Annotated in this window: 53 protein-coding genes (2 of these 53 running past the window's edge); 16 read left to right on the top strand and 37 right to left on the bottom strand. The window is 68.9% G+C overall.

The features are described 5' to 3' along the window. From AWC02_RS20750 to AWC02_RS20735, 4 genes are all read right to left on the bottom strand, one after another. Positions 1–321, bottom strand: the 5' end (the start) of a protein-coding gene (locus tag AWC02_RS20750) for a M16 family metallopeptidase (RefSeq protein ID WP_085130752.1). 1,002 nt of this gene lie to the left of the window's left edge; 321 of the gene's 1,323 nt are visible here — the first part of the coding sequence; the start codon lies at positions 319–321; its stop codon lies off the left edge, out of view. Further along, on the bottom strand, positions 299–2,566 hold the full coding sequence (locus AWC02_RS20745; protein ID WP_085130750.1) for a polyribonucleotide nucleotidyltransferase: 2,268 nt from the start codon (positions 2,564–2,566) through the stop codon (positions 299–301). Before AWC02_RS20745 ends, AWC02_RS20750 begins: the two co-directional genes overlap by 23 nt. A 303-nt stretch (positions 2,567–2,869) precedes the next feature. Beyond that, positions 2,870–3,139, bottom strand: coding sequence for a 30S ribosomal protein S15 (rpsO, locus tag AWC02_RS20740; protein ID WP_085130748.1), 270 nt, complete (start codon positions 3,137–3,139; stop codon positions 2,870–2,872). A 115-nt stretch (positions 3,140–3,254) separates the two neighbouring features. After that, entirely contained in the window at positions 3,255–4,232 is a 978-nt protein-coding gene (locus tag AWC02_RS20735; protein WP_085130746.1) for a bifunctional riboflavin kinase/FAD synthetase, read from the bottom strand. Between the two features lie 25 nt (positions 4,233–4,257). Here AWC02_RS20735 and mntR point away from each other — a divergent pair, with 25 nt between their 5' ends. Further along, complete coding sequence (mntR, locus tag AWC02_RS20730; RefSeq protein ID WP_085130744.1) at positions 4,258–4,956, top strand: manganese-binding transcriptional regulator MntR; 699 nt, start codon at positions 4,258–4,260, stop codon at positions 4,954–4,956. Between the two features lie 5 nt (positions 4,957–4,961). Here mntR and AWC02_RS20725 read toward each other — a convergent pair whose 3' ends face one another. The 4 genes from AWC02_RS20725 to AWC02_RS20710 are packed head-to-tail and all read right to left on the bottom strand — an operon-like array spanning position 4,962 to position 8,454. Then, positions 4,962–5,939: a DUF2804 domain-containing protein gene (locus AWC02_RS20725; RefSeq protein ID WP_085130742.1), complete on the bottom strand. Its 978-nt coding sequence runs from the start codon at positions 5,937–5,939 to the stop codon at positions 4,962–4,964. Positions 5,940–5,945: 6 nt separating this feature from the next. Beyond that, positions 5,946–6,836 carry a tRNA pseudouridine(55) synthase TruB gene (gene truB / locus AWC02_RS20720; protein ID WP_272818996.1) on the bottom strand — a complete coding sequence of 297 codons (891 nt, stop codon included), beginning with the start codon at positions 6,834–6,836 and terminating at the stop codon, positions 5,946–5,948. After that, positions 6,833–7,492: a 4'-phosphopantetheinyl transferase PptT gene (pptT, locus tag AWC02_RS20715; protein WP_085130739.1), complete on the bottom strand. Its 660-nt coding sequence runs from the start codon at positions 7,490–7,492 to the stop codon at positions 6,833–6,835. Before pptT ends, truB begins: the two co-directional genes overlap by 4 nt. Beyond that, a complete protein-coding gene (locus AWC02_RS20710; RefSeq protein WP_085130737.1) occupies positions 7,489–8,454 on the bottom strand; it encodes a metallophosphoesterase family protein in 966 nt (321 codons plus the stop codon). Before AWC02_RS20710 ends, pptT begins: the two co-directional genes overlap by 4 nt. A gap of 116 nt (positions 8,455–8,570) precedes the next feature. On the opposite strand from AWC02_RS20710, the gene AWC02_RS20705 reads away from it, so the two are divergent. Both AWC02_RS20705 and AWC02_RS20700 read left to right on the top strand, forming a co-directional pair. Beyond that, positions 8,571–9,152 (top strand): DUF3558 domain-containing protein, encoded by a 582-nt coding sequence (locus AWC02_RS20705; protein WP_085130735.1) that lies wholly within the window; start codon positions 8,571–8,573, stop codon positions 9,150–9,152. Positions 9,153–9,165: 13 nt separating this feature from the next. After that, positions 9,166–10,833, top strand: coding sequence for a CocE/NonD family hydrolase (locus tag AWC02_RS20700; protein WP_085130733.1), 1,668 nt, complete (start codon positions 9,166–9,168; stop codon positions 10,831–10,833). On the opposite strand, the gene AWC02_RS20695 is transcribed toward AWC02_RS20700, so the two are convergent. Beyond that, a complete protein-coding gene (locus AWC02_RS20695) occupies positions 10,780–11,538 on the bottom strand; it encodes a DUF5642 family protein (RefSeq protein WP_085130731.1) in 759 nt (252 codons plus the stop codon). The two genes, AWC02_RS20700 and AWC02_RS20695, sit on opposite strands and share 54 nt — an antisense overlap. Next, positions 11,514–11,846, bottom strand: a complete 333-nt coding sequence (locus tag AWC02_RS20690; protein ID WP_133055670.1) for a hypothetical protein — start codon at positions 11,844–11,846, stop codon at positions 11,514–11,516. The genes AWC02_RS20695 and AWC02_RS20690 overlap by 25 nt, the downstream gene beginning before the upstream one ends. Before the next feature lie 347 nt (positions 11,847–12,193). On the opposite strand from AWC02_RS20690, the gene AWC02_RS20685 reads away from it, so the two are divergent. Together AWC02_RS20685 and AWC02_RS20680 are read left to right on the top strand one after the other, a co-directional pair. After that, positions 12,194–12,682, top strand: coding sequence for a hypothetical protein (locus AWC02_RS20685; protein WP_085130726.1), 489 nt, complete (start codon positions 12,194–12,196; stop codon positions 12,680–12,682). 166 nt (positions 12,683–12,848) lie between these two features. Further along, positions 12,849–13,157: a hypothetical protein gene (locus AWC02_RS20680; RefSeq protein WP_085130724.1), complete on the top strand. Its 309-nt coding sequence runs from the start codon at positions 12,849–12,851 to the stop codon at positions 13,155–13,157. 47 nt (positions 13,158–13,204) lie between these two features. Here AWC02_RS20680 and AWC02_RS20675 read toward each other — a convergent pair whose 3' ends face one another. Further along, on the bottom strand, positions 13,205–14,476 hold the full coding sequence (locus AWC02_RS20675; protein ID WP_085130722.1) for a lipase family protein: 1,272 nt from the start codon (positions 14,474–14,476) through the stop codon (positions 13,205–13,207). A 616-nt stretch (positions 14,477–15,092) separates the two neighbouring features. Here AWC02_RS20675 and AWC02_RS20670 point away from each other — a divergent pair. From AWC02_RS20670 to AWC02_RS20655, 4 genes are read left to right on the top strand one after another with little or no spacing between them, the layout of a single operon-like run. Further along, on the top strand, positions 15,093–16,307 hold the full coding sequence (locus AWC02_RS20670; protein ID WP_085130720.1) for an acyl-CoA dehydrogenase family protein: 1,215 nt from the start codon (positions 15,093–15,095) through the stop codon (positions 16,305–16,307). After that, the gene (locus AWC02_RS20665) at positions 16,307–17,446 is read left to right on the top strand and encodes an LLM class flavin-dependent oxidoreductase (RefSeq protein WP_085130718.1); all 1,140 of its coding nucleotides are present in this window, start codon (positions 16,307–16,309) and stop codon (positions 17,444–17,446) included. Before AWC02_RS20670 ends, AWC02_RS20665 begins: the two co-directional genes overlap by 1 nt. A 15-nt stretch (positions 17,447–17,461) precedes the next feature. Further along, positions 17,462–18,592, top strand: coding sequence for a dimethylsulfone monooxygenase SfnG (gene sfnG, locus AWC02_RS20660; protein WP_085130716.1), 1,131 nt, complete (start codon positions 17,462–17,464; stop codon positions 18,590–18,592). Further along, positions 18,589–19,794 (top strand): acyl-CoA dehydrogenase family protein, encoded by a 1,206-nt coding sequence (locus AWC02_RS20655; protein ID WP_085130714.1) that lies wholly within the window; start codon positions 18,589–18,591, stop codon positions 19,792–19,794. Before sfnG ends, AWC02_RS20655 begins: the two co-directional genes overlap by 4 nt. 13 nt (positions 19,795–19,807) lie before the next feature. Here AWC02_RS20655 and AWC02_RS20650 read toward each other — a convergent pair whose 3' ends face one another. After that, positions 19,808–20,359 carry a DUF1802 family protein gene (locus tag AWC02_RS20650; RefSeq protein ID WP_085130712.1) on the bottom strand — a complete coding sequence of 184 codons (552 nt, stop codon included), beginning with the start codon at positions 20,357–20,359 and terminating at the stop codon, positions 19,808–19,810. A gap of 33 nt (positions 20,360–20,392) precedes the next feature. On the opposite strand from AWC02_RS20650, the gene AWC02_RS20645 reads away from it, so the two are divergent. Together AWC02_RS20645 and AWC02_RS20640 are read left to right on the top strand one after the other, a co-directional pair. Then, entirely contained in the window at positions 20,393–21,148 is a 756-nt protein-coding gene (locus AWC02_RS20645; protein ID WP_085130710.1) for an enoyl-CoA hydratase, read from the top strand. Positions 21,149–21,295: 147 nt separating this feature from the next. After that, on the top strand, positions 21,296–21,700 hold the full coding sequence (locus tag AWC02_RS20640) for a hypothetical protein (protein ID WP_133055669.1): 405 nt from the start codon (positions 21,296–21,298) through the stop codon (positions 21,698–21,700). Between the two features lies 1 nt (position 21,701). Here the strand turns inward: AWC02_RS20640 and AWC02_RS20635 are convergent, their stop codons facing one another. From AWC02_RS20635 to rimP, 7 genes are all read right to left on the bottom strand, one after another. After that, entirely contained in the window at positions 21,702–23,015 is a 1,314-nt protein-coding gene (locus tag AWC02_RS20635) for an MATE family efflux transporter (protein WP_085130706.1), read from the bottom strand. A gap of 44 nt (positions 23,016–23,059) precedes the next feature. Continuing rightward, the gene (locus tag AWC02_RS20630; protein WP_419179300.1) at positions 23,060–24,055 is read right to left on the bottom strand and encodes a DHH family phosphoesterase; all 996 of its coding nucleotides are present in this window, start codon (positions 24,053–24,055) and stop codon (positions 23,060–23,062) included. Next, entirely contained in the window at positions 24,036–24,515 is a 480-nt protein-coding gene (rbfA, locus tag AWC02_RS20625) for a 30S ribosome-binding factor RbfA (protein ID WP_085130702.1), read from the bottom strand. The genes AWC02_RS20630 and rbfA overlap by 20 nt, the downstream gene beginning before the upstream one ends. Positions 24,516–24,517: 2 nt before the next feature. Next, positions 24,518–27,271, bottom strand: a complete 2,754-nt coding sequence (gene infB / locus AWC02_RS20620; RefSeq protein ID WP_085130700.1) for a translation initiation factor IF-2 — start codon at positions 27,269–27,271, stop codon at positions 24,518–24,520. Positions 27,272–27,371: 100 nt separating this feature from the next. Continuing rightward, positions 27,372–27,608: a YlxR family protein gene (locus AWC02_RS20615; RefSeq protein WP_237160554.1), complete on the bottom strand. Its 237-nt coding sequence runs from the start codon at positions 27,606–27,608 to the stop codon at positions 27,372–27,374. Positions 27,609–27,789: 181 nt separating this feature from the next. Further along, complete coding sequence (gene nusA / locus AWC02_RS20610; protein WP_085130698.1) at positions 27,790–28,833, bottom strand: transcription termination factor NusA; 1,044 nt, start codon at positions 28,831–28,833, stop codon at positions 27,790–27,792. 31 nt (positions 28,834–28,864) lie between these two features. Further along, the gene (gene rimP, locus AWC02_RS20605) at positions 28,865–29,398 is read right to left on the bottom strand and encodes a ribosome maturation factor RimP (protein ID WP_085130696.1); all 534 of its coding nucleotides are present in this window, start codon (positions 29,396–29,398) and stop codon (positions 28,865–28,867) included. Positions 29,399–29,591: 193 nt separating this feature from the next. Between rimP and AWC02_RS20600 the strand changes: the two genes are divergently transcribed. Both AWC02_RS20600 and AWC02_RS20595 read left to right on the top strand, forming a co-directional pair. After that, positions 29,592–30,095, top strand: a complete 504-nt coding sequence (locus AWC02_RS20600; RefSeq protein WP_085130694.1) for a hypothetical protein — start codon at positions 29,592–29,594, stop codon at positions 30,093–30,095. Then, on the top strand, positions 30,092–30,550 hold the full coding sequence (locus AWC02_RS20595; RefSeq protein WP_085130692.1) for a ferritin-like domain-containing protein: 459 nt from the start codon (positions 30,092–30,094) through the stop codon (positions 30,548–30,550). The genes AWC02_RS20600 and AWC02_RS20595 overlap by 4 nt, the downstream gene beginning before the upstream one ends. 43 nt (positions 30,551–30,593) lie before the next feature. On the opposite strand, the gene AWC02_RS20590 is transcribed toward AWC02_RS20595, so the two are convergent. From AWC02_RS20590 to mqo, 5 genes are all read right to left on the bottom strand, one after another. After that, positions 30,594–32,339, bottom strand: coding sequence for a proline--tRNA ligase (locus AWC02_RS20590; protein WP_085130690.1), 1,746 nt, complete (start codon positions 32,337–32,339; stop codon positions 30,594–30,596). Between the two features lie 84 nt (positions 32,340–32,423). Further along, positions 32,424–33,917, bottom strand: a complete 1,494-nt coding sequence (locus tag AWC02_RS20585) for an MFS transporter (RefSeq protein WP_085130688.1) — start codon at positions 33,915–33,917, stop codon at positions 32,424–32,426. A 53-nt stretch (positions 33,918–33,970) separates the two neighbouring features. Then, a complete protein-coding gene (locus AWC02_RS20580; protein ID WP_419179303.1) occupies positions 33,971–35,380 on the bottom strand; it encodes an MFS transporter in 1,410 nt (469 codons plus the stop codon). 205 nt (positions 35,381–35,585) lie between these two features. Then, on the bottom strand, positions 35,586–36,800 hold the full coding sequence (gene cobA, locus AWC02_RS20575) for a uroporphyrinogen-III C-methyltransferase (RefSeq protein WP_085130684.1): 1,215 nt from the start codon (positions 36,798–36,800) through the stop codon (positions 35,586–35,588). 108 nt (positions 36,801–36,908) lie between these two features. Further along, on the bottom strand, positions 36,909–38,321 hold the full coding sequence (mqo, locus tag AWC02_RS20570; protein WP_109561106.1) for a malate dehydrogenase (quinone): 1,413 nt from the start codon (positions 38,319–38,321) through the stop codon (positions 36,909–36,911). A gap of 141 nt (positions 38,322–38,462) precedes the next feature. Between mqo and mtr the strand changes: the two genes are divergently transcribed. The 3 genes from mtr to AWC02_RS20555 all read left to right on the top strand — a co-directional run bounded on the left by mtr (position 38,463) and on the right by AWC02_RS20555 (position 43,059). Next, positions 38,463–39,842 carry a mycothione reductase gene (gene mtr, locus AWC02_RS20565; protein WP_085130680.1) on the top strand — a complete coding sequence of 460 codons (1,380 nt, stop codon included), beginning with the start codon at positions 38,463–38,465 and terminating at the stop codon, positions 39,840–39,842. An 11-nt stretch (positions 39,843–39,853) separates the two neighbouring features. Then, positions 39,854–41,650 carry an acyl-CoA dehydrogenase gene (locus tag AWC02_RS20560; protein ID WP_085130815.1) on the top strand — a complete coding sequence of 599 codons (1,797 nt, stop codon included), beginning with the start codon at positions 39,854–39,856 and terminating at the stop codon, positions 41,648–41,650. A 143-nt stretch (positions 41,651–41,793) separates the two neighbouring features. Next, on the top strand, positions 41,794–43,059 hold the full coding sequence (locus AWC02_RS20555; protein ID WP_085130678.1) for a cytochrome P450: 1,266 nt from the start codon (positions 41,794–41,796) through the stop codon (positions 43,057–43,059). 80 nt (positions 43,060–43,139) lie between these two features. Here the strand turns inward: AWC02_RS20555 and AWC02_RS20550 are convergent, their stop codons facing one another. From AWC02_RS20550 to dxr, 13 genes are all read right to left on the bottom strand, one after another. Then, complete coding sequence (locus AWC02_RS20550) at positions 43,140–43,916, bottom strand: 3-oxoacyl-ACP reductase (protein WP_085130676.1); 777 nt, start codon at positions 43,914–43,916, stop codon at positions 43,140–43,142. Continuing rightward, a complete protein-coding gene (locus tag AWC02_RS20545) occupies positions 43,913–45,277 on the bottom strand; it encodes an aldehyde dehydrogenase family protein (protein ID WP_085130674.1) in 1,365 nt (454 codons plus the stop codon). The genes AWC02_RS20550 and AWC02_RS20545 overlap by 4 nt, the downstream gene beginning before the upstream one ends. Continuing rightward, a complete protein-coding gene (locus AWC02_RS20540) occupies positions 45,274–46,044 on the bottom strand; it encodes a gamma-glutamyl-gamma-aminobutyrate hydrolase family protein (protein WP_085130813.1) in 771 nt (256 codons plus the stop codon). Before AWC02_RS20540 ends, AWC02_RS20545 begins: the two co-directional genes overlap by 4 nt. A 46-nt stretch (positions 46,045–46,090) precedes the next feature. Beyond that, positions 46,091–47,455 carry a glutamine synthetase family protein gene (locus AWC02_RS20535; RefSeq protein ID WP_085130672.1) on the bottom strand — a complete coding sequence of 455 codons (1,365 nt, stop codon included), beginning with the start codon at positions 47,453–47,455 and terminating at the stop codon, positions 46,091–46,093. A 64-nt stretch (positions 47,456–47,519) separates the two neighbouring features. Next, positions 47,520–49,253 carry an AMP-binding protein gene (locus AWC02_RS20530; RefSeq protein WP_085130670.1) on the bottom strand — a complete coding sequence of 578 codons (1,734 nt, stop codon included), beginning with the start codon at positions 49,251–49,253 and terminating at the stop codon, positions 47,520–47,522. Positions 49,254–49,341: 88 nt separating this feature from the next. Beyond that, complete coding sequence (locus AWC02_RS20525) at positions 49,342–49,905, bottom strand: alpha/beta fold hydrolase (protein WP_165757944.1); 564 nt, start codon at positions 49,903–49,905, stop codon at positions 49,342–49,344. 83 nt (positions 49,906–49,988) lie between these two features. Continuing rightward, on the bottom strand, positions 49,989–50,846 hold the full coding sequence (gene map, locus AWC02_RS20520; protein ID WP_085130668.1) for a type I methionyl aminopeptidase: 858 nt from the start codon (positions 50,844–50,846) through the stop codon (positions 49,989–49,991). Positions 50,847–50,868: 22 nt separating this feature from the next. Beyond that, positions 50,869–51,450, bottom strand: a complete 582-nt coding sequence (locus AWC02_RS20515; RefSeq protein WP_085130666.1) for a DUF1707 SHOCT-like domain-containing protein — start codon at positions 51,448–51,450, stop codon at positions 50,869–50,871. 60 nt (positions 51,451–51,510) lie between these two features. Then, positions 51,511–53,331, bottom strand: a complete 1,821-nt coding sequence (locus tag AWC02_RS20510; RefSeq protein WP_085130664.1) for a penicillin-binding transpeptidase domain-containing protein — start codon at positions 53,329–53,331, stop codon at positions 51,511–51,513. 192 nt (positions 53,332–53,523) lie between these two features. Next, entirely contained in the window at positions 53,524–54,375 is an 852-nt protein-coding gene (locus tag AWC02_RS20505; protein ID WP_085130662.1) for a GNAT family N-acetyltransferase, read from the bottom strand. A gap of 45 nt (positions 54,376–54,420) precedes the next feature. After that, entirely contained in the window at positions 54,421–55,572 is a 1,152-nt protein-coding gene (gene ispG, locus AWC02_RS20500; protein ID WP_046322058.1) for a flavodoxin-dependent (E)-4-hydroxy-3-methylbut-2-enyl-diphosphate synthase, read from the bottom strand. Positions 55,573–55,585: 13 nt separating this feature from the next. Then, positions 55,586–56,803, bottom strand: a complete 1,218-nt coding sequence (locus tag AWC02_RS20495) for a M50 family metallopeptidase (protein WP_085130660.1) — start codon at positions 56,801–56,803, stop codon at positions 55,586–55,588. Continuing rightward, positions 56,800–57,671: the 3' portion of a 1-deoxy-D-xylulose-5-phosphate reductoisomerase gene (gene dxr, locus AWC02_RS20490; protein WP_085130659.1), read on the bottom strand. 304 nt of this gene lie beyond the right edge of the window; the window shows 872 of its 1,176 coding nt (coding positions 305–1,176); its start codon lies beyond the right edge, outside the window; it ends in the stop codon at positions 56,800–56,802. The genes AWC02_RS20495 and dxr overlap by 4 nt, the downstream gene beginning before the upstream one ends.

The raw sequence follows: 57,671 nt of genomic DNA, 5'->3' as shown, positions 1-57,671 counted from the left end.
GTCGAGCACGTGGGCGTAGTAGCAGGTGTGCTCCTTGCCCGTGAAGGCGTTGAGCTCGCCGCCGACGGCGTCCATCGCCTGGGCGATACCGGCCGCCGTGCGGGTCGGGGTCGCCTTGAACAGCAAGTGCTCCAGGAAATGTGCCGCCCCGGCCACGGTCGAGCCCTCGTCGCGGGATCCGACGCCGACCCAGACACCCACCGATGCCGAACGAACCGCGGGGAGGTACTCGGTGACCACCCGCAGTCCGCCCGGCAGGGTGGTGCGTCGCAGTGTGGAGCGCGGTCGCGCCCCGGTGTCAGCTGTCGGCAGCCGCGGCATCGGCAGGCTCAGCGGACCCAGACTTTTGGGCCGAGTCCGCCGCGTCTGCCGCGTCCTCGACGGGCACCAGCGAGATCTTGCCGCGGTTGTCGATGTCGGCGATCTCCACGCGCAGCTTGTCGCCGACCTTCACCACATCTTCGACCTTGGCGACCCGCTTGCCCTTGCCCAGCTTGGAGATGTGCACCAGCCCATCGCGGCCCGGCAGCAGCGACACGAACGCGCCGAAGTCGGTGGTCTTGACCACGGTGCCCAGGAAGCGCTCGCCGATCTTCGGCAGCTGCGGGTTGGCGATGGCGTTGATCTTGTCGATCGCAGCCTGTGCCGACGGGCCGTCGGTGGCGCCCACGAACACGGTGCCGTCGTCCTCGATGGAGATCTGCGCACCGGTCTCCTCGGTGATCGCGTTGATCATCTTGCCCTTGGGCCCGATCACCTCGCCGATCTTGTCCACCGGCACCTTGATGGTGGTGACCCGCGGCGCGTAAGGGCTCATCTCGTCGGGTTCGTCGATGGCCTCGGCCATGACATCCAGAATGGTCAGCCGCGCGTCCCTGGCCTGGGCGAGCGCACCGGCGAGCACCTGCGACGGAATACCGTCGAGCTTGGTGTCGAGCTGCAGAGCGGTGACGAATTCCTTGGTGCCGGCCACCTTGAAGTCCATGTCGCCGAACGCGTCCTCGGCGCCCAGGATGTCGGTGAGCGCCACGAAGCGACGCTCGGTCTTGCCGTCCACCTCGACGTCGTCGGAGACCAGGCCCATGGCGATTCCGGCGACCGGAGCCTTCAGCGGCACACCGGCGTTGAGCAGAGCCAGCGTCGAGGCGCAGACCGAACCCATGGACGTGGAGCCGTTGGAACTCAGGGCTTCCGACACCTGCCGGATGGCGTAGGGGAACTCTTCGACGCTGGGCAGCACCGGGACCAGTGCGCGCTCGGCCAGCGCGCCGTGGCCGATCTCGCGGCGCTTGGGCGAACCGACCCGGCCGGTCTCACCGGTCGAGTAGGGCGGGAAGTTGTAGTGGTGCATGTAGCGCTTGGACTTCTCCGGTCCCAGCGAGTCGATCTGCTGCGCCATCTTCATCATGTCCAGCGTGGTGACGCCCAGGATCTGGGTCTCGCCACGTTCGAACAGCGCGCTGCCGTGTGCCCGCGGCACCACTGCGACCTCGGCGGACAGTGCCCGGATGTCGGTGATGCCACGTCCGTCGATGCGGAAGTGGTCGGTCAGGATGCGCTGCCGGACCAGCTTCTTGGTCAGACTCCGGTAGGCCGCACTGATCTCCTTCTCGCGACCCTCGTAGGTCTCGGCCAGGCGCTCGAGCACCTCGGCCTTGATCTCCTCGGTGCGGTCGTCGCGCTCGGCCTTGCCCGCGATGGTCAGCGCCTTGGCCAGCTCGTCGGTCGCGACGGAAGCCACCGCGTAGTAGACGTCGTCGCCGTAGGCGGGGAACAGCGGGTATTCGACGGCCGGGCGCGCAGCTGCATCGGAGAGCTCCTTCTGTGCCTTGCACAGCGCCGCGATGAACGGCTTGGCCGCTTCGAGCCCTTCGGCCACCACGGTCTCGGTCGGCGCCTGGGCTCCGGCCTGGACAAGTTCGATGACGTTCTCGGTGGCCTCGGCCTCGACCATCATGATCGCGACGTCACCGTCTTCGAGGCTACGGCCGGCCAGCACCATGTCGAAGGTGGCGCGCTCCAGCTGCTCCACCGTGGGGAAGGCCACCCAGGTGCCGTCGATGAGCGCCACCCGCGCCGCACCGACCGGGCCGGAGAACGGCAGGCCCGCGAGCTGGGTGGACGCCGATGCGGCGTTGATCGCCACCACGTCGTAGAGGTCGTTGGGGTTCAGGCTCAATACCGTGACGACGACCTGGATCTCGTTGCGCAGGCCGTCGACGAACGACGGGCGCAGCGGGCGGTCGGTGAGGCGACAGGTCAGGATCGCGTCGGTGGACGGCCTGCCCTCGCGCCGAAAGAACGAGCCGGGGATGCGGCCGGCCGCATACATCCGCTCCTCGACGTCGACGGTCAACGGGAAGAAGTCGAAGTGCTCCTTGGGCGCCTTACTGGCGGTGGTCGCCGAGAGCAACATGGTCTCGTCGTCGAGGTAGGCGACGACGCTGCCGGCGGCTTGCTGGGCCAGCCGGCCGGTCTCGAAGCGGATGGTGCGCTTGCCGAAGCTGCCGTTGTCGATGACAGCGGTGGACTCGAATACGCCTTCTTCAATTTCAATTGCAGACATGGAAGCCGTGCGGCCTTTCCTGGTTTATTCAACTGTTTCGCAACGTCAGACGTGCGTCAGCGAAGGACCTGGATGCGGCTACGGTCGTCGATCGAAGCGGCCGGATCAAGACGTACTGTCAGACCCGGCTGCCACTACCGAAGACCGCCCGACACAGGTCTGGCTGATCGCAGACGGACGTGTCCCGTCGTGACGTGCCGGAGTGGCGCACGCGGATGCGGGGGCCACACCGATGTCCGGGCCTAGTAGGCCCGGAACGGTCTCACTCTACACGGCAGCGGCTGGCGACTGCCCCGATCGTCGTCAGCGACGCAGGCCCAGGCGCTCGATGAGCGAGCGGTAACGCGCCACATCGGTCTGGGTCAGGTACTTGAGCAGACGGCGACGACGGCCGACCAGCAACAGCAGACCGCGCCGCGAGTGGTGGTCGTGCTTGTGCTTCTTGAGGTGCTCGGTCAGGTCGGCGATCCGCTTGGTGAGCAGGGCGATCTGGGCTTCAGGCGAGCCGGTGTCGGTCTCGTGCAGGCCGTAGCTGCCCAGGATTTCCTTCTTCTGCTCGGCGGTCAACGCCATGACAAATCTCCATCGATAGGTCCCGCGAATATCAAGTCGGCGGCCACCGCGGACTGCAGCACACCGAGGGGCGAGTCTAACAGCGCCAGGGCGCTCGTCCTAACCGCGCAACCGGTCAGTCACTGTGGAGCAGGTCGCGGGTCTTCTCGACGTCGGTGTTCATCATCGCCACCAGGTCCGCCACCGAGTCGAACTTCTTCTGCCCCCGGATCCGGCTGACGAAGTCCACGGCGACGCGCTGGCCGTACAGATCGGCGGTTTCATCGATCACGAACGCCTCCACGGTGCGGGCCCGTCCGGAGAACGTGGGGTTGGTGCCCACCGACACGGCGGCCCGGCAGCGCTGGCCGGCGACGACAGTGCCGGGAATCTGGCCGTGGCCCAAGACGGTGAACCATGCGGCGTACACCCCGTCGGCCGGGATCGCCGCGAACGCCGACGGAGCCACATTGGCCGTCGGGAAACCCAGACCGCGCCCGCGCCCGTCGCCGCGCACCACCAGACCCTCGACCCGGTGCGGCCGGCCCAGGGCCTCGGCCGCCGCCGCCACGTCGCCGGCGTCCACGCAGGACCGGATGTAGGTCGAGGAGAAGGTGACCGACTGGGTGGCGTCGGCGCGCTCGGCCACCAGCGAGACCGATTCGACGCCGAACCCGAACTGCTCACCGGCACGGCGCAGGGTCTCGACATTGCCGGCCGCCTTACGGCCGAAGGTGAAGTTCTCGCCGACCACCACCTCCACCACATGCAGGTCCTCGACCAGCAGCTGGTGGATGTAGCGGTCCGGGGTGAGCTTCATGAACTCGGGGGTGAACGGAATCACCAGGAACACGTCGATGCCGAGCTGCTCGACCAGCTCGGCGCGGCGCGCCAGTGTGGTGAGCTGCGCCGGATGGTTGCCGGGGTAGACCACCTCCATCGGATGCGGATCGAAGGTCATCAGCACCGTCGGTACGCCGCGCGCCTTGCCGGCCTTCACCGCGTGGGCGATCAGTTCCGCATGGCCGCGATGCACACCGTCGAACACGCCGATGGTGAGCACGCACCTGCCCCAGTCTGTGGGGATCTCATCCTGCCCCCGCCACCGCTGCACGGGGACAAGCCTAAACTGTCCGGTTGTGAGCCCTTGGGAGCAGTCGGATGGGCTGAGTAGCGTCGCTCAGGACTATCTGAAAGTCATCTGGACGGCCCAGGAGTGGTCACCCGACAAGGTCAGCACAAAAATGCTGGCGGAAAAGCTCGGGGTGTCCGCCAGCACGGCATCGGAGTCGATTCGCAAACTGGCCGACGCGGGCCTGGTGGACCACGAGAGATACGGTGCGGTGACGCTGACCGACCAGGGCCGTCAGGCGGCTCTTGCGATGGTCCGCCGCCACCGCCTGATCGAGACGTTTCTGGTCTGCGAACTCGGCTACGCCTGGGATGAGGTGCACGACGAGGCCGAAATCCTCGAGCATGCGGTGTCCGACCGACTGGTCGCCCGTATCGACGCCAAGCTGGGGTTTCCGCAGCGCGACCCGCACGGCGACCCCATCCCGGCGCCGGACGGGCAGGTACCCACTCCCCCCGCACGTCAGCTGTGGGTGTGCTCGGAGGGAGAGGCCGGGACCGTGGCCCGAATCTCCGATCACGATCCGGAGATGCTGCGCTACTTCGCCCAGGTGGGCATCAGCCTCGACGCCCGCATCCGGGTGCTGACCCGTCGCGATTTCGCCGGGATCATCTCGGTGGCCCTGGACCAGGCCGGGGACGCCGACGGCGAGTCGGCCACGGTGGACTTGGGCAGCCCTGCCGCCCAAGCGATCTGGGTGGTCTGACCCACTTACCAGAGCAGGTGTACCTGTTCGGCCCAGCCGAGGAGCTTGTCGACGGCAACGCTCGCACCGGCGTCGGTGCGGATCCGGCCGTCGTAGTGCCCGAAACACAGATGGGTTCCGGGCAGCGGTGACCGGTGATGAAACGGCGTGAAGGTCAGGTCCACCTGGTCGGAGTCCGGCGTGCGGATGGTCCACGGCCCGGTGTATTCGGGGTAGTGCCAATCCAACTCGGCGCCGATCTTGGTCAGACGACCGTCCACGCAGAGCGCGTTCTCGGTACTGCCCGTGCCCACGGTCCACTTCCCGCCCAGTTGCAGACCGACGACGTGGCCGTCGGTGTGCCCGGAGGCCGCGCCCCAGTTCCACAGGGTGTTCGCGGGCCAGCGACCACGTCCGTGGTCGAGGACACCCCAGCCGCCGTCGAAGTCATAGGTGGTGTCGCCGACCCGCACAACGCCCGACGCCGGGCGCGCGGTGTGCTTGGCGGTGTACTGGAACCGCTTCGAACTCCAGGGCACCACCACCGCCATCGTCTCGTGACCCGGCGGCAGCGCGACAAACAGGTCACCGGTCATGGGTCCGGCAGATGTTCTGCAGGAGAAGCGAATCCGGGTACCGTCGGCTTCGGTGGTGAGATCGATCGCCACCGTTCCGCGCGCCCGGGCCGGCCCGCCGCCGAGGTTGTCGGGCAGGGTTATCCCCCAGCCGCCCGGGTGCGCGCAGCTGCGGGACACCGCACGGCCGGAATAGTCGAGCAGGTACACGTTGCTGACCCCGAGATAATCCAGGTCGGCAACGGTGACCGCGACCAGGTGCGTGGGGGTGGTCAGACACCAGTACTCCCACCGCTTGGTACGCCCCCAGCCACGCAGTCCGGTGCGGTGCAACGGTGTTCGGGTCCAACCGACGGCCGCAGGGTTCAACGCCCCCGACGCATCGCACAGCTCGACCGCCTCGGTGATCTCACGTTCGTGGGTGACCACGGCGGCCTACAGCGTCGCCGGCCGGATGACGACCACCGACTTGGTGCGCCGGGGCGCATCCTCGAGCAGTGCGATCACCCGGCCGTCCGGTGCGGTCGCCGCGTACACGCCGTTGATGCCGGCGGGAGACAGCGGTCGGCCGTGGCCGGCATCGAGTGCCTCCTGCTCGGTCAGGTCCCGGCGGGCGAAGGCGCGCAGACAGGCCTCATCTATGGGGTAACTGAGCACTGGATGCTCCTGCAGCTCATCGAGGGTTCGGGCCTGGTCCAGCCCGAAGCTGCCGGCCCGGGTGCGCCGCAGCGCCGTCAGGTGCCCACCGACTCCCAGCGCGGCGCCCAGGTCGCGGGCCAAAGCCCGGATGTAGGTGCCCGCCGAACAGTCCACCTCGACGTCCAGGTCGACGAACGGATCATCGCGCCGTACCGCCAGCAACGCGAAGCGCTCGATGCGCACCGGGCGGGCGGGCAGCGCAACGGCCCGGCCCTCGCGCACCAACTGATAGGACCGCTTGCCGTCGACCTTGATGGCGCTGACCGCCGAGGGCACTTGCGCGATATCGCCGCGCAACCCGGCGATCGCCGTCTCGATCTGAGGCTCGGTGAGATGAGACGCCGACGTGGTCTGCAGCACCTCGCCTTCGGCGTCCTCTGTCGAGGTGGTCTGCCCCAACCGCACGGTGGCGGCATAGGACTTCTCCGACGCGGTCAGCAGCCCCAGAATCTTGGTGGCCCGTTCGATGCCGATCACCAGCACGCCGGTGGCCATCGGGTCCAACGTGCCCGCATGGCCGACCTTGCGGGTGCCGAACGCCCTGCGGCATCGCGACACCACATCGTGGCTGGTCATCCCGGCGGGCTTGTCGACGATCACCAGGCCGGCCGCCACGGATCCGCTCACAGGACGATCGCCGTCAGTACCAGGCCACCCGCCACCGACCACCGCCCGCGCAGTGTCGTCAGTGGCGGCCCGGACCGCGCCGCGGGATCGATCAGGATCCGCGAGGCGAAGCTGCCGTCGGTCTCGAAGGTGATGTGTGCGTCCTCGAAGCCCAGCCACCGCCCGGTCAGCGGGAACCACGCCTTGTAGGTGGCCTCTTTGGCGCAGAACAGGACTCGGTCCCAGTGCCGATCCTGGGGCAACGCCGCGAGCTCAAAGCGCTCGACGGGAAGGCTCACCGCGTCGAGCACGCCGTCGGGCAGCACGTCGTGCGGCTCGGCATCGATTCCCACCGACCGCACGTCGGTGCTGCGGCCCACCACCGCGCCGCGGAAACCCGCGCAGTGGGTCAGGCTGCCGACGATGCCGGCGGGCCACGACGGCTCGCCCTGCTCCCCCTTGAGAATCGGGACGGGCGGTTGCCCGAGTTCTTCCAGCGCCAGCCGGGCGCAGTAGCGGGCGGTGACGAATTCATTGCGGCGCTTGGCGACCGAACGGGCCACCAGTGGCTCTTCCTCGGGCAGCGGAGCCAGGCCGGGCGGGTCATCGTAGCGCTCGGCCCAGGCCAGCGAGCCCCTCGGCGCTCCACAGAGCACCGTGTCCAGCAGCCTGCTCATCGGGCCTGCCTCTGGCGTAGCCGCTCGGCGAACTTCGCACTGGCCTCGCGCATCTCGTCGGTGATCGCGAAGTGACCGCCGAACTCGTTGAGGTAGCCGGGCGGGTACTGCGGGTCGGGCAGTATCTGGCGCAGCCACCGGTGCGGGCGCCGTCGGCGCCATTCCCGCGGGTAGCCCACCGACACCTCTTCGAAGCGCACCCCGTCGTAGTAGGTGGTTCGCGGGATGTGCAGGTGGCCGTAGACCGAACAGGTGGCGTTGTAGCGGGTGTGCCAATCGGCGGTTTCGACGGTGCCGCACCACAACGAGAACTCCGGATAAAACAATGCGTCGCAGGGTTGGCGCACCATCGGAAAGTGGTTGACCAGCACGGTCGGCGTCATCCAGTCGAGTTCTTCGAGGCGCTTGCGAGTGGCGGCCACCCGGTCGCGGCACCAGGCGTCGCGGGTGCCGTAGGGCTCGGGCGACAGCAGGAACTCGTCGGTGGCCACCACGTTGTTCTCCCGCGCGATGGCCAGCCCTTCGGCCTTGCTGGTCGCTCCAGCGGGAAGGAAGGTGTAGTCGTAGAGCAGGAACATCGCCGCGATGGTGGCCGGGCCCCCCTGCTCGGTCCAGACCGGGAAGGGATGCTCGGGCGTGATGACGCCCATCTGGTCACACATGTCGACCAGGTAGTCGTAGCGCGAGCGGCCGAAGATCTGCATCGGATCCTTGTTGGTGGTCCACAACTCGTGGTTCCCGGGCACCCAGATCACTTTCGCGAACCGCTTGCGCAGCAGGTCCAGTGCCCAGCGGATCTCGTCGGTGCGCTCCGCGACGTCGCCGGCGACGATCAGCCAGTCGTCACCGGTAGCCGGGTACAGCGCCTCGGTGATGGGCTTGTTACCCGAGTGGCCGGTGTGCAGATCGGAGATCGCCCACAGGGTGGGGCCGTCGGCGGCCCTCGGCTCGTGGGTGGTCACGAGTTCCGAGCCTAATGGGTGACCGGAATTAGAACGTGTTCTCGCCTTCGAATCAGTGGCGGGCGCCACAACTTGTACACTGCCCGGCAGAGCATCGGGCGGAAGCAAGGAGTGTCATGCTCACCAAACTGCGTCTGATGACCGCGGTAGGGGCGCTGGTGATGGCCGTCGTGGTGGTCTGCCAACAAGCACCCGTCAACGGCGTCCCGGGAAGTGCGGGAGTCGACCTGCGTTCCACCGGCATACCGTTGGCGCCCCCGACCACGTCGAGCAAAGCGGTCAACCTCACCAACCCGCGCCCGTTCGACGCCTGCGAAGACATTCCCTTTGACGTCATCGCGCAACTGGGTCTGGCGTTCACTCCCCCCAAGCCGGTCGAGGGTGTGCGCTGCGAGTTCGACGCGGGCAATTACCAGATGGCCGTTGAGACTTTCGTGTGGCGCAGCTACGACGAATCCATCCCCGCCGACGCCATCGAGATGGACATCAACGGACGCCGGGTGGCGCAGTACTGGGTGATGAAGCCCACCGAGTGGAACAACCGCTGGTGGGTCTCCTGCATGGTGGCTTTCAAGACCAGCTACGGACTGATCCAGCAGTCGCTGTACTACTCACCGGTGTACTCCGAGCCGAAGGTGGACTGCCCCTCCGAGAACCTGATGCGGGCCCATCAGCTGGCACCGCACTACAAGTACTGAAGGTACTTCAGTCGTGACGTCCACCGCCTCGGCCCGGCCGGCCCGCCCGCGTCTTAGCGATGTCGTCCTGAACCGGGCGCTGCGGCAACTGCCACCGCCCACCACCGGCTACACGGTGCGCCGGGAACACGTCCCGATGCGCGACGGGGTGGAGCTGCGGGCCGACCATTACCAGCCGACCGGCGACGTGGCCGGCACCCTGCTGGTGCGCTGTCCCTACGGCCGGGGGTTCCCGTTCTCGCTGGTATTCGCCCGGATGTTCGCCGCCCGCGGGTATCGGGTGATCCTGCAGAGTGTGCGCGGCACCTTCGGCTCCGGCGGGGTGTTCGAGCCGATGGTCAACGAGGCCGCCGACGGTGCCGACACGGTGGAGTGGCTCCGCGCGCAGCCGTGGTTCACCGGATCCTTCGGCACCGTGGGGCTGTCGTATCTGGGCTTCACCCAGTGGGCGTTGCTGGCCGACCCGCCGCCGGAGCTGGCCGCCGCGGTCGTCACCGTCGGACCGCATGATCTCTACCAGTCCACCTGGGGTGTCGGGTCTTTCGCCCTCAACGACTTCCTGGGCTGGAGCCACATGATGGCCCACCAGGAGGTCCGCCCCCGGATCAGGGCCGGTCTGCAGCAGCTGACCGCCCAGCGCCGGGTCAGACGGGCCGCGGCGGCCCTGCCCCTGGGGACGGCGGGACGCGCACTTCTGGGCACCAGGTCGACCTGGTACGAGTCCTGGGTCGAGCACCCCGACCGTGACGACCCGTTCTGGGACAGGATGCGTTTCCCGGCTGCGCTTGAGGGAACTCGGGTGCCGGTGCTGCTGCTCAGCGGCTGGCAAGACCTGTTCTTAGATCAGACGCTGACACAGTTCCGGACGCTGCGCGACCGAGGGGCCGAGGTCGCGATGACCGTCGGCCCGTGGACCCACACCGAGATGCTGACCAGAGGCCTGCGCACCGTCACCGCCGAATCCCTCGATTGGCTCGACACTCACCTGGCCGGGGCCGACGGGCCGTCGCGAACCAGCCCGGTCCGGGTGTATGTCACCGGCGGCGGTGGGTGGCGTGAGTTTCCGGATTGGCCGCCGGCGACGACCGCGCGCACCTGGTGGCTGGCGCCGGGCGGGCGCCTGGCCGCCTCCCCCGTGGCCGACGACACCACGGACGCGGTCAGCTTCACCTACGACCCCGCCGACCCCACGCCGACGGTGGGCGGGCGGCTGCTGGCCCCGGGCGGCGGCTACCAGCGCGACGACGTTCTGGCGCGCCGCGCCGATGTGCTGACCTTCACCGGTGCAGCCCTGACCGAGGATGTCGACGTCTTCGGCAGCCCGGTGGTCGAGCTGGCACATTCCAGCGACAACCCGAACGTCGACCTGTTCGTCAGGGTCAGCGAGGTCGATGCTCGCGGGCGGTCCCGAAATGTCAGCGACGGCTACCGCCGGCTGACGCCGGCCGCCGGAACGGTCCGCATCGAGCTCGACCAGATCGCCCACCGGTTCGCGGCCGGCTCGCGCATCCGGGTGTTGATCGCCGGCGGCTGCCATCCGCGGTTCGCCCGCAATCTGGGCAACACCGAGCCCGCGATCAGCGGCGCCGCACTGCTGCGCGCGACGCACACGGTGCAGCTGGCCGGCTCACGGCTGCTGCTGCCCGCGCACGGCCGTGACAGCCTTGACCAACAGGTCTGACATCAGCCGCTGCGGATCCAGCTGCTCGTCGGCGCTGCCCATCACCACCACCGACGTGTGGTCGTCGAGCGCCGCTGTGTACAGATAGTCGGGATCGTCCTCCGGGTCTGCGACGGTCAACTTGACCCCGGTCGTGGTGACGCCGCCGATGTCCGGTGCCGGAATACGCTCCACCGTTCCGGTCGCCTGGGGCGAACCGGACAGCGCGATGCGGTCGCAGCCCGCCGGAGCGGCTTCCGGGGTCACGGAGTCAGGGGATCTCAGGGCGACGACATACATGTTTCCCTGGTCCCCCTGCCCGATCACCCCGGCGGCTTCGGTACCGGCCTTCGGGTCGACGTAGCGCGGGATGACCACCGACCGGCATTGCGGCGGGTCGACTTGGGCCTGGGTGAACGCGGCTACCGCGGACCCGTCGATGTCGGACTGCGCCAAGGTCTTTGCCGGGTGCGCCTGCGCGGTGAAGCCCTCCGGAAAATCATTGGCGACGGCATCGATGCGGGAGACGTCGTAACGCGGCGCGGCCGGCTGGGCAGCGGCCGGCTGGGGCGCCGCCGAGCCCGCCGGGGCCACCTCGGCGTTGGTGGCGCACCCGGCGAGGGTCAGCCCCACGCCGAGCGCGCCCCCCACCACGGGCCCGATGACGGCCCAGCTACGACAGGGCTTGACCGACATTGCGGTCACCACCACCACCAGTGGTGCCACAAGTGGTGATGGTGCCGCCACCAGTGATGGTGGTGGTGCGGTCCCCACTGCGGCACGGGTCCCGAACGCAGATCCGTGCCGAACACGTGGTCGGCCGGAGCGCGATCGAGGCCCGCGCGGTTGCCCAGCGCGGCTGGAAGAGCGGGTAGGTCGCCGTGGATCTCGACCACGGCGGGCGGTTGCGCAGCGGCCCCTCCCGGAACGGCCTGCGCCGGTCCGGCCGCGCCGATCACCAGCGCACCGCCTACCGTGCCGGCGCTGACCACCGCGGCGGCCACGCGTCGACTGGCATTCCGTGACATCACCATGGTTTCCTCCCTTGCCAAGAACCCTGAATTCTTTTGATATTCGCGAGATTAGCACCCCAAAGGCGGGCCGACAATGGCCGACGACTACATTTTTTGGATGCTCGAAACATTTCTTGTCTGCGCGTCGATCCCGACTATCATCGCAGGTCACAGGGCGTTTACTGAACTACTGAACCACTGATTCACGCGGATCCGTATTTCATGCGATAAGGACTTATGAGCGCACTTTCACAAAACAAATCAACCCTCTGAACAATGGCATGAAAACATCTGCCGCCTTTCGGTCTGCATAATGCGGCGCATCAGTGGCCGGGACATGCGAAGATGCGGTGACGGAGGCAACGAGCATGAAGCAGCTCTACGAGCGCCACAGCACGGCGAGTACCCCTGAGCGCCTTGATGCCGCGGTGCGCGCTGCGATCGGCGACCACGCAGCAGCGCACCAGCTCGGCGACGTGCTGGCGCAGGCGCAGGCGATCTGCGAAACCCACAGCGTGCGGCTGTACCGCGGTGGGCTGCTCGCCAGGATCACCGGCTCGGCAGACGCGGATCGCGAGCACCGGAGCGTGGCCGCGCTGACCCCGCGCTACCTGGTCATCGCCGTGTCCGGCGAAAAACGGGGAACCCACGTTCGCTCGGCGCGGCTTGAGGCGATCAGCACCCGTCCCGGCCTCGCCGGGGTGCCTGACTTCGGCGTCGACGTCGTCGGGCACTGGTCCGGCGCGACCGACGATCAGGCGGACGCCGGGTTCTACCTCGGTCTCGGCGCCGACCAGAGCGGGCAGGATTTCGCCGACCGGCTGCGCGCCGCGGTCTCTGCGGCCAAAGCTCGCTGACCTAGGCTTTCGGCGGTTCCGGGGGCGCCCCGACGAAGGACAACGCGGCGGCGGCGCCGGTTGTGCCCAGCAGGCCGGTGCCGCAGTGCGGTCCCGGATGCCCGGTGAGCGGCTACGCTGGCATGAGCACCAGGGTGAGGTGCCACCGCAACCGAAGGTCCACACGATGAGAGCTTCCAGCGATCCCCTCGACAACCGCGGTTTCGCCGTCCCGGCCACCGGCTGGGCACCGGCCCGCGAGCCGGGCATGAAGCCGACCGAACCGATCCCGCTGCGTCAGACCCGAACCCGCCGGACGGTCGACCTGTCGCCGGCCCAGCACCGCGGGCTCGACCTCTGGCAGCGGGAGGCCGCCGACCGCGTCGGCTGTGCGCGGATCACCGGCCAGGAAGTCATGACAGCGCTGATCGACCAACTGCTCACCGACCCGGAACTGTCCGCCCAGATCATTCGGACCCTGCGGTCGCGCCGGTAGTACCGACGCGCCCACAGGGTCCGACTTCGTCTAGCCCCGCTCGGAGCTCACTCGGCCAGGATCGCCGTGCAGTTCGAGCGGGTCGGAACACCGTTGAAGCGATCGCTGACCCAGGCCATGCTGCGCTCACCGTCGACGAACTGCGGCAGCAGGATATTGATGTCCATCTTGTTGAACAACGGCGGCTGCTCGTTGGTCCACAGTTCGACGTCGGCGCCTTGGGTGCACCAATCACGCGCGGTGTCATGAGCAGACGTGTACGGCGCCAACGGGTCCCACCGGTTGTGCGAGATATACACCGGGCCCTTGGGTTTGATGTTTCCGACCCGTTGCGAGGCGAAGATCGTCTTGAAGGGCTCGGAGGTGGCGATCGCATTCAAGTCGTCCTTGAACCAGAACTCCAGGTGGCGGAAGGCGTAGTCGACGCCACCCTGCACCAGGCAGGTGTGCCCGCTCCAGTCCAGCATTTGGACTCCGCGCGGGGTCAGCGAATCCCAAATGGGTTGCTCGGTCTCGGGATACGAAGCCTGGATACCGCGCAGCAGGTAGCCGGCGAGTACGGCCAGGAAGTTGCCGTCGACGGAGGGAATAGCCTCGACCACGTTGGTCAACGGTGCGTTGGCATAGGTACCCACGATGTTGAGTTCAGGCGCATAGGTTGACGCCAGCTCGGCCGCCGACAACGACGCCTGACCGCCGGACGCCCAACCCCAAAATGCCACCGGCCCATGCGGATCCAGAGAGGTACCGGGCAGCTTCTGAGCCGCGCGGGCCGCGTCGAGCAGCGCGGTTCCGGCAGCGACCCGGTTCAAGAACTGAGGCGACTGCGGGCCGTGCGTGCCCAGCCCGACTCCGTCGGTCACCACGATCGCGAAGCCGCGGGCCAGCAGCGTAGCGATGAAGCCCTCTTCGTAGTTGAACGTCAGGTCGAAGCCCTGCGAGAAGTGGATGCCCTGGTCTAACAGTCGCGACGGGGCGCACTGCTCACCGACTCCGTACGGACCGGTCGCATAAGCGATCAGGGGGCGCGGGCCGTTACCCGGCCAGGGCACGTCGGGTTCGATGTAAGCCCCGGTTACCGCAACCGGATGCGCCTGAGCATCAGTACTGCGGTACATGATCCGCGTTCCGGTTCCGACGAAGGCGCCCAGCTGACCAGAAGGTTCCAGCACCAGCCGCAGCGGTTCGGTCCGGATCAGATCACCCGGCTTCCCGGCCGGAAGCGGGGCCGGAGGCGTGTAGAAGGCCTCGTATTTGATGTCGTCGGCCTGCGCCACCGGGTCGGCCACCAGAGTGAGCGAACCGGCGGCCAGCGCCATCGCCGCTACGACCGCCACCGTCCGGCGGCCGGATCGCCGGCCGGCGGCCGGCGTGCCTGCTGAGCCGGCGGTGGTGCAGTCAGTACGCGCCCGCCATCGATGGATCACCTTGGACAAGTCACCACGACTAATCGAAACCCTCATTGACTCTTCCTCTTTGGACGCTTGGACTGGCGGCACACCAGGCGCGCTGTGATCACCGTGCGTCGGACGGCGATTCAGAACGGAATGAAATGTCACTCCATGACGATTGGCAACAGGCTGCCCACTAGTGAGCACAGGTCACAAAGCTGTGAACAGCGGCTTAGCGTTTGATAACAATTAGCGCCACGGCGAGCCGAAATTGGCGCCTCGGCAAGTTTCGCTGGCCCGCCACCGGCCGCCGCTTCCCCCCGCACACCGTCACACCGGCTGCGCGCGTCGCATCGGCGATCCTCCCCGGCACCTTTGAAATCACCTTGCGTTTTAGAGCCGGCCACCGCATCGACGCTGTTCAGCGCCGGTTAGCGGGGTTCGCTGGGTCGGCGCGCGTGTTGGCCCGCGCCGAGTCCCCCGCGTTGTATCTCGTGGCAGCGCCAGACATCCGGTGCGCCACTTCATTTCCCAAGGAGCCCCTATGACCGTCGTCACGGAGCGACCGGCCGCCAGCGGCCAGGTCCTCGCCCACGTGCTCGCCACCGCTGACCGAGTCGCCGAAGAGTTGCGCGAGACCGCCGCGGAGCGCGACCGGGCGAACGGCACGCCGCGCGCCGAGATCGAACTGTTGCGCAGCAACGACCTGCTCCAGATCCAGGAGCCGGTCGAATACGGTGGGTCCGGTCTGAACTATGCGCAGGCCTCGCTGGTCACCCGGCGGATCGCCCGCGGCGACACCTCCATCTCCCACCTGCTCGGTTACCACTACGCCCAGACCCGGGTCGCCAGACTGTTCGGCACGCCGGAGCAGGCCGACGCCCAGTCGCGTCGCAACGCCGCCGAGAAGCTCTTCTGGGGCGGCATCCAAAACCCGCGTGGCAGCACCGGATTGGTGCTGACCCGCGACGGCGACGGCTTCCGGCTCAACGGCAGCCGCACCTTCGCCAGCGGCGCCAGCACCGGTGACCAGCTCTCGGTCACCGCGCTGCTGGACGGCTCTCAGGTGTTTCTGTCCCTGGACGCCCGCGGCGGTCGGCAAGGTTTCACCTTCCTCGACGACTGGGACAACATCGGCCAGCGCCTCACCGACTCCGGCGGGGTCCGCGTCGTCGACGCCCGAATCGAACATCACGAGGTGCTCGGTGAGGAACCGTTCACCGGAGGCACCCTGAGCCCGTACCAGACCCTGATCACCCCGCACTGGCAGCTGGCGTTCGTGAACTTCTATGTCGGGACCGCCGAGGGCGCGCTCACCGAGGCGCTGGACTGGGCCAGGACCAAGGCCACCCCCTGGGAGTCCTCGGGTGTCGACCGGGCGACCGACGATCCCTACATTCTGCAGATCGTCGGCGAAGTGGTCAGCCAGGTGCGCGCCGCCGCCCTGCTGGCCGACCGGGCCGGCGAGGCGCTGCAGAACGCCATCGACATCGGCCCCGGACTGACCGAGGATCAGCGTGCCGAGGCCGCGATCGCGGTGTACGAAGCGAAGTACCTCACCACCGAGGTCGGCCTGCAGGCCGTCAGCCGGCTGTTCGAGATCCAGGGGGCCCGTGCCACCACCAGCGCGTACGGCTTCGACCGGCATTGGCGCAACCTGCGCACGCACACCCTGCACGACCCGGTCGCCTACAAGGCGCGCGAAGTCGGTGACTGGGTGCTCAACCACCGGCACCCCGAATTCTCGCTGTACCGCTGATGGCCATCACCCTGCATTGGTTCCTGCCCACCAACGGCGACTCCCGCAGCGACTTGAGCCTGGGCAACGCCGTTGGTGCGGCAGGCAGCCGCGTGAACAACCCCTACGGCGCCGACCGCGCACCAGACCTGGACTATCTGCGCATGGTCGCCGGAGCGGCGGAGAAGCTGGGGTTCGCCGGGGCGCTGACCCCGACCAGCAGCTGGTGTGAGGACGCGTGGGTGTTCACCGCGGCGCTGAGCCAACTCACCACCCGGTTCAAGTACCTGGTGGCTTTCCGCCCGGGACTTCAGGCACCGACGCTGGTCGCCCAGGCGGCGGCCACCTTCCAGCGGGTCTCCGGGGGCCGGCTGTTGCTCAACGTCGTCACCGGCGGTGACGACGTTGAGCAACGACGGTTCGGCGACGACCTGGACAAAGACGCGCGTTACCGGCGCGCCGGGGAGTTCCTGACCGTGTTCCGGCAGTTGTGGTCCGGCGAACCCGTGACGTTCCACGGCGATCACCTGTTCGTCGAGGACGCGACCATCGTGCCCGCAACGACCTGGCCCGAGATCTATCTCGGCGGGTCCTCGGCGGCCGCGGTCGACGTGGCGGCCGAGCACGCCGACGTCTACCTGACCTGGGGCGAGCCGCCCGCGCAGGTCGCCGACAAGCTCGACACGGTGCGCCGGCGGGTCAAGGACCTGGGCTCTGACCGCCGGGCCGCCGGCGACCTGCGGTTCGGAATCCGGCTGCACGTCATCAGCCGGCCCACCGCGGCCGAGGCCTGGGCCCAAGCCGACCGGCTGCTGGCCGGGCTGAGCCCCGAGCAGATTCAGCGGGCCCAGCAGATCCAGCGCAGCTCCGGATCCGAGGGCCAGCGGCGGATGACCGAACTGCACGGCGGCCGGACCGACAACCTCGAAGTGTCGCCGAACCTCTGGGCCGGCGTCGGCCTGGTCCGGGGTGGAGCCGGCACCGCCCTGGTGGGCAGCCACGAAGAGGTCGCCGATCGCATCGAGGAGTACTACCGCCTAGGGCTGGACGAGTTCGTGCTGTCCGGTTACCCCCACCTGGAGGAGGCGTTCTCGTTCGGGGAGGGTGTCCTGCCGATTCTGGCCGAACGGGGTCTGCTCGGCCCCACACCGACTACCTAAAAGGAAGACAAGGCAATGCCGACCTACCCCCTCACGCCGCTGAGCTTCGCCTACTGGGTCCCCAATGTCAGTGGCGGACTGGTCACCTCGACAATCGAGCAGCGCACCGACTGGAGCTACGACTACAACGTCGCCCTGGCCCGGATCGCCGAGGAAGCCGGATTCGAGTACGCGCTGACCCAGGTCCGCTACACGGCCAGCTACAGCGCCGAGTACCAGCACGAATCGACGAGTTTCAGTTTGGCGCTGCTGCTGGCCACCCAGCGGCTCAAGGTGATCGCCGCGGTGCACCCCGGGATGTGGCAGCCCGGCGTACTGGCCAAATGGCTGGCGACCGCCGACCACCTGTCGAACGGGCGCGTCGCGGTCAACATCGTCAGCGGCTGGCTCAAAGACGAGTTCACCAAGCTCGGCGAGCCCTGGCTCGAACACGACGAACGCTACCGGCGCAGCGCCGAGTTCATTCAGGCGCTCCGCGCGATCTGGACCGAGAGTCCGGCCAACCTGGCCGGCGACTTCTACCGGATCCGCGATTTCAACCTGGCACCCAAACCGCTGTCGTGGGAAGGCCGGCCCCACCCGGAGATCTTCCAGGGGGGCAACTCCACCGCGGCCCGCGCCAATGGCGGCCGTTACTCCGACTGGTACTTCTCCAACGGCAACGACTTCGACGGTGTCACAGCGCAACTGGCCGACCTTCGCCGGATCGCCGCCGATTCCGGCCGCGCCGAGGCGCCTCGCTTCGGCCTGAACGGTTTCGTCATCGTGCGCGACACCGAGACTGAGGCCAAAGAGGTGCTGCGGGAGATCATCGCCAAGGCCGATAAACCCGCGGTCGAGGGATTCGGCGCGGCGGTGCGGCAGGCCGGCGCCTCGACCGCGGACCAGCGGGGCATGTGGGCGGACTCCAGCTTCGAGGACTTGGTGCAGTACAACGACGGCTTCCGCACGCAGTTGATCGGTACCGCCGAACAGGTCGCCGAGCGCATCGTCGCCTACCGGAAACTGGGCGTGAACCTGATCCTCGCCGGATTCCTGCACTTCCAGGAGGAGGTCGAGGCCTTCGGCCGCAAGGTGCTGCCGTTGGTGCGCGAACTGGAGGCACAAGCCGGCCTGGCGCCCGCACCCGCGCCGGCACTGTCGTGACCGCCGGAACCGCGGTGCGCCTGGCGAACCACGCCGAGGCGGTCGCCGCGGCACAGGCATTCGCCGACGCCGTGCGCCCCGGCGCGGCCGACCGGGACCGGGCCGGGAGCGTTCCGCGTGCCGAACTGGCCGACTTCGACCGCTCCGGTCTGCCGGCGATCACCGTACCGGTGGCCGACGGCGGGTCCGGGCTGGGACCGGGAACCCTCGCCGAGGTGATCCGCACGATCGCCGCCGCCGACCCGGCGTTGGCGCAGATCCCGCAGGGCCATTTCCTGGCCGTCGACATCCTGCGCCTGCTGGGCACACCGGACCAGCGCAGCCGGCTCCTGCGCGCGGTGACCCAAGGCGGCCGTATCGCCCCGGTCCTGGCCGAACGCGGGGGCACGCACGCCCTCGACCTGAAAACCCGCCTCGTCGCCGACGGCCCGGGATGGCGCTTGGAGGGGGTCAAGTACTACAGCACGGGTGCCATCACCTCGCACTGGCTGGCCGTCAGCGCCCTTGACCCCGACGACCAGCTGGTCCTGGCGTTCGTCGAACGCGAGCGCGCCGGGGTGCGCATCGACGAGGACTGGTCGGCGATGGGCCAGCGTTCCACAGTCAGCGGCACAACGACTTTGGACGGCGTCCGCGTCGATGCCGGATTCGTCCTGCCGTACGGAACGGTGTTCGCCGCGCCCCAGTTGCTCGGGGCGCGGGCGCAGCTGGTGCACGCGGCAATCGAGGCCGGGATCGCCGAGGGAGCACTGGCCGACGCCGCGGAGTTCGTCCGCACGCGCAGCCGGCCGTTCTCCGAGGCCTACCGAACCGCCCAGGCGCCGACCGCCGCCGAGGATCCCAACATCCGGTTGCGGATCGGCCGGTTGGCCACCCGCACACGTGCCGCGGTGCAACTGCTGCGCTGGGCAGCCGCCGTCCTCGACGAGTCGGGTCTGATTCCGGCCGGCCCGGACACCGCGGCACAGGGGTCGATCGCGGTGGCGCAGGCCAAGGCGTTCGCCAGTGAGGTGGCGGTCGATGTGGCCAGCGAGCTGTTCGCGTTGACCGGTGCCAGCGGAACCGACCTCAAGCACGGACTGGATCGGCATTGGCGCAATGCCCGCACGCACAGCGTGCACGACCCCGTGGATTGGAAGTACCACCACATCGGCGCATGGGAGCTGACCGGGGTCCGGCCGCCCAATCACGCGCAGATCTGACCCGGCGAGCTCGTCAGCCGACGCTGTCGCGGACCCTCGCGGTCGTCGCGGCGAGCTCGTCGGCCGTGTACACCGGGTCGCCCAGCTCAGCGTCGGCGATCGGCAGCTGAACCCAGCTGGAGCACCCGGCATACTCAGGGCTGCGCTCCAGCCGCACCGGGACCGACAGCGGCAACACCTGGACCACCAGCACCGTCAGCCGGTGCTTCGGCCGGAAATCCAGCCGGTCGGCACGCACCGATTCCGCGGTCCAGATGTGCAGGTCAGCGATGTCCTCCAGCGCGCCAGGCCGGTCGACAGGCAGCGCCGCAACGACTTTCGCCGCCGCGCGCACCAGTATCTGCTCGGCGGTGGAGTCCGCGGCGGCCGGCGCGAGCAGGTCACGGTGTTCGGGACGAACGCGCTCAGCGTGGCTGTGCACCGAGGTAGGGAACAGCAGGAACTCGTCGGCGCTGACTTCGAATCGCTTCTCGTGAATGCCGCCTTTGCGCAGCAGAATTCGTTGCCGACCCGCCAGCAGCGCCGCTACGACAGCGCTCCACTCCTTCAAGGCCATACCGTGCATTCCCCTCAGCGTAGCCCCGGCTACGGTGAACTGGTGAGCGACGACATTCTGCTGGTCCACACGCAGGACCGCATCCGAACCCTGACCCTCAACCGTCCGCAGGCCCGCAATGCGCTGTCCGCGGCCTTGCGCGACGCCATCTTCAGCGCGCTGGCCGCCGCCGATGCCGACGCAGATGTCGACGTGGTGATCCTCACCGGAGCCGACCCGGTCTTCTGCGCGGGTCTGGACCTCAAGGAGTTCAGCGAATCCACGGCGCTGCCCGACATCTCCCCGCAGTGGCCGCCGATGACCAAACCGGTGATCGGCGCCATCAACGGCGCGGCGGTCACCGGCGGGCTGGAATTGGCCCTGTACTGCGATGTCCTGATCGCATCGGACCAGGCCCGGTTCGCCGACACGCACGCCCGCGTCGGCCTGTTGCCGTCCTGGGGCCTCAGTGTTCGCCTCCCCCAGAAGGTCGGGGTCGGTCTGGCCCGCCGGATGAGCCTGACCGGCGATTACCTGTCGGCGTCCGACGCACTGCGGGCCGGCCTGGTCACCGAAGTGGTGCCCCACGATGAACTGCTTGCGACCGCACGCGCCGTGGCCGGCTCGATCGTCGGCAACAATCAGGCCGCGGTGCGGGCGTTGCTGGCCTCCTACCACCGCATCGACGAGTCGCAGACGGCCACCGGACTGTGGATCGAGGCGATGGCGGCCAAGCAGTGGCTGCACACCGTGAGCGGCGCCGACGTCGCCGCCAACCGGGCAGCCGTGCTCGAGCGCGGGCGCTCCCAGGTGCAGTAGCGCCTCACCAGTTTGGAGTCCCGGGCGTGACTGCACCCCGACCGCGCCACCGGCTTGACGAAAAGCCCAGGTAGACAGTCATTTGCCGCCACGGCGGCGAGGCCGCGATTAAGGTGACCTGGTGATCTTCTGCTGGTCGGCGTAGCCATGGCCCCGCACTACCCGCCCCATTCCCCGTATCCGTACGGCCCGCCGCATCCCTATGGCAGCTTCCCGCCGCCGCGCCGCAGGCCTTGGGATGTGATCGCCGCGATCCTGCTCGCGGTGTTACTGATGTTGGCATGCGGATTCGGTGTGATCCTGTCGATGTACGCGGGGATGATCACCGACAAGTGCTCGGGGGCCCGCCACTGCAGCGACAGCCTGATCTACGCCGCCTACCTGGTGACCTGGGGCGGCATCGGGGCAGCCCTCCTCGTCACCCTGATCGGCATGGTCCGCAGTGGGCTCAGTCGGCGCACCATGATCGGCTGGCCGGCGCGGGGTTGGGCGATCTTCGTGCTGACCTTCGCTGCGGGTGGTCTGCTGTTGAACGCCGGCGTGGGCGGCTGACCTACGGCCGACCAGCCCGCACCCATCGCCCCGACAGGGCCCGCCAGCCGACGAACAGCAGCCGCAGCACGATGAACGTGGTCAATCCGGACCAGATCCCGGCCAGCCCCCAGTTGAGCACCAGGGCCAGCCAGGTCAGCGGCAGGAAGCCGACCAGGGCACTGACCACCGTGGCGGTCCGCATGAACGCTGCGTCCCCGGCACCCAGCAGCACGCCGTCGAGCGCGAAGACGATTCCGGCAAGGGGCAATTGGGCCACGAGAAACCACCACGGCACGCCGACGGCCGCCAGCACCGCGGCGTCGCCGGTGAACAACCCCGGCACCACAACCCGGCCCGCGGCGAGCACCGCGGCCAGCACCCCGGCCGCGACCGCCGAGAACACCGTGACGCGGACCGCCACCGACCTCGCCTGGCGCACCTGCCCGGCGCCGAGCGCCGCGCCCACCAGGGCCTGAGCCGCGATCGCCAGCGAATCGAGCACCAGCGCCAGAAACGTCCACAGCTGCAGCACGATCTGGTGGGCAGCCAGGGCCGCCGCCCCGAACCGGGCCGCCACCGCGGCTGCCGAGACGAAGCAGGCTTGAAAAGCCAGCGACCGCACCATCAGGTCCCGGCCCAGCACCAGTTGCCTGCGCAGCACCGCAGCGTCGAGCCGCAGCGAAACCTGCTCGGTTCCCAAGGCACGCAGAAACAGCAGCGCCGCAAGCCATTGGCCGGCACAGTTGGCCACCGCCGAACCGGCCAGCCCCCACCGCGGCAGGCCCAGTGCCCCGAACACCAGCAGCGGGCACAGCACGGCCGACAACGCAAAACCGGCCACCACGTAGCGCGGCGGACGCGAGGTGTCCTGCACGCCGCGCAGCCATCCGTTTCCGGCCAGCGACACCAGGATCGCGGGCACTCCCAGGATCGCGATCCGCAGCCAGGGCAACGCGGCCTGCGCAATGCTGTCACGCCCGGCCACCGCCGCGACCAACGGCACCGCGGCGGCCTGCACCACCACCACGACCAGCACCCCCAATCCCAGTGCCAGCCATGTCGCCTGAACCCCCTCGGCGACCGCGGCAGGTCGGTCGCCGGCACCGAAGTGGCGCGCCGCACGCGCGGTGGTGCCATAGGACAGAAACGTCGCCTGCGAACCCACCAGGCCCAGAATCAGCCCGCCGATCGCCAGTCCGGCCAGGCCGAGCGCCCCGAGCCGACCGACCACCGCGGTGTCGAACAACAGATAGAGCGGCTCGGCTGCCAGCACCACCAGCGCCGGCAGCGCCAGCGCCGCGATCTGGCGGCCGCCGGCAGTGCTGTCGTGCATAGCCACCATCTTGGGCTAGATCGGGACGGCTCCCGACCGCGGGACTAGCCCAGGGCGGCGACCAGGGACCCGACCACGTCGTCGATGTCCCCTGCCGCGGTGTAGCCGGCTGCCAGCCGGTGTCCGCCACCGCCGAACCCGCACGCCACCGCCGCGAGGTCCACCGTCGCCTTAGCGCGCAGGGACACCGCCCAGCGCCCCGGTTCGGTCTCCTTGAACACCGCGGCCACCTCGGCTTCTGCGGTGGTGCGGACGATGTCGACGATGCTCTCCACCTCCTCGGGCCGGGCGGTGGTCCACTCGAGATGGTCGACGACCGCATAGACCAGCCCGCGCCCGCCCGCGGCATCTCCCAGCAGCCGGGCCTCGGCCAATACCCGCGACAGCATCGTCAGCCAGCCGAACGGATGAGTGTCCATCACCGCGCGGGCGACCGCCGCATTGTCCACTCCGGCATCCACCAGTCGCGCCGCCAGCCGGTGCGCGCGAGCACTGGCCCACCGGAACGATCCCGTGTCGGTGGCCAGCCCGGCATACAGGCAATGCGCCACGTCCACATCGATCGGCTCGCCCCAGGCATCGATCAGTTCCGCGACCATCATGGTCGTCGAATCCGCCGTCGGGTCAACGAAATTGGCGGTTCCGAACAGCTGGTTCGAGGCATGGTGGTCGATCACCAGCAGTTCGGGCGCGGCAGCGGCCTGCTCCTGCAGCTCTCCGAGCCGGTCAGCGCTGGAGACATCGACGGTGACCACCAGATCGGCGTCGCGGCGCAGCGCCTCCGGGCCGACCAGCAACGCCCCGCCCGGCAAGGACTGCAGCGACTGCGGCAGCGTGGCGGGGCGGGCGAAACTGACCTGGGCGGATTTGCCGCGCCGACGCAGGACCGTCGCCAGCGCGAGCCCGGCACCGATGGTGTCGGCATCGGGGTGCACATGACAGATCACCGCCAGCGTGCTCGCGCCCGTCAGCAGGTCCACGGCTGCAGCGGCATCCACCCGCCGGCCCGTGGGCAGCGGATCAGTTGACCGGCTGCTCACCGTCACCGCTGTCGTCGGCGCCCGCTGATCCGGGCACCTCCCGATACGGGTTGGGGTCTCCGACCGGTTGCTTACCCTCCCGGATCCGGGCCAGGTCGGCGTCGGCGGCCTGAGCTGCGGCCAGCAGTTCCGCCATCCGGTGCGCCGCATCGGGCACGGTGTCCCGGACAAACGTCAGGGTGGGGGTGAACCGCACCCCGGTTCCCGCGCCGACCTTGGACCGCAGCACGCCCTTGGCCCCCTCCAGGGCGGCTGCCGCGCCGCCGTAGTTGGGGTCGTCGTCCAAGGAGCGGCCGAGCACCGTGTAGTACAGGGTCGCGTCGTGCAGGTCGGCGGTGACCTTCGCGTCGGTGATCGTCACGCCGGCCAGCCGCGGATCCTTGATCTCGTACTCGATAGCCGAGGCGACGATCGTCGAGATCCGCTTGGCCAGCCGGCGTGCGCGTGCCGGGTCAGCCACGGTTAGGTCCGCGCCTTCTCGACGAGCTCGTAGGTCTCGATGACGTCGCCTTCCTTGATGTCGCTGTAGGTCAGCGTCAGACCACACTCGTAGCCGTCGCGGACCTCGGTGACATCGTCCTTCTCCCGGCGCAGCGAGGAGACGGTGAGATTCTCGGCAACCACCACCGAATCACGCAGCAGCCGCGCCTTGGCGTTGCGGCGCATGATGCCGGAGGTGACGAGGCAACCTGCGATGTTGCCGACCTTCGAGGACCGGAAGATGGCGCGAATCTCCGCGCGCCCCAGCTCCTTCTCCTCGTAGATGGGCTTGAGCATGCCCTTGAGCGCGCTCTCGATCTCCTCGATGGCCTGGTAGATGACCGAGTAGTACCGGATCTCCACGCCTTCGCGGCTGGCCAGCTCGGTGGCCTTGCCCTCGGCACGCACGTTGAACCCGATGATGATCGCGTCCGAGGCCGAGGCCAGGTTGACGTTGGTCTCGGTGATGCCACCCACGCCACGGTCGATCACCCGCAGGGTGACCTCGTCGTCGACCTGGATTCCCATCAAGGCCTCTTCCAGCGCCTCGACGGTACCGGCGTTGTCGCCCTTGAGGATCAGGTTCAGCTGGCTGGTTTCCTTCAGCGCCGAGTCCAGGTCCTCCAGCGAGATCCGCTTGCGCGAGCGCGCCGCCAGCGCGTTGCGCTTGCGCGCACTGCGCTTGTCGGCGATCTGGCGGGCGATCCGGTCCTCGTCGACCACCAGCAGGTTGTCACCGGCACCGGGCACCGAGGTGAACCCGATGACCTGCACGGGCCGCGACGGCAGCGCCTCTTCCACGTCGTCGCCGTGCTCGTCGACCATGCGCCGCACCCGGCCGTAGGCATCGCCGGCGACGATCGAGTCGCCGACTCGCAGCGTGCCGCGCTGGATCAGCACGGTGGCCACCGGACCGCGACCGCGGTCCAGGTGTGCCTCGATCGCCACACCCTGGGCCTCCATGTCGGGGTTGGCCCGCAGGTCCAGGGCGGCGTCGGCGGTCAGCAGCACCGCCTCCTCCAGGGCAGCGATGTTGGTGCCCTGCTTGGCGGAGATGTCGACGAACATGGTGTCGCCGCCGAAGTCCTCGGCAACCAGCCCGTACTCGGTGAGCTGCCCCCGGATCTTGGCCGGGTCGGCACCTTCCTTGTCGATCTTGTTGACCGCCACCACGATCGGCACGTCAGCAGCCTGGGCGTGGTTGATGGCCTCCACGGTCTGCGGCATGACGCCGTCGTCGGCGGCCACCACCAGGATCGCGATGTCGGTGGCCTTGGCGCCGCGGGCACGCATGGCGGTGAACGCCTCGTGGCCCGGGGTGTCGATGAACGTGATCAGCCGCTCGGAGCCCTCGAAGTCGACGGACACCTGGTAGGCGCCGATGTGCTGGGTGATGCCGCCGGCTTCGCCCTCGCGGACGTTGGCCTTGCGGATGGTGTCCAGCAGTCGGGTCTTGCCGTGGTCGACGTGACCCATGACGGTCACCACCGGCGGCCGGCTCTGCAGATCCTCCTCGCCGCCCTCGTCCTCGCCGTAGGTCAGGTCGAAGGACTCCAGCAGCTCGCGGTCCTCGTCCTCGGGCGAGACGACCTGGACCACGAAGTTCATCTCGCTGCCGAGCAGTTCCAACGTCTCGTCGCCCACCGACTGAGTGGCAGTCACCATCTCGCCGAGGTTGAACAGCGCCTGCACCAGAGCAGCCGGGTTGGCATCGATCTTCTCGGCGAAGTCGCTCAGCGACGCACCGCGGGCCAGCCGAATGGTCTCGCCGTTGCCGTGCGGCAACCGCACCCCACCGACGACCGGCGCCTGCATGTTCTCGTACTCGGCGCGTTTCGCCCGCTTCGACTTGCGTCCCCGCTTGGGCGCGCCGCCGGGCCGACCGAAGGCACCGGCCGCCCCGCCACGCTGGCCGGGTCGTCCGCCGCCACCGCCGCCGCCACCGGGACGACCGCGGAACCCACCGCCGCCGCCCGCGGGCGCGCCGGCAGCTCCACCGGGACCGCCGGGACCGCCGCCGCGGTAGTTACCGCCGGGACCGCCGGGCCGGCCGGCGGGCGCTCCGGGACGGGCACCGCCGCCGGGCCGCGGCGGGCCACCGGGGCGCGGGCGGCCCTGTGCGCCGAAGTTGCTGCTGCGTCCGGGCATGTTGCCCGGGGTTGCGCCACCGCCGGGACGCGGCATTCCTGGCCGGGGCGCTCCGCCCGGGCGCGGCGCCTGCGGGTGCGGACGCGGGATGGCGCGCTCCACCGGCTGCGCCGAGGAGAACGGGTTGTTGCCGACGCGCGGGGGACGCGGAGCACCGGGCTTGGGCCCCGGGGTTGCCGGGCGCGGGCCGGGAGCGGGCGGTGCCGCGGGTGCCGCGGCGGCCGGCGGGGGCGTCTCGGCGACGGGCGCTGCCGGAGCAGCCGGTGCCGCCGGCTTGGCCGGGGCGGGCGCGGCGGGCTTGGGGGCCTCGCCGTTGCCGGTGGCCGCCGGTGCCGCCGGCTTCGCCGGGCCCGGAGTTGCCGCGGGGGCTGGGGCGGCGGCCTTGGGGGCCGCCGGGGCAGCGGGTGCCTCGGCCTTCGGCGCGGGCTTGCCACCGCCGAAGGACTCACGCAGCCGACGCGCGACGGGGGCTTCCACGGTTGAGGATGCCGACTTGACGAATTCGCCCTGTTCGCTCAGGCGGGCGAGAACTTCCTTACTGGTGACACCGAGTTCCTTGGCCAACTCGTGTACGCGGGCCTTTGCCACTACTTCTCCTGTCTATGAGGCGACAGCGGTGGTGGGCCGCGCCTCGGGTTTAGCTATGACGCATTGTCATCGGGACTTCACGGTGTGCTCATGTTCTTCGCTACCTGTTCTGTTGACCGGAGTGGTTGAGCTGGTCTTCCAATCCCTCGAAGTACTCCTCCACCCCGGATACATCCGGAGAACCGCTGATCCGCAGCGCCCGCACGAAAGCCCGTCTCCGAATCGCCGCGTGCAAGCACTCCGGTGCGGGATGCAGCCATGCCCCCCGCCCCGGCTGGTTGGCCGCCCGGTCAACGATCACGGCACCATTGCCGTTCTCGGTTGACACCGCGACCATCCGAAGCAATTCGACGGTCAACGCCCGTTTCCGGCACCCGACACACGTGCGCACCGGTCCGTCTGGGCAACGGTGCATCCGCGAGGCGGCTGTCGAAGTCTCGCGCTGGATCACGGCTCAGTCTACCCATAGAACGGCGATCACCCGAACCAATGGAATTCGAACCCCGTCCTGCGCTTTCTCAGGTCTCCTGCGCCACACCCTGACCTGCTGCGCGCTCGACTCCCTCGGCACCGGGTTCCGGGGTGTCGCTGCGGATATCGATGCGCCAGCCGGTCAGCCGGGCCGCCAGCCGGGCGTTCTGCCCTTCCTTGCCGATGGCCAGAGACAACTGAAAGTCCGGGACCACCACGCGCGCCGCCCGGGCAACCGGGTCGATCACCGTGACCGACACCACCTTGGCCGGCGACAGCGCGTTGCCCACGAAGCGGGCCGGGTCCTCGTCGTAGTCGATGATGTCGATCTTCTCGCCGGCCAGTTCGCTCATCACGTTGCGCACCCGTTGCCCCATCGGACCGATGCAGGCGCCCTTCGCGTTGAGCCCGGGGACCTTCGAGGCCACCGCGATCTTGGATCGGTGCCCGGCCTCGCGGGCGACCGCGACGATCTCCACCGAACCGTCGGCGATCTCGGGAACCTCCAGGGCGAACAGCTTGCGCACCAGGTTCGGGTGGGTGCGCGACAGTTCGATCCGGGGCTCGCGCAGTCCGCGGGTCACCCCGATGACGTAGCAGCGCAGCCGGTCGCCGTGCTCGTAGGCCTCGCCGGGGGCCTGCTCCGCGGGCCGGATGACCCCGTCGAAACCCTTGGCCTCGGTCCCCAACCGCACCACGATGACACCGCGGGCGTTCTCCCGGGCGTCGCGCTGCACGACGCCGGCGACGATGTCGCCCTCGCGGGCGGAGAACTCGCCATAGGCCTTCTCGTTCTCGGCGTCGCGCAGCCGCTGCAGGATCACCTGACGCGCCGTCGTGGCCGCGATCCGGCCGAACCCCTCCGGGGTGTCGTCGTATTCGCTGATCACGTTGCCGTCGGCGTCGGTCTCGCGCGCCAGCACCCGCACCACACCGGTTTTGCGGTCGACGTCGATCACCGCGTCGGCCTGGTGACCTTCGGTGTGACGGTAGGCGGTGAGCAGAGCCGACTTGATCGTGTCCACGACCACATCGACCGAGATGCCCTTGTCGGCCTCGATCGCGTGCAGCGCCGCCATGTCGATGTTCATAAGCGCCACTCCTCTTCGTCGCCGGCGCGGGTCATGCTCCGGCCTCTGTTCCGGTGTCCCGGGCCTGCAGGCCCGCCAACTCCAACTCACGCGCGCTCGGCGGCGAGAACTCGACTTGTACCACCGCCCGACTGATGTCACTCAGCGGCAGGCGGCGCAGGTTCCAGTCCCGGCCGGCGCGCACGACCAGCGTCACGACGTCATCGGCGACCACGCCCATCCGGCCGGTCAGGGTGCTCTCGTCGGACAGCGTCAGCTCGACTTTGCGGCCGTGCGCCCGGCGGAAATGTTTCGGGGTGGTCAGCGGCCGGCCCACCCCGGGCGAGCTGACCTCCAGCACGTACTGGCTGTCGAAGTCCAGGGTGTCGAGCAGCGCCGAGGCCGAACGCGACAGCGCGGCGGCGGTGTCCAGATCCAGCGGGGTGTCGCCGTCGGCCACGACGGTGATGCGCGGCAGCGCATCGCGCTCGTCGACGAGGACCTCTTCGATCTCATACCCGGCACGGCTGAACTCAGCATCGAGCAGCTCGATCACCTGTGTCTGGGAAGGTAGCCCGGTGGGCACGGCGAGCTCCTCGTCTTGAGTTGTCCAGTCGGCGCGTTCCCACGCGCCGGGCGCGGCCAGGAACCAGTCATCAACGATACGCCGTGGGCAACACAGCCACAGCAAACCGGCAAAAGCGCGAGTCAGAGTATCGCGGCCCGTTGGCGGCCACGTCACGTCCCCCGGATGCGGGCGTGGTGGCAGGATGTCTTAAATGCCCAGCCCCCCATCCGCCATCGACCGACGGCGCGTGCTGACCGGGGCCGGAATGCTCGCCCTGCTGGCGGTCGTGACGCCGGCCTGCGGTTCGGCCCCGACCCCGCCCGCCATCAGCGAGCTGGAGGCGCAACGCCAGCGCGCGCTGCGCGACAGTGCGCTGGCGGCCGCTGCGGCCGCCGCGCTGACCGACCCGGACGCCAAGGCGCTGAACGCCGCACTGGATCAGGTCTCGCAGGAGCGTGCCGAGCACGCCCGCTCGCTGGCCGCCGAGATCACCCGCACCACCGGAAAGCCCATCCCCGACGACTCGCAGGCCACTGCGGCGGCGCCGGATGGCTCGGGTCCGACGGTTTCGCAGGTGATCAGCGCTTTGCGGGAGGCCGCCGAGGGTGCCGGCGCGCTGGCTGTCGCGTCGTCGGGCTACCGGGCGGGACTGTTGGCCTCGATCGCCGCCGCCTGCACCGCCTCCTACGCTGTCGCCTTGGTGACGCAGGCATGACATCTCCCGAACCCGGCCCGGTCTCCGGGCCCGACGCCGCGCTGCGAGATGCGCTGACGACCGAATACGGTGTCGTCTACGGCTACGGCCTGGTGTCGGCGTACTCACTGCCGGAGTTCAACGGCCTGGTGGTCACCGCCATCCGCCGTCACCGCGAACGCCGGGACCGCACCATCGCGCTGTTGACCGGCCGCGGTGTTGCGGTACCGCCCGCCGCCGCCGGCTACCAGGTGCCCACGCCGGTGACCACCTCCGATGACGCGTTGCGGCTGGCGGTCCGCATGGAAAACGACACCGCGACAGCCTGGCGCGCGGTGGTCGAGCAGGCCCACGAGGCCGGCGACCGGGAATTCGCGGCGACCGCGCTGGGCCAGAGCGCGGTGCTGGCCGCGCACTGGAGCCGCGCACTGGGAGACTGGCCGATCACCCAGGCCTTCCCGGGCGGCGCGGACTAGCCGGCCGCCGGACGGCCTGCTGGGGTCGCGGCCCGGGTCCCGGTCAGCGCCCGAGCGCCGCCAGGACCTGCCGGGCCAAGTCCGCACCCACGGCCAGCTCACGGGTCTCCCCGGAGAAGCGGTCCCGCAGTTCGACGACACCGTCGGCCCAGCCGCGTCCGACAACCACGATCCACGGCACCCCGAGCAACTCGGCGTCTTTGAACTTCACCCCCGGTGAGGCCTGCCGGTCGTCGAAGAGCACCTCCAGACCGAGCCGGTCCAGCTCGGCGGCCAGCTCGGTCGCACCGGCGCGGGCCGCGTCGTCTTTGTTCGCGATCACCACGTGCACATCGAAGGGGGCGACCTGCGACGGCCAGCGCAGGCCCAGTTCGTCGTGCTGCTGTTCGGCGATCACCGCGACCAGCCGCGACACCCCGACACCGTAGGAGCCCATCGTGAGCCGCACCGGACGGCCGTCCTCGCCGAGGACGTCGACACCGAAGGCGTCGGTGTACTTGCGGCCCAGCTGGAAGATGTGGGCGATCTCGATGCCCCGCGCGCTGACCAGCGGACCCGCCCCGTCCGGCGAGGGATCCCCGTCGCGGACCTCGGCCGCCTCGATGGTGCCGTCGGCGACGAAGTCGCGCCCGGCCACCAGCCCCACCACATGCTTACCGGGCGCGTCGGCACCGGTGATCCAGCTGGTGCCGTCCACCACTCGCGGGTCGACCAGGTAGCGGACTCCGTTGTCCAACAACGCCTTCGGTCCGATATAGCCCTTCACCAGGAACGGGTGCTCGGCGAAATCCTTGTCGTCGAGCAGGGTGTACTCGGCGGGTTCGAGGGCTGCCCCGAGCCGCTTGTCGTCGATCTCGCGGTCCCCGGGCACCCCGATGCCCAACAGTTCCCAGTCGCCGTCGGGTTGGCGGACCTTGAGCAGGACGTTCTTGAGGGTGTCGGCGGCGGTGACGGTGCGGTCGAGGGCCTCGTTGGCCCAGTCCACCAGGGTGGCGATCGTCGGGGTGTCGACCGTGTCGTGGATCTGCGGCTCGGCCAAGCCGTCGAGCGGCAGCGGCTCGGGGCTCGCGGTGACCACCGCTTCGACGTTGGCGGCGTAGCCCGACTCCACACAGCGCACGAAGGTGTCTTCACCGACGGCGCTCTCGGCGAGGAACTCCTCGGAGGCCGATCCGCCCATGGCGCCGGATACCGCCGAGACGATCACATAGCGCACGCCGAGCCGGTCGAAGATCCGCTGGTATGCCGCGCGGTGCGCGTCGTAGGCGGCGGCCAGGCCCGCTTCGTCGACGTCGAAGGAGTAGGAGTCCTTCATCACGAACTCGCGGCCGCGCAGGATCCCGGCGCGGGGCCGCGCCTCGTCGCGGTACTTCGCCTGGATCTGGTACAGCACGACCGGGAAGTCCTTGTACGAGCTGTACTCCCCCTTGACCGTCAGGGTGAACAGTTCCTCGTGGGTGGGCCCGAGCAGGTAATCGTTGTCGCGGCGGTCCTTCAACCGGAACAGGCCGTCGCCGTATTCGGTCCAGCGGTTGGTGGTCTCATACGGCGCGCGCGGCAGCAGCGCCGGGAACAGGATCTCCTGGCCGCCGATGGCGTTCATCTCCTCGCGCACCACCCGCTCGATGTTGCGCAGCACCCGCAGGCCCAGGGGCAGCCAGCTGTAGAGACCGGGGGCGATCGGCCGGACATAACCAGCCCGCACCAGCAGCTTGTGGCTGGGAACCTCGGCATCGGCGGGGTCGTCGCGCAGGGTGCGCAGGAACAGTTCGGACATCCGGGTGATCACAGCGGGAGAGCCTATCTTTCGCGACGGGCGGACGCCGACTCGCACCGTGGAGCCCGCCGGGGCACCGGCGCCGCCTCCGGCGGGCTAGAGCTTTCCGGCCTCCACCGCCTCAAGGGTGTGCTGGGCGCGGGCGATCTGATCGGCGGAGAAACCGATGAGCAGCGCCGCACCGCCCACCAGCAGGGCGATCGCGGCCACCCACAGCAATGAATAGGTGTAGCCATGCCCCAGCGCATCCAACTGGGCGGGGGTCATGTTCTTCACCGGACCGCTGGTGCCGCCGAGGTAGAGCGTGCGCGAGGTTTGCACGGCCTGGATGGCGACCAGCACCACCGGACCGCCCAGGTTGTAGACCATCAAGGTGATCGCCGAGACAGGACCGATCTCGCGGGGACCCACCTCGGCCAGGGCGCACAGCGGCAGGATCACCGCGATCATCCCGATGCCCACCCCGCCCACCACGATGGGCATGAACAGATCCGGGAAGTACGGAATGTCGCGCGTCAGCGTGGACCCGTACAGCATGGCGCCCCAGACCAGCGCGCCGCCGCCGATGACCAGCCAGCGCGGTGCGGTCAGCGGCGCCATCCGGGCCGCCAGCACGGTGCCGAGCCCGAATGCCACCGCGAACGGGATGAAGCAGATGCCGGCCCGCAACGCCGAGTAGCCCAGCACGTCCTGCACCAGCAGCGCGATCATCACCGTCAGCGTCAGCATCACCCCGCCGGCCATGAACAGCGCGACGAACGTCATCACCCGATTGCGGTTGTCGAACACCTCGGCGGGAACCAGCGGGTTGACCGCGACTCGTTCGACCAGAAAGAACCCGGCGAAGAACACCACCGCGGCCGCGGCCGAGCCGAAGACCAGCGGACCTTTCCAGCCCTGCGGCGGGCCTTGGGTGAACACCAGCACCGCGGCACTGCACCCGGCGGTGGCGAGCAGCGCCCCGGGCAGGTCGAGGCGCAACCGCTCGCGGTAGGTCTCGCTCACCCGCGCCGCCGCGATCGCGATGATCACGATCCCGATCGGGATGTTGATCAGGAACGCCAGCCGCCACGACACCACGGTCAACGCCCCGCCGAGCACCAGGCCCAGCACCGAGCCGACGCCCTGCATGGCGGCCGACACCGCCAGCGCCTGATTACGGGCGCGCCCCGGGGCGTAGGTGGTGGCGATCAGCGCCAGGCCGGTCGGTGCCGCGACTGCGGCACCGATGCCCTGGACGGCCCGGGCGGCGATCAGGGTGGCGGGGTCGGTGGCCAACCCGCAGACCAGCGAGGCGAGCGTGAACAGGCCCACCCCGGAGATGAACGCGCGCTTCTGCCCGATGGCGTCGCCCACTCGGCCGCCGAGCAGCAGCAGGCCGCCGAAGGTCAGGACGTAAGCGGTGATGACCCAGCTCTTGGCGGCATCGGACAGGTCGAGATCGGCCTGCATCCGCGGCAACGCCACCACGACGATGGTGCCGTCCAGCGTCGACATCAGCTGCATGCCGGTGATCGCCAGAACGGCGATCCCGAGCACGCTGGTCGACAGCGAGCGGCCAGCCGACTGGGCATCCCCCGGTGCCGCCATAGCTGGCCAGCTTAGCGACAGCGGACCCGCTCAGCCGGGAATTCGGGGTGAAGTCACAGGGTGCCGGCGCCGAAGGCGTCCTGCACGTCCTGGGCGTGCGCAACCTGTTTGGCGGTGTAACCGATCAGCAGGGAAATCGCGCCGACCAGGACCGCCACCGCGGCTATCCACAGCAGCCCGTAGGTGTAGGCGGAATCCAATGCGGCGATCTGCGCCGGGTTCATGGTTTTGACCGGCATGTTGGTGCCGCCGAGGTACAGGGTGCGCGAGGTGATCACGGCCTGGATGACCGCCAGCACGATCGGTCCACCCAGGCTTTGCAGCATCAGGGCGATTGCCGAGGTGGGGCCGATCTGGTCGAAGCCCACGCCGGTGATCGCCGACAGGGTCAGCGGCACCACGATCACGCCGATCCCGAGCCCACCGAGCACGATCAACGTGACGAAGTTCGGGAAGTACGGGAGGTTCCGGTTGATCGTCGAGCCGTAGATCATCGCGCCCAGCAACACGACGCCGCCGGAGATCACCAGCACCCGGGGTGGGAACCGGCGCACCAGCTGCGAGGACGCCGCCAGGCCCACCCCCAGGCCGATCACGAATGGGATGAATCCGACTCCGGCGCGCAGGGCCGAGTAGCCCATCAGATCCTGCACGTACAGACCGATGGTCACGGTCAAGGTGAACAGCACGCCGCCGGCGAGGAAGATCGCCGCGAAGGTCAGCAGCCGGTTGCGCTCCTTGAACAGGCTGAACGGCACCACTGGGTTCTCGGCGGTGCGTTCCACCACGGCGAACGCGAGCAATGCCACGATCGCCAGCACGCCCGAGCCGATCGTGACGACCGAGACCCAGCCCTTCTCCGGACCGATCGTGAAGGCGAACACCGCCGCCGTGCAGCCCAGCGTGGCCAGCAGCGCGCCGGCGGCATCCAGCTTCATCCGCTCCCGGTGGGTCTCGGTCAGCGCGGTGCGGGCCAGGTAGATCATCAGCAGACCGATGGGCACGTTGATCCCGAAGGCCAGGCGCCACGACACCTCGGTCAGCGCGCCGCCGATCACCAGGCCCATCACCGATCCGACGGCGGTCATCGCGCCGAATATCGCGGTGGCGGCATTGCGGGCCGGCCCCTTGGGGAAGGTGGTGGCAATCAGCGCCAGTGCGGTCGGCGAGGCGATGGCCGAGCCGACGCCCTGCAGGAGCCGCGCGATCACCAGCGTGGGGGCATCCCAGGCCACGGCACACAGGACAGACGCGATGGTGAACAGCGCCACCCCGCTGATGAAGGTGCGCTTGCGGCCGATGGTGTCCCCGAGCCGCCCGCCGAGCAGCATCAGGCCACCGAAGGTCAGCACGTAAGCACTGATCACCCAGCCACGACCGGCGTCGGACAAGCCCAAGTCGTCCTGGATCTTAGGAAGCGCGACGATGGCGACGGTGCTGTCCATGGTGGCCAGCAGTTGCATGCCGCCGATGGCGATCACGGCGTAGATGAAGCGACGGGACGGCAGCCGGGAGGCGACATATTTGCTGGTCCAGCTCACGAGATCGGAGCCGGACCGCCCCGTGGGAACCGATCCGCCAGCACTTTCGGACCGCTGTGCGGTCACCCGCCCTGCATCATCGAGTGCAGTCATAACCGGCTACCCTACAGGAAATATTAAGAGCTGTTTAAACCCCGAAGTCCGCGACCGCCCCGATAATCACGATTGCGGGAGGTCGGATGCCCTCGGCGCGGATTTTCTCGGGCGCGTCGGCCAGGGTCGCGCGCAGCGTGTGCTGGGCGGGGGTGGTGCCGTGTTGCACTACCAGAACCGGTGTATCCGCAGGTCGGCCGCCCTTTTGCAGGATCGCGCTGAATTGTTCGATGCGCTCGATCGCCATCAGCAGCACGATGGTTCCGCGCATCGCGGCCAGGGCGTCCCAATTCACTAACGATTCGGGATCGTCAGGGGCAACGTGGCCGCTGACCACCACAAACTCGTGGTTCACGGCGCGATGAGTGACGGGCACACCGGCCAGGGCCGGTACCGCTATGGCACTGGTCACACCCGGCACAACGGTCACGGGAACACCGGCTTCGGCGCAGGCCTGAACCTCTTCGTAGCCGCGGGCGAAGACGAACGGGTCGCCGCCTTTGAGCCGCACCACGAATTTGCCGGCCCTGGCGCGATCGATCAGCAGCGCGTTGATGGCGTCCTGGGCCATCGCCCGGCCATAGGGGATCTTGGCCGCGTCGACGACTTCGACGTTCGGCGACAGCTCGGCGAGCAGCTCGGGCGGGGCCAGCCGGTCGGCCACCACCACGTCGGCGTGGAAGAGCATGCGGCGCCCGCGCACCGTGATCAGCTCCGGATCGCCGGGGCCACCGCCCACCAGTGCCACGCCGCCGCGCACCACATCGGCGGCGGCCTGCGCCTCGGTGATGGTGCCGTCCTGCAGGGCCTCCCGGATGGCCGAGCGAATAGCCGCCGACCGGTTGTGCTCGCCACCGGCCAGCACGCCCACCGACAAACCGGAATAGCCGAAGGTGGCCGGGGTGACTGCGGACCCGTCGACGGCCCGATCGGCACGCACACAGAAGATCTGGCGCCCATCGGCCTCGGCCACGACGGCCGCGTTGACCTCCGGGTCGTCGGTGGCGGCGATTGCGTACCACGCCCCGGCCAGATCCCCGTCACGATAGGTGCGCGAGACCAGCGTGATGCCGGGCCGGCGCCCGTCCAGCGCTTCGACCGCCGGAGTGGCGCTGGGTGCGATCACCGTCACCTCGGCACCGCTGTCCACCAACAGCGGCAGCCGGCGTTGCGCAACGCTGCCCGCGCCCACGACGACGACTTTGCGGCCGGCCAACCGTAAACCGGCCAGGTAGGGGTTCTCGGTCACCCGGTAACTCTAGTGGCGACCGCGAGCGCGGCGAAGCCGGGCACAGCGGGTCGCCACCAACGAATCCCGTGGCGACCGCGAGCGCGGCGAAGCCGGGCACAGCGGGTGTCAGGTGAGCTCAAGCTGTCGGCTGCCCCACTCCCACACCTGCTCGAACAGCGCGGGCTGGTCGGCGAGCCGGGTCCCCAGCGAGGGCACCATCTCGGTGAGCACCGGCCGCCAGGCGGGGAATTTCGCGGGGAAACAGCGCTGCAGGACCTCAAGCATCGCCGGTACCGCGGTCGAAGCACCGGGCGAAGCGCCGAGCAACCCGGCGAGGCTCCCATCGGCGGCGCTGACGATCGTGGTGTCGAATTCCAGACGCCCAGCACGGATCACCTGCACCCGTTGGCCTGCCCGGATCTCCTGCCACTCCGCGTCCTGGGCGTGGGGCAGGAACTCGCGCAGCGCATCGACCCGGGCGCCATGCGTGCGCCGAAGCTGGCCGAGCAGGTACCCGACCAGTGCGCGCTCCCGGAAGCCCGTGCTCACCAGCGATCTCGCGTTGCCGGCGCGGACCGACCGCGGCAAGTCCGTGAGGCGACCGTGCTTGAGAAACCTCGGCGACCAGCCGGCAAAAGGGCCGAACAGCAGCGAAGCGGCACCGTTGACCGTTCGGGCGTCCAGGTGCGGGGCGGTCGTCGACGGCGCGCCGGCGGCCGGGGCGCCGTACACCTTGGCGCGGTGCCCCGCGGTGAGCCGGTCGTCCCCGCAGCGCAGGAAGACCCCGCTGATCGGGAAACCGCCATAACCGCGGGCCTCGGGTATCCCTGAGCGCTGCAGCAGTCCCAGCGTCGCTCCCCCGGCGCCCAGAAAGACGAAGGCCGCCTTGAGCCTTCGGGGTTCGCCGGTGCGGCGGTTGCGAAGACCCAACATCCAGCCGCCGTCTGACGCCCGGTGCAGCGAGCGCACCTCGTGGCCGAACAGCGCCGCGCTGCCGTGGCGCGTCCCGTAGTCGATCAGCTGGCCGGTCAGCGCCCCGAAGTCGACGTCGGTGCCATGCTGAGCCCAGTCGAGTGCCACCGGGACGGCGGGACTGCGGCCCGCCGCCATCGCCGGCAGGCGGGCGGCGAAGTCCCCGAAATCGGTGATGAACTCCATCCCGCCGAACAACGGATTGTCGGCCAGTGCCTGGTGCCGCCGTCGCAAATAGTCCACGCCGGCGGCGCCCTGCACAAAGCTGACGTGCGGAATCGGATGCACGAAGTCCCGCGGTCGCCGCAGAAGGCCGTGCTGCACCGCGTACGCCCAGAACTGGCGGGTCACCTGGAACTGCTCGTTGACCCGAATCGCCTTGGCGATGTCGATCGAACCGTCGGGCAGCTGCGGGGTGTAGAAAAGTTCGCACAACCCGGCGTGGCCGGTGCCCGCGTTGTTCCATGGGCCGCTGCTCTCGCCCGCGGCGGCCTCCAGCCGTTCGACCACGGTGATCGAGGCGTCCGGCTCCAAACGCCGAAGTATCGCCCCCAAAGTGGCGCTCATGATCCCCGCGCCGATCAGCGCTACGTCGGTCAGCTCGGTCCGAACCGATGTGGCCACGCCGTCAGACTATCCAGGACGGCACCGACCCGCCCCGCCCAGCCCCACCTGCCGTTAGGCGTCCACACCGTCTAGTCTTTCGCAATGGAGAGCTATGACCTTGCGATCATCGGAACAGGTTCTGGCAACAGCATTCTCGATGAGCGCTACGCCGATATGCGGGTGGCCATCTGCGAGCAGCAGACTTTCGGCGGCACCTGCCTCAACGTGGGCTGCATTCCGACCAAGATGTTCGTCTATGCCGCCGAGGTGGCCAACACCGTAGCCGGGGCCTCGCGCTACGGGGTGGACGCCCACATCGATCAAGTCCGCTGGAGCGACATCGTCTCGCGGGTGTTCGGCCGGATCGACCCCATCGCTGCCGGCGGCGAGGAGTATCGCCGCAGCCTGCCCGGTGTCGATGTCTACGGCGAGCACACCCGGTTCGGCCCGGTCGGCTCCGACGGCCGGTACGTGCTGATCACTGCCAGCGGTGAACAGTTCAGCGCCGAGCAGGTGGTGATCGCGGCGGGGGCGCGCTCAGCGATCCCGCCCGCCATCGCCGAAAGCGACGCGCGCTACTACACCAGCGACGATGTGATGCGCATCCCGGAGCTGCCCGAGCACCTGGTGATCGTCGGCGGTGGTTTCATCGCCGCGGAGTTCGCCCATGTGTTCTCCGCGCTGGGGTCGCGGGTCACCATCGTCATCCGCGGCTCGACAATGCTCAGGCACTGCGACGAGACCCTCTCCGAACGCTTCACCCGGATCGCCGCGGCCAAGTGGGAGGTACGCACGCACCGCAACGTCGTCGCGGTTCGCGACGACGGGCCGGGTGTCGTGGCGCAGCTCGATGACGGCTCTGTCCTGCACGCCGACGCCATGCTGGTGGCAACCGGACGGGTACCCAATGGCGACCTTCTGGACGCCGGGCAGGCCGGAGTCACTGTCGCCGGCGGCCGGGTGAGCGTCGACAAGTACCAACGAACTACTGCGCGAAACGTTTTCGCGCTCGGCGACGTCTCCTCGCCATATGAGCTCAAGCACGTCGCCAACCACGAGGCCCGGGTGGTGCAACACAATCTGTTGTGCGACTGGGACGACGTCGACGCGATGCGGACCACCGACCACCGCTACGTGCCGTCCGCGGTGTTCACCGACCCGCAGATCGCCTCGGTTGGGTTGACCGAAACACAGGCGCGGGCAAAGGGTCTGGACATCTCGGTGAAAGTTCAGGACTATCGCGACGTGGCCTACGGCTGGGCCATGGAGGACGAGACCGGATTCGCCAAGATCATCGCCGAACGCGGCACCGGACGGCTGCTCGGCGCACACATCATGGGTTACCAGGCCTCGTCGATCATCCAGCCGTTGATCGGCGCGATGAGCTTCGGAGTCACCGCACCGGAGATCGCCCGCGGCCAGTACTGGATCCACCCGGCGCTGCCGGAAGTCATCGAGAACGCTCTGCTTGGGCTGCAGTGATGGGGTCGCAGGTGAAGTCCAGCCTGTTGTCGCGGCAAGACCTCGACTTCCTGCTGTTCGACTGGCTGCGGGTGGCGGAACTGACCGGACGGGCCCGATTCGCCGAGCACTCGCGGGAGACTTTCTCCGACACCCTGGACTTGTGCGAGCAATTGGCCACCCGCTATTTCGCTCCGCACAACAAGAAGAGCGACGCCCACGAGCCCACCTTCGACGGGACCACCGTCACCGTCATCCCGGAGGTCAAAGAGGCCCTCGCTGCGTGTGCCGACGCAGAGCTGATCGGCATGGCGATGGACTATCACCTCGGCGGCGCGCAGCTGCCGGCGACGGTGGCCCAGGCCGGGTTCGCATGGCTGATGGCCGCCAACGTCAGCACCGCCGGCTACGCCATGTTGACCATGGCGAATGCGAACCTGCTCGCCAAGTTCGGCACCGAGGAGCAGATCGCCGCCTTCGTCAAACCCATGATCGCCGGCCGCTTCGCCGGAACGATGTGCCTGTCGGAGACCCAGGCCGGCTCGTCGCTGGCCGACATCACCACCCGCGCGGAGCCGCGCACCGACGGCACCTACCGCCTGTTTGGATCGAAGATGTGGATCTCCGGCGGCGATCACGAATTGACCGACAACATCGTCCACCTGGTACTGGCCAAGATCCCGGGCGGTCCGCCCGGCACCAAGGGGATTTCGCTGTTCGTCGTGCCGAAGTATCTGGTGAACGCCGACGGCACGCTGGGTGAGCGCAACGACGTTGTGCTGGCCGGGCTCAACCACAAGATGGGCTTTCGCGGCATCACCAACACGGTGCTCAACTTCGGCGAAGGCGGGCACCTTCCGGGCGGCGAGGCCGGCGCGGTGGGCTATCTCGTCGGCGACGAGCATCGCGGCTTGAACCACATGTTCCACATGATGAACGAAGCCCGGCTGGGTGTCGGGATGGGCGCGATCGCGCTGGGCTACACCGGCTACCTGAAGTCCTTGGACTATGCCCGCAGCCGACCGCAGGGCCGCCCGGTGACGACGAAGGATCCGCGTGTGCCGCAGGTTCCGATCATCGAGCACGCGGATGTCAAGCGAATGCTGCTGGCACAGAAGTCCTATGTCGAGGGGGCGCTTGCCTTGGCGCTGTACTGCGCGCGGCTTGTCGACATCACCCACACCGCGGAATCCGACGACGAACTCGAGCAGGCGTCCACATTACTGGACATCCTCACCCCGGTCGCCAAGAGCTGGCCCTCGCAGTGGTGCCTGGCCGCCAATGACTTGGCGATCCAGGTGCACGGCGGCTATGGCTACACCCGCGAATACGACGTGGAGCAGCACTACCGGGACAACCGCCTCAACCCGATCCATGAAGGCACGCACGGAATCCAGAGCCTGGACCTGTTGGGCCGCAAAGTGGTGCAACGCGACGGGGCCAACCTGACCGCCGTGCTCAAGACGATGACCGAGACCACCGCCGGCGCGCATCGGGCGGGCGGTGACCTGGCCGAGGCGGCAACCCAGCTCGACGCGGTGGTCCAGCGCCTGGCGCAGGTCACCGCGGGCATGTTCGCCTCCGGTGACATCGAGGCCGCACTGGCCAACAGCGCGGTCTACCTGGAGGCCTTCGGCCATCTGGTGATCGCCTGGATCTGGCTGGAGCAGTTGTTGGCGGTCGATGGCAGGTCCGGCGACTTCTTCGACGGTAAGCGCCAGGCGGCCCGCTACTTCTTCCGCTACGAGTTGCCGAAGACCGGACCGCAGCTCGACCTGCTGGAGAGCCTGGACCGGACAACTTTGGATATGCGGCCGGAGTGGTTCTGACCTGCATCGATAGGAGGCCTGACCACGGTGTTCAACCCCGGGGACCGAAGCCCGCTGGTGCCCCGATATGCACCCATGCCACAGTCTGGTCCAGACTGTGACATGACACCTGTCAAGTTTTCGATGACCGCGAGGAGTCCCAAGTGAGCGCGCCGACCACCCACCGCAACACCAGCGAGCACGGCCGAGTACTCGCCGACCCCCAGGCCTACACCGATAATGAGCGCCTGCACAGCTCACTGGCCTGGCTGCGCGCCAACCAGCCGGTGTCGTGGGTGGACGCCCCGCCGTACCGGCCGTTCTGGGCAGTGACCAAGCACACCGACATCATGGACATCGAGCGCGACAACGAACTGTGGATCAGCGAACCGCGTCCACACCTGCTGCAGGCCAAGATCGAGGACCGGGTCAGGGCCGACCAGGAGGCCGGCATCGGACTGCGCACGCTGATCCACATGGACGACCCGCACCACCGGGACATCCGCAAGATCGGTGCGGACTGGTTCCGCCCCAAGGCCATGCGCGACCTCAAGGTCCGCGTCGACGAACTGGCCAAGCGCTACGTCGACCGGATGGTCGAGATCGGCCCGGAGTGCGACTTCGTCAACGAGATCGCCATCAACTTTCCGCTGTACGTGATCCTGTCACTGCTGGGCCTGCCCGAAGAGGACTTCCCGCGCATGCTCAAGCTGACACAGGAGATGTTCGGCGGCGAGGACGCCGATCACCAGCGCGGCCAGGGCGGCGCAGACGAGATCATGGCCGTGCTGCTGGACTTCTTCAATTACTTCTCCGCCCTGACTGCCTCGCGGCGGGCCAACCCCACCGGGGACTTGGCCTCGGCCATCGCCAACGGCCGTATCAACGGCGAACTCATGTCCGACATGGACACGCTGTCCTACTACGTCATCGTCGCCAGCGCCGGCCACGACACCACCAAGGACGCCATCTCGGGGGGCCTGTGCGCGCTGGTCGAGAACCAGGACCAGCTCGAGCGTCTCCAGAACGACATGAGTCTGATGCCGCTGGCAGTCGAGGAGATGATCCGCTGGTCCACGCCGGTCAAGCAGTTCATGCGCACCGCCACCCGCGACACCGAGGTGCGCGGTGTGCCGATCGCCAAGGGTGAGTCGGTCCTGCTGTCCTACGTCTCGGCCAACCGCGACGAGGACATCTTCGACAACCCATTCACGTTCGACGTCGCCCGCGACCCCAACAAGCACCTGTCATTCGGCTACGGCGTCCACTTCTGCCTGGGCGCGGCTCTGGCCCGCCTGGAGCTCAACAGCCTGTTCACCGAACTGGTGCCGCGCCTGGAGTCCATCGAGTTCGCCGGCACGCCCGAACTGTCGGCGACCACGTTCGTCGGCGGCCTCAAGCGCCTTCCGGTGCGGTACTCGATGCGCTGACACCGGCCGGCGAGTCGGAGTCGGTTGGGGGCTTCCTGCCGGAGACGTGCAGGAAGCCCTCGACCGTGGTGGCCACGTGCTTACAGCGGCGTGACGTAGGCCGAGCTGATTCCGCCGTCGACCAGGAACGTCGACCCGGTGATGAAGGAGGCGTCATCGCTGGCCAGGAACGCGACCGCGGCCGCGATCTCCTCCGGCTCAGCGAACCGGCCCACCGGTACGTGCACCAGCCGACGCGCGGCGCGCTCGGGGTCGGCGGCGAACAGCTCCTGCAGCAGCGGGGTGTTCACCGGCCCGGGGCACAGCGCGTTGACCCGAATGCCCTGGCGGGCGTACTGGACCCCGAGCTCACGCGACATGGCCAGCACGCCGCCCTTCGAGGCGGTGTAGGAGATCTGGGAGGTGGCCGAACCCATCACCGCCACGAACGACGCGGTGTTGATGATCGATCCCCGGCCGGCCGGCGCCATGTGCCGCAGCGCCGCCCGGCAGCACAGGTACACCGACTTGAGGTTGACGTCCTGAACCCGCTGCCAGGCGGGAAGCTCGGTGGTTTCGATCAGGTCGTCGTCGGGCGGCGAGATACCGGCATTGTTGAAGGCGATGTCCACCGAGCCGAAAGTCTGGGCGGCGGTGTCGAACAGCGCATCGACCTGCTCCTGATCGGAGACGTCGACCTGGACGAACAGGCCGTCGAGCTCATCGGCGACCGCGGCGCCCGCCGCCTGGTCGAGGTCACCGACCACGATCTGGGCGCCCTCGGCACGCATCCGCCGCGCGGAGGCCAAGCCGATTCCGCCACCGGCGCCAGTCACGACGGCTACCCGGCCGGCCAGGCGTTGGGTCAGATCGGTCACTGCGTCTCCTTCACTGCGATGAATACGTTTTTGGTCTCGGTGAACGACAGCGGGGCATCCGCGCCCAACTCCCGGCCCAAGCCGGACTGTTTGAAGCCCCCGAACGGCGTGTTGAAGCGCACCGAGGAATGCGAATTCACCGACAGGTTCCCGGCTTCCACGGCCCGCGACACCCGCAGCGCCCGGGACAGGTCGTTGGTCCAGATCGAACCGGACAGCCCATAGACGGTGTCGTTGGCCAAGGCGATGGCACCGGCCTCATCCTCGAACGGCAGCACGGTCACCACTGGGCCGAAGATCTCCTCGGTGACGCACCGGTCGGTGGCCGCCGGAGTCAACACCGTTGGCGGGAACCAGAAACCGGGACCGGTGGGCGCTTGGCCACGAAAGGCGACCGGGGCGTCGTCGGGAACATAGGACGCCACTTTCTCCCAGTGCGGGCGCGACACCAGCGGGCCCATCTCGGTGTCGCGTGATGTGGGGTCGCCGACCACGACACCGGCCACCGCGGGCTCCAGCAACTCCATGAACCGGTCGTAGACGCTCGCCTGCACCAGGATTCGGCTACGGGCGCAGCAGTCCTGCCCGGCGTTGTCGAACACGCCGTAAGGCGCCGTCGCCGCCGCCTGCTCCAGGTCGCAGTCGGCGAACACGATGTTGGCACTCTTGCCGCCGAGTTCCAGGGTTATCCGCTTCACCCCGGCAGCGCCGGCCTGCAGCACCCGGGTGCCGGTGGTCGTGGAACCGGTGAAGACGATCTTTGCCACGTCCGGGTGGGTGACCAGGCGCTCCCCCACCTCCGAGCCGCGACCGGGCAGCACCTGCAGCAGGTCGGGGTCCAGACCGGACTCGACCGCCAGTTCCGCCAGCCGCAGCGTGGTCAGCGGGGTCCACTCGGCAGGCTTGATCAGCACCGCGTTTCCGGCGGCCAGCGCCGGAGTGAAGCCCCATGCGGCGATCGGCATGGGAAAGTTCCACGGGGTGATGATCCCGACGACGCCCAGCGGCTCGTGAAAGGTCACGTCGATCCCGCCGGCGACCGGGATCTGCTTGCCGGACAACCGTTCCGGGCTGGCGGCATAGAACTGCAGTACGTCGCGGACGTGCCCGGCTTCCCATTGGGCAGCCGAGATCGGATGGCCGGAGTTGGTGACCTCGATCGCGGCCAGCTCATCGATGTGGTCGCCGACCACCGCGGCGAAGTCCCGCAACGCGGCGGCCCGCTCGGCCGGGGCACGTTTGGCCCATCGCTTCTGGGCAGCCTGCGCTCGGCGCACGGCATCGTCGACCGCCGCGGCCTCCAGGTGCTCGACGGTGTCGAACGGCGCCCCGGTGGCCGGGTTGATGAGTTCGTGGATCACTTGCTCACCCGCGCCAGCTCGTAGGTGCGCGCCGCCGCCACCAGCGCGGCGAACAGGCGCAGATCCTCTGGGGATTCCTCGGGATGCCACTGAACCGCGAGCACGAAATCCTCCCCGGGAAGCTCGATCGCCTCGATGACCCCGTCGTCATCGCGCGCACTGACGACAAGTTTCGCACCCACCTCGGCGATGGCCTGATGGTGGTAGCACTGCACCTGGCAGGTCTGGCCCACCAGCCCGGCCAGCCGGGTTCCGGCGACGGTGTGCACCGCCATCGGCGTGAAGACACCGTTGCCGGCCCGATGCCCGCTGTTGCCGATCACGTCGGGCAGATGCTGGTGCAGTGTGCCGCCGAGTGCGACGTTGAGCACCTGGGCGCCACGGCAGATCCCCAGCACCGGCATGCCCCGGCGTATCGCCTCGGCCAACAAGGCGAATTCCCATGCGTCCCGGGTGGTGTCGGGCCGATCCGTCTCGGCGTGCGGCTCCTGGCCGTACCCGCCGGGGTCGAGGTCCCGGCCGCCGGTGATCACCAGGCCGGCCACGCCGTCGAGCACCCGCGTCGCGATCTGTGCGTTCACCGGTTGTGGCGGCAGCAGCACAGCTGTCCCGCCGGCGGCGGTGATGCTCTGGATGTACTGAGCGGGCAACAGGCCCGCACGGGCGTTCCACACACCGAACTGCGCCCGGTCCAGATAGGTCGTCAGGCCGACTACCGGTCGGTCGTCGAGCCTCGCTGAACCGCCCTGCCCATCCGCCGGTCCCAGCTTCGCCTCTCCTGCGTCGAGCCTCGCTGAACCGCCGGTGCCGGGTTCAGAACCGCTCAAAACCCCGGACCCTCTCCCAATCGGTCACCGCGGTGTTGAAGGCATCCAGCTCTACCCGGGCGCTGTGCAGGTAATGCTCGACGACCTCGTCTCCGAAAGCCTTGCGTGCCACCGATGATTCGGCGAACAGCTCTACCGCACCGGCGAGCGTGGTGGGTAGGTGCGGAAGCTCGGCCCGGTAGGCGTCACCGTCGACCGGGTCAGGCAGGGCAAGGTCGTTGTCGATGCCGTACAGCCCCGCGGCGATCAACGCGGCCACGGCCAGATAGGGGTTCACGTCGCCGCCGGGAACCCGGCACTCCACCCGCATCGAGTCACCGTGGCCGAGCACCCGCAGCGCGCAGGTGCGATTGTCCAAGCCCCACGCGATCGCCGTGGGCGCGAAGCTGCCGCCGACGAATCTTTTGTAGGAGTTGATGTTCGGCGCGTAACACAAGGTCAACTCGGGCAGCGTGGCCAACACGCCGGCCAAGAAGGCGCGGAACAACGCGGACATGCCGTGCGGTGCGGTCGGGTCGGCGAACACCGCAGAACCTTCGGTGCTGCGCAGCGACAGATGCACATGGCAGCTGTTGCCTTCGCGTTGGTCGAACTTCGCCATGAAGGTCAGGCTCTTGCCGTGCTGGTCGGCGATCTCCTTCGCGCCGCTCTTGTAGACGCTGTGGTTGTCGCAGGTCGTCAGCGCATCTTCGTAGCGGAAGGTGATCTCTTGCTGGCCGGTGTTGCACTCACCCTTGACGCCTTCGCAACGCAGGCCGGCGCCGGTCATCCCCCGCCGGATGTCGCGCAGCAGCGGTTCCAGCCGCGTCCCGGCGACCAGGCCGTAGTCGGCGTTGTAGTCCGTTCCCGGGGTCAGGCCCCGGTAGCCGTCTGCCCACGCCTGCCGGTAGCTCTCCTCGAAGACCAGAAACTCCAGTTCCGTGGCGGCGTAGGCAACCAGGCCCCGCTCAGCCAGCCGGGCGCATTGGGCCGCCAGAATCTGGCGGGGTGCCACCGGGACCGGGCCGCCGTCCGGCCAATGCGCGTCGGCGAGCACGTGGGCGGTGCCGGGCAGCCACGGAATGCGGCGCAGGGTGGCGAAGTCCGGTTTGAGCACCATGTCGCCGTAGCCGGTCCCCCAGTCCGCGATCGAGTAACCGGGGACGGTGTTCATCTCCACGTCGACGGCCAGCAGGTAACTGCAGCATTCGACACCGTGTTCGGCGACCTCGGCGATGAAGTGTTCGGCCGCCACTCTCTTGCCGACCAGCCGGCCCTGCATGTCGGCGAAAGCCACCACGACGGTGTCGATCTCGCCGGAGGCGACCAGTTGCCGAAGCTCTTCCTGGGACAGCATCGCAGGCCGGGTCATTGCACTCCTTCGCCGACGACGATTCCCCTGACATTGAGAGTGCTGTCAGGCTACCCGCCCGCGATCAGTCATTGACCTCCAGCCGACGGAATTGCGCCGAGCGGTAGCAGTCCGCGCAGGTGGAACGGCGGATCTTGCCGCTGGTGGTGATGGGCAGCGAGCCGGGAGCGACGAGCACCAGGTCAGCGACCCGGACCCCGTGGGACCGGGAGACCGACGCCGACACATCTTTCTTCAGAGCGGCCAGCCGGTGCAGCTCCTCCTCGACGGTGCTGCCCCGCGTCTTGACCTCGGCGATCACCACCAGCTTCTCGCCACCGTCGCCGCTGACCGGTACCGCGGCGACGCGGCCGCCGGTGAGCTCCTGCACGGTGGCCTCGATGTCGTCGGGGTAGTGATTGCGGCCGTCCACGATCAGCAGGTCCTTGATCCGGCCGACGACCACCATCTCGCCCTCGTGGATGACGCCCAGGTCTCCGGTGCGCAGCCACGGCCCCACCGGTGTGCCGGCAGACGGCGACCGCAGCTGTCCGCCGAAAGTGCGTTCGGTGGCCTCCGCGTTGTGCCAGTACCCGCCGGCGACGTTGGGCCCGTGCACCCAGATCTCCCCGACGCGTCCATCGGGCTGCTCGGTGTGCGAGTCGGGGTCGACGATGCGCACCGTGCACGCCCGAGGTGCTCCGACGCTGACCAGTTCGGACCCGCCCGGCACGGCCTCCGCGGTGCCGGCGACCAGGTTCTCGTAGTCGAGCCGCAGGGTCACGGGGCGGTTCGTGCGCGGCGCCGAGGCGACGTAGACCATGGCCTCGGCAAGCCCGTACGACGGCGCCACCGCGTTGGCGGGCAGGTTGTACGGGGCGAAGCGTTCGGTGAAGCGGCGGATGGTGGCGGCGTGGATGCGCTCACTGCCCGACAGGATGGTGTGCACGCCGCCCAGGTCCAGACCGGCCATGTCCTCATCGCGGGTGCGGCGTGCGGCGAGTTCGAACGCGAAATTCGGCGCCGCGGTGAATGCGCAGGAGTTGACGGCGAGCTGCTCTATCCACCGAAAGGGCTTCTGCAGGAACGCCATCGGGTTCATCAACACCGACTGGCGGTCCAGCAGGATTGCTCCCATCACGCCCATCAGCAGGCCCATATCGTGGTAGAAGGGCAGCCAGGAGACCAAGGTGGTGCCCGGCGGCGCCGTACGGTCGTCGCCGAAGTAATCGGCCATCACCTGCTCGATGTTGGCGAACACGTTGCGGTGCGAGACCACGACGCCCCGCGGCGCGCCGGTCGAGCCCGACGTGTACTGCAGCAGGGCGGTCTTGGTCGTCATCGCGCCGGTTCCGGCCCAGGAGACCGGGGCGTCGAGATCGATCAGATCCACTTCGATGACAGCAGGAGACCTACCGGCGCTGACGCATCCCGCAATGTCGCCGGCGACGGCCGACGTGGTGAGCACAGCGGCCGGTGCGCAGTCCTGCAGCGCGGCGGTGACCCGCTCATCGCGGCTGCCGAAGGCCGGTACCGGTAGCGGGACCACGATGCAGCCGGCTTCCATCGCACCGAGGAACCCGACGATGTACTCCAGGCCCTGCGGCGCGAGCAGCGCCACGCGATCGCCGGGCGCGGCGACCGCGGCCACCTCGGCCGCGACCGCCTCGGTGCGAGCCAGAATCTGAGACCAGGTCAGCGTGTCGGAATAGGCGGCCGGATCCAGCTCATAGTCGATGAACGTGTACGCCGGCCGGTCAGGCCCCTGGCGAACCCGTTCGCGCAGCAACGCCGGTATCGATTGCCCCCACGACAACATGCCATTCCCCCACGGATGCTCAGCTTGATCCCCCGCCGACGCACCCCCTTGCGCCGGCTAGCCGCAAACTACACCCCGCGGCTTGGCATCACCAGGTGCTGGCCCGCAGCACGATCTCCATCGCCAGTTGCGCGGTGAACTCCTGGGCGCTGCGCCGCCCGGGCAGCGTCACCAGGCGGTGCTCGCCGTAGACGAAGCGCTGGCTGGCCTTGGCCACCGACGCCGTGGCCCGGGAACTGACCAGGACGGTGGTGTTGATTTCGACCGGGGGGCAGCGCTCGTCGCGGATCACCCCGCCCAGATCCGGTGCGCGCGGATGGCCCCGGTCGAGCGCCACCAGGCCGGTGAAGCGGTCCGGGCGGGTGGCCGCCAGTTCCCAGGCGTTGTCCGCCCCGGTCCGGTCGCCCACCAGCACACCGCACTGCACACCCAGCGAGTCGAGGATGCCGATCACCGACTTGGCCGTCAGGCGAGGATCCGCACCGATCACGATGGTGCGCAGCGAGGCCGTGTGCAGCCGTTGGCAGAGCGCGTCATAAGCGGTCAGCGGGTGCTGCGCGGCGGCGAGCACCACGACCACCGACCCGTTTGACGGGCCTGCTGAATCGACGGGGATGGGGAACCCCTCGATGGTCATCATCGTGCCCGGCATCTGGGCCACGCTACCGCCAATCGGGCGGCGCGGGGGCGGTTTTGGGCGCCCCACGGTGTGCGCTGCAGACGACAGCGCCGCGGTCAGGGAAGCGTGAGAATCTCGGCGCCGTCGTCGGTGACCACGAGGGTGTGTTCGAACTGAGCACTCCACTGGCCGTCGCTGGTGACCACGGTCCAGTCGTCATCCCAGATGTCGTAGTCCAGGCCGCCGAGGTTGATCATCGGCTCGATGGTGAAGGTCATGCCGGGCTCGATGACGGTGTCGACTTCGGGCTGGTCGTAGTGCAGGATCACCAAACCGTTGTGGAACGTCGGCCCGATCCCGTGGCCGGTGAAGTCGCGGACCACGGTGTAGCCGAACCGGTTCGCATACGCCTCGATCACCCGCCCGATCACCGACAGGGCACGGCCCGGTTTGACCGCCTTGATGGCCCGCATGGTGGCCTCGTGGGTGCGCTCGACGAGCAGGCGGTGCTCCTGCGAGACATCGCCGGCGAAGAAGGTGGCGTTGGTGTCGCCGTGTACTCCGTCGATGTAGGCGGTCACGTCGATGTTGACGATGTCGCCGTCGGCGATCACGGTCGAGTCCGGGATGCCGTGACAGATGACCTCGTTGAGCGATGTGCAGCAGGACTTGGGAAAGCCCTTGTAGCCCAGCGTCGAGGGGTAGGCGCCGTGGTCGACCATGTACTCGTGGGCGATCCGGTCGAGCTCGTCGGTGGTCACCCCCGGGGCGACGGCCTTGCCCGCCTCGGCCAGCGCGCCGGCGGCGATCCGGCCGGCCACCCGCATCTTCTCGATCACCTCGGGCGTCTGGACCCACGGCTCGGTGCCTTCGGCGGCCGTGGCGCGGCCGACGTACTCCGGTCGTGCGATGGACCGGGGCACCGGCAACGTGGGCGATATCACGCCGGGGGAAAGCGGGGCTCGAACAGGCATTGGCCCAGCTTAACGGAGCTGGTCAGCGCCGCCAGCGCAGCTTGCGCCGGGGGCCCCGGATATCCACCGAGCCGCACACCACGCGTCCGGTCAGCACCAGGTGCGGAACTCCCTCGGCAGGCGGGTCGCTCCGGCGGTCGCGGGCACTGCCCCCGTAGACCTCGACGTCGTCGATGGAGGCACTGGCGCCCTCGGGCAAGCGGATGTCGACGGAGCCGAAGCGCATGTCGAGTTCGATGACCACCACCGGCCCGGCGAAGCGCGCCTTGGTGAGGTCGAGGTCGACCGAGCCCAGGCGCCGCACCAGGGCCAGCCGGGTCGGCACCACCCACTCGCCGTGGCGTTTGAGCGATCCGGCCCAGCCGCGCAGCTCGACCCGGTCGGCGGCCGAGGTGACGATGGCCCCCGGTCCGGGCAGGTCCCCGATCAGGTTGTCGAGGTCCGAGCGCATCCTGGCCTGCGAGACCTGCGCGGCGCGTTCCTCGAACTCTCCGATGTCGATCAGACCCAGCGAGACGGCGTTGTGCAGACGGCGCAGCGTGCCGTTGCGGTCCGCATCCGAGATGCGCAGCAAAGCGGCCACGTTGTCATCGAGACCGGTCATGGTTTCCCAATTTACCGGCGCCGGCCAGGCTGCGCAGTCCACGGACGACGGCGCGCGCCGCTACAGCAGGAAGTTGTCCGGCAGCGAGTCGAACATCACCTTGGTCATCCGGACGGCGTACTGCGAGCTGCCACCACCGACGATCAGGGAGGCGAAGGCCAGGTCACCCCGGTATCCGGCGAACCAGGAGTGCGAGCCCCCGGCGAATTCGGCTTCCCCGGTCTTGCCGAAGACCGGGCCGCAGCCCGCGATGTCGCGTGCGGTGCCGTCGGTCACCACCAACCGCATCATCTGACGCAGGCCGTCGAGGATCTCCGGGTCCACCGGGGCACCGACCGGCCCGTTGACCGTCGTCGGCCGGCCCTCGATCAATCGGGGTACCGGCGTGCGCCCGGCGGCCACCGTCGCCGCGGCCAGGGCGACACCGAACGGGCTGGCCAGCACCTTGCCCTGACCGAATCCGTCCTCGGTGCGTTCGGCCAGGTCGACGGTCGGCGGCACCGAACCGGTGACCGTGGTTATGCCGTCGACCAGGTAGTCCACTCCGATCCCGTAGCGGCTGGCCGCCTGCGACAGCGCGCGCGGCGGCATTCTGCTGGCCAGCTCGGCGAAGGTGGTGTTGCAGGAATCGGCGAAGGCGCGCGACATCGGCACCAGCCCGAGGTCGAACCCGCCGTAGTTGGGAATGGTGCGCTGGCCGATGTCGAGGACGCCGGGGCAGCCCACGATGGAGTTCGGGGTCGCCATGTCCCGTTCGATCGCCGCACCGGCGGTGACCATCTTGAACGTCGATCCGGGCGGGTACAGGCCGGTGGTGGCGATCAGGCCGTCGGAGTCGGCGGCCGCGTTCTGGGCAACAGCCAGCAGATCGCCGGTCGAGGGCCGGATCACCACGATCATGGCCTTGTCGCCGCGGCTGTTGACCGCGTTCTGGGCGGCACGCTGCACCGCGCGGTCCACGCTGATGGTCAGCGACGGTGCCGGCGCCGGGTCCACCTCGTGCAGCACCGCGACGTCGACGCCGTTCTGGTTGACGCTGACCACTCGCCAGCCCGCGGCACCCTCCAGTTGGGTTCCGACGGTCTTCTTGACCTCGCTGATGAGCATCGGCGCGAAGTGGTCGTCGGTGGGCAGCAGTTCGGCGTGCGGCGTGACCACCACTCCGGGCAGGGCGCCGATGGCGGCCTCGACACGGTCGTGCTCGGCTTTGCGCAGGGTGATCAGGTCGAGCGGGGTCACCGAGGAACTGGCCTGCTCAGCCAATCGCTGCGGGTCGCTCAGGTCCGCGTCGTAACCGCGCAGCGTCTCGACCACCGCCAGCGCGGTCCGCATCAGGTTTCTGCCGGCCCGGCTGGCGTCGAGCTGGTAGTTGTACACGTAGCCGGGCACCAGCACGTCGGTGCCGCCCGCCTCGTTGACGGCGGCGCGGCGCGGGGGGTCGGCCCGCAGCGCGAAGGTCTGGTGCTCGCCCAGCTTGGGGTGCAGGTCGGTGGCCGTCCAGCGCACCGTCCAGTGGCCTTCGTTGCGGACCATTTTGAGCTGGCCGTCGTAAGCCCAGCTCCGGCCCTTGGGCAGCGTCCAGGTGTAGCGGTAGGCCACGCTGCCGGTGTCGTCGTTGTAGCGCGAGCTGAGCACCTGGGCGTCCAGGTGTTCGGCCTGCAAGCCCGCCCAGGCGGCGTTGAGCGCGCTGCGCGCCGCGGAGGGGTCGTCGCTGAGTTCCGCGGCGGCCCCGGTGTCCCCGGAAGCCAGGGCGGCGAAGAAGCGCTCGGCGACGGGCCCGGGGCCGTCGGGGCGCGGAGTGCAGGCGGCCAGGCCCGCGGCGGTGAGCAGCACGGTCACCAATCCCGTGACGCGTGTGACGAATGAGCTTGCAGTTGACATTGGGGCTGATGTTACGAAATAGAAACGGTCGCCCCACGGAGGCGCACCGAGATCGGATCGCTCAGTCGCCGATCGGCGGCTATCGGGATCGGTCGACAGCGGGGTGCTCACGAACGTGTACTCAGCGCGAAAAACCTCGAATCTTTTCGCGCTCAGTGCACGCTCGGCGTCGGGCTACCGCCGCCGGGGCACTCAGTCGAGCAACACGGTCGCGAAGGTGCCGACCTGAGCGAAACCCACCCGCTCATAAGTGGACCGGGCCACCTCGTTGAAGTCGTTGACGTACAGGCTCGCGATCCGTCCGGTACCGACGATCACCCCGGCCAGCATGGCGGTGCCGCCGGTCCCCAGCCCACACCCGCGCCGGTCGGGGTGCACCCAGACACCCTGGATCTGCGCCACCGTCGGCGACTGCGAGCCCACCTCGGCTTTGAACACCACCTCGCCGTGCTCGAAGCGCGCCCAGGCCCGCCCGGCCGCGATCAGGTTGGCCACCCGCCGCCGGTAGGCGCGGCCTCCATCGCCGGCGCGCGGATCCACGCCCACCTCGCCGATGAACATGTCGACCGCCGCCACCAGGTAGGCGTCGAGCTCGTCGGGACGCACCTGGCGCACTTCCGGGTCCATCGGGCACGCCGGCATGCTCTGCAGCGCCATCAGCGGTTGACTTTCGCGCACATCGCGCGCGGGGCCCCAGGATTCGGCGAGCCGCTGCCACATCGGCAGCACCAGCTCGGCGCGGCCGACCAACGACGAGCAGCGCCGGATCGCACTCGCCGCCTTGTCGGCAAAAGCGGTGAGATCGGCGGGCGTTCCCCGCAGCGGAATCAGGTTGGCCCCGGCGTAGCACAGGGATTCGCCCACACCGCCGCGCGTCCACAGCTCGCCGCCGATCAACCGCGGATCGACACCGTGGTCGGCCACCCGGGCGGCGACCATGCAGGAGCCGACCGGATCCTCGGCCAGCACCTGCCAGACCGCTGCCGCATCGCTCACCACGGACACCCGCCGCTGGGCGAGACGGAAATCGGGTGGAGCCGACATGGTGACTCTTTCTGGCGTACTCAACGGCCGGCTAATCGGCTGTGATCAGCTTACGGCGACGGTGGGCGAACCGCCCGAAGATCCCTCACCCATCTCCGCCGCCAGGCGCATGGCCTCCTCGATCAGCGTCTCGACGATCTGTGCCTCAGGCACGGTCTTGATCACCTCGCCCTTGACGAAGATCTGGCCCTTGCCGTTGCCGGACGCCACACCCAGATCCGCCTCGCGGGCCTCACCCGGCCCGTTGACCACGCAGCCCATCACCGCCACCCGCAGCGGGACGTCGATGCCCTCGAGCCCGGCGGTGACCTCGTTGGCCAAGCGGTAGACGTCGACCTGCGCCCGCCCGCACGAGGGACACGACACGATCTCCAGACCCCGGGGCCGCAGGTTGAGCGATTCCAGGATCTGGTTGCCCACTTTGACCTCCTCCACCGGAGGTGCCGACAACGAAACCCGGATGGTGTCGCCGATCCCGCGCGACAACAACGCACCGAAGGCCACCGCGGACTTGATGGTGCCCTGGAACGCCGGGCCGGCCTCGGTGACGCCCAGGTGCAGCGGGTAGTCGCACTGCTCGGCCAGCAGCTGGTAGGCGGCCACCATCACGACCGGGTCGTTGTGCTTGACGCTGATCTTGATGTCGCCGAAGCCGTGTTCCTCGAACAGCGACGCTTCCCACAGGGCGGACTCCACCAGCGCTTCCGGGGTCGCCTTGCCGTACTTGGCCAGGAAACGCTGGTCCAGCGATCCGGCGTTGACGCCGATCCGGATCGGGATGCCGGCGGCACCTGCCGCCTTGGCCACCTCGCCGACCCGGCCGTCGAACTCCTTGATGTTGCCCGGGTTCACCCGGACCGCGGCGCAGCCGGCGTCGATGGCGGCAAAGATGTACTTGGGCTGGAAGTGGATGTCGGCGATCACCGGGATCTGGCTATGCCGGGCGATCTCGGCCAGCGCGTCGGCGTCCTCCTGCCGCGGGCAGGCGACCCGGACGATGTCGCAACCCGAAGCGGTCAACTCCGCGATCTGCTGCAACGTCGCATTGACGTCGTGGGTCTTGGTGGTGCACATCGACTGCACCGCGATCGGATGGTCGCTGCCCACCCCGACTCCACCCACCATCAGCTGGCGGGTCTTGCGCCGCGGGGCCAGTGTGGGCGCAGGGGCGGCCGGCATTCCGAGGCCGACGCTCATGTGAGCTCTCCTGTCAAAACAGCCTGATCGGGTTGACCAAGTCGGCGGTCACGGTGAGCAGCATGTAACCGGCCACCACCGCCAAGACTACGTAGGTGGCCGGCATCAGCTTGAGATAGTTCACCGGCGCCGCGGCAACCTTGCCGCGGGCGGCTCGAAGCACGTTGCGCAGCTTTTCGAACAACGCGATCGCGATGTGCCCGCCGTCGAACGGCAGCAGCGGCACCAGGTTCAACACGCCCAGGATGAAGTTCAACTGGGCCAGGAAGAACCAGAACGCCACCCACAGCCCGTGATCGACGGTGTCGCCGCCGATGATCGACGCGCCCACCACGCTGATCGGGGTTTCGGGGTCACGCGGCCCGCTCGGGTGGCCGATGGCGTTCACCAGCGCGCCGACCTTGGAGGGAATGTTGGCCAGCGACTTGCCCAGCAGCACCGCCAGGTCGCCGCTGAAGGTGAACGTCGCCGGGACCGCGGTGACCGGGTTGTACTGCGTCGGCCCGAACTGAGCGGCCCCGACACCGATCGCGCCGACGGTGCTGGGCACGGCCTCACGATCGGGGCCGTCGGCGATCCAGCGCTGGGTGGGCGCCACGTCGACGTACTTGGTCAGCTCGGCGCCGTCGCGCTCGACGACGAACGGGGTCCGGCCGTGCTGTTTACGCACCGCCGCGGCCATCTCCTCGAATGTCGACACCGGCGTGTCGCCGACCTTGACCACCACGTCACCGGGCTCTATCCCAGCAAGTGCCGCCGGGCCGGGCCCCTCGCAGTCACCCAGTTCCCCCTTGACGACTTCCGGTGCCACACAGTCCGTTTTCCCGATGACGGCGGTGGTGGGTGCGTGCAGGTTCGGCAGGCCCCAGATCACCGCGATGATGTAGACCAGCGCCAGACCGATGACGAAGTTCATGCCGGGACCGGCGGCCAGCACGGCGACCCGCTTCCAGGTCTTCTGCTTGTACATGGCGCGGTCGGTCTCATCAGGCGCCAGTTCTTCCACGGCGGTCATCCCGGCGATGTCGCAGAAGCCGCCGGCCGGGATCGCCTTGAGCCCGTATTCGGTCTCGCCGCGCCGGGTCGACCACAGCGTGGGACCGAAGCCGACGAAGTAGCGCCGCACCTTCATGCCAGTGGCCCGCGCCACCCACATGTGACCGCATTCATGCAGAGCCACCGAAACCAGGATGGCCAGCGCGAACAGCGCGATGCCGACCGCGAACATCATCGAGTGCTTCCGACCTTTCTCGTAACTACAGCCTCGACGGCGCGAGCCGCACGCTCCCTGGCCCAGCGCTGCGCGTCGAGTACCTCATCCACGGTAGCGGGTTGCGCGGCCCACTGGTCGGCGGCGCCCAGAACCTCGGCGATGGTGCCCACGATCGCCGGGAAGCCGATCCGGCCGGCGAGGAAGGCCTCTGCCGCCTCTTCGTTGGCCGCGTTGTAGACCGCGGTCATGCAGCCACCGGTCTGCCCGGCGTGACGGGCCAGCTGCACCGCGGGGAAGACGGCGTCGTCGAGCGGTTCGAACTCCCAAGTTGACGCGGTGGAGAAGTCACAGGCCGCCGCCGCGCCGGGGACCCGGGCGGGCCAGCCCAGGGCCAGGGCGATGGGAAGCCGCATGTCCGGCGGGCTGGCCTGCGCGATGGTCGACCCATCGGTGAACGTGACCATGGAATGCACGATCGACTGCGGGTGCACCACCACGTCGATGCAGTCGTAGGGGACGCCGAACAGCAGGTGGGTCTCGATGAGCTCGAGACCCTTGTTCACCAGGGAAGCCGAGTTCAACGTATTCATCGGGCCCATCGACCACGTCGGGTGGGCACCGGCCTGCTCGGGGGTCACGTGCTCCAACTCGGCGGCGGTGTAGCCCCGAAACGGCCCGCCCGAGGCGGTGAGCACCAGTTTGGCGACCTCGTCGGGGGTGCCGCCCCGAAGACACTGCGCCAGCGCGGAGTGCTCGGAGTCCACCGGCACGATCTGGCCGGGCTCGGCCGCCCGCATCACCAGTGGGCCGCCGGCGATCAGCGACTCCTTGTTGGCCAGCGCCAGCCGCGCCCCGGTCTCGAGTGCGGCCAGGGTGGGCCGCAACC

It is taken from the genome of Mycolicibacter engbaekii (assembly GCF_002101585.1).
Taxonomy (GTDB): domain Bacteria; phylum Actinomycetota; class Actinomycetes; order Mycobacteriales; family Mycobacteriaceae; genus Mycobacterium; species Mycobacterium engbaekii.
Note: the sequence above shows the minus strand (reverse complement) of the source record. Positions and strands in the feature narration are given on the sequence as shown.

Excerpts from the sequence above, each read along its gene's own strand:
- AWC02_RS20745 (WP_085130750.1), bottom strand. The coding sequence starts at position 2,566 with ATGTCTGCAATTGAAATTGAAGAAGGCGTATTCGAGTCCACCGCTGTC.
- rpsO (WP_085130748.1), bottom strand. The coding sequence starts at position 3,139 with ATGGCGTTGACCGCCGAGCAGAAGAAGGAAATCCTGGGCAGCTACGGC.
- pptT (WP_085130739.1), bottom strand. The coding sequence starts at position 7,492 with ATGAGCAGGCTGCTGGACACGGTGCTCTGTGGAGCGCCGAGGGGCTCG.
- AWC02_RS20705 (WP_085130735.1), top strand. The coding sequence starts at position 8,571 with ATGCTCACCAAACTGCGTCTGATGACCGCGGTAGGGGCGCTGGTGATG.
- AWC02_RS20690 (WP_133055670.1), bottom strand. The coding sequence starts at position 11,846 with ATGGTGATGTCACGGAATGCCAGTCGACGCGTGGCCGCCGCGGTGGTC.
- AWC02_RS20685 (WP_085130726.1), top strand. The coding sequence starts at position 12,194 with ATGAAGCAGCTCTACGAGCGCCACAGCACGGCGAGTACCCCTGAGCGC.
- AWC02_RS20680 (WP_085130724.1), top strand. The coding sequence starts at position 12,849 with ATGAGAGCTTCCAGCGATCCCCTCGACAACCGCGGTTTCGCCGTCCCG.
- AWC02_RS20675 (WP_085130722.1), bottom strand. The coding sequence starts at position 14,476 with ATGGCGCTGGCCGCCGGTTCGCTCACTCTGGTGGCCGACCCGGTGGCG.
- AWC02_RS20670 (WP_085130720.1), top strand. The coding sequence starts at position 15,093 with ATGACCGTCGTCACGGAGCGACCGGCCGCCAGCGGCCAGGTCCTCGCC.
- AWC02_RS20665 (WP_085130718.1), top strand. The coding sequence starts at position 16,307 with ATGGCCATCACCCTGCATTGGTTCCTGCCCACCAACGGCGACTCCCGC.
- sfnG (WP_085130716.1), top strand. The coding sequence starts at position 17,462 with ATGCCGACCTACCCCCTCACGCCGCTGAGCTTCGCCTACTGGGTCCCC.
- AWC02_RS20650 (WP_085130712.1), bottom strand. The coding sequence starts at position 20,359 with ATGCACGGTATGGCCTTGAAGGAGTGGAGCGCTGTCGTAGCGGCGCTG.
- AWC02_RS20640 (WP_133055669.1), top strand. The coding sequence starts at position 21,296 with ATGGCCCCGCACTACCCGCCCCATTCCCCGTATCCGTACGGCCCGCCG.
- AWC02_RS20635 (WP_085130706.1), bottom strand. The coding sequence starts at position 23,015 with ATGCACGACAGCACTGCCGGCGGCCGCCAGATCGCGGCGCTGGCGCTG.
- AWC02_RS20615 (WP_237160554.1), bottom strand. The coding sequence starts at position 27,608 with ATGGTCGCGGTGTCAACCGAGAACGGCAATGGTGCCGTGATCGTTGAC.
- nusA (WP_085130698.1), bottom strand. The coding sequence starts at position 28,833 with ATGAACATCGACATGGCGGCGCTGCACGCGATCGAGGCCGACAAGGGC.
- AWC02_RS20600 (WP_085130694.1), top strand. The coding sequence starts at position 29,592 with ATGCCCAGCCCCCCATCCGCCATCGACCGACGGCGCGTGCTGACCGGG.
- AWC02_RS20595 (WP_085130692.1), top strand. The coding sequence starts at position 30,092 with ATGACATCTCCCGAACCCGGCCCGGTCTCCGGGCCCGACGCCGCGCTG.
- AWC02_RS20585 (WP_085130688.1), bottom strand. The coding sequence starts at position 33,917 with ATGGCGGCACCGGGGGATGCCCAGTCGGCTGGCCGCTCGCTGTCGACC.
- AWC02_RS20580 (WP_419179303.1), bottom strand. The coding sequence starts at position 35,380 with ATGCAACTGCTGGCCACCATGGACAGCACCGTCGCCATCGTCGCGCTT.
- mqo (WP_109561106.1), bottom strand. The coding sequence starts at position 38,321 with ATGAGCGCCACTTTGGGGGCGATACTTCGGCGTTTGGAGCCGGACGCC.
- mtr (WP_085130680.1), top strand. The coding sequence starts at position 38,463 with ATGGAGAGCTATGACCTTGCGATCATCGGAACAGGTTCTGGCAACAGC.
- AWC02_RS20535 (WP_085130672.1), bottom strand. The coding sequence starts at position 47,455 with ATGACCCGGCCTGCGATGCTGTCCCAGGAAGAGCTTCGGCAACTGGTC.
- AWC02_RS20530 (WP_085130670.1), bottom strand. The coding sequence starts at position 49,253 with ATGTTGTCGTGGGGGCAATCGATACCGGCGTTGCTGCGCGAACGGGTT.
- AWC02_RS20525 (WP_165757944.1), bottom strand. The coding sequence starts at position 49,905 with ATGCCGGGCACGATGATGACCATCGAGGGGTTCCCCATCCCCGTCGAT.
- map (WP_085130668.1), bottom strand. The coding sequence starts at position 50,846 with ATGCCTGTTCGAGCCCCGCTTTCCCCCGGCGTGATATCGCCCACGTTG.
- AWC02_RS20515 (WP_085130666.1), bottom strand. The coding sequence starts at position 51,450 with ATGACCGGTCTCGATGACAACGTGGCCGCTTTGCTGCGCATCTCGGAT.
- AWC02_RS20510 (WP_085130664.1), bottom strand. The coding sequence starts at position 53,331 with ATGTCAACTGCAAGCTCATTCGTCACACGCGTCACGGGATTGGTGACC.
- AWC02_RS20505 (WP_085130662.1), bottom strand. The coding sequence starts at position 54,375 with ATGTCGGCTCCACCCGATTTCCGTCTCGCCCAGCGGCGGGTGTCCGTG.
- ispG (WP_046322058.1), bottom strand. The coding sequence starts at position 55,572 with ATGAGCGTCGGCCTCGGAATGCCGGCCGCCCCTGCGCCCACACTGGCC.
- AWC02_RS20495 (WP_085130660.1), bottom strand. The coding sequence starts at position 56,803 with ATGATGTTCGCGGTCGGCATCGCGCTGTTCGCGCTGGCCATCCTGGTT.